This window comes from Mycobacterium colombiense (assembly GCF_003284935.1).
GTDB classification, from domain to species: domain Bacteria; phylum Actinomycetota; class Actinomycetes; order Mycobacteriales; family Mycobacteriaceae; genus Mycobacterium; species Mycobacterium arosiense_A.
Window position 1 is genome coordinate 55590 of the sequence record NZ_QMEV01000008.1, and the last position, 56222, is coordinate 111811.

General features: G+C 66.8%; 58 protein-coding genes and 1 pseudogene (1 of these 59 only partly in view). 38 read left to right on the plus strand and 21 right to left on the minus strand.

The window, feature by feature from the left end:
• Nucleotides 1–79 precede the first annotated feature (79 nt).
• Nucleotides 80–925, plus strand: coding sequence for an endonuclease domain-containing protein (locus tag DQP57_RS06255; RefSeq protein WP_112632245.1), 846 nt, complete (start codon nt 80–82; stop codon nt 923–925).
• Nucleotides 926–989: 64 nt separating this feature from the next.
• On the opposite strand, the gene DQP57_RS06260 is transcribed toward DQP57_RS06255, so the two are convergent.
• Entirely contained in the window at nt 990–1859 is an 870-nt protein-coding gene (locus DQP57_RS06260; protein ID WP_112632179.1) for a MaoC family dehydratase, read from the minus strand.
• Nucleotide 1860: 1 nt separating this feature from the next.
• Nucleotides 1861–3543 carry a 3-oxosteroid 1-dehydrogenase gene (gene kstD, locus DQP57_RS06265; RefSeq protein ID WP_112632246.1) on the minus strand — a complete coding sequence of 561 codons (1683 nt, stop codon included), beginning with the start codon at nt 3541–3543 and terminating at the stop codon, nt 1861–1863.
• A gap of 72 nt (nt 3544–3615) precedes the next feature.
• On the opposite strand from kstD, the gene DQP57_RS06270 reads away from it, so the two are divergent.
• From DQP57_RS06270 to DQP57_RS06300, 7 genes are all read left to right on the plus strand, one after another.
• A complete protein-coding gene (locus DQP57_RS06270; RefSeq protein ID WP_112632180.1) occupies nt 3616–4401 on the plus strand; it encodes a 2-keto-4-pentenoate hydratase in 786 nt (261 codons plus the stop codon).
• A 52-nt stretch (nt 4402–4453) separates the two neighbouring features.
• Nucleotides 4454–5386 carry an acetaldehyde dehydrogenase (acetylating) gene (locus tag DQP57_RS06275; RefSeq protein ID WP_112632181.1) on the plus strand — a complete coding sequence of 311 codons (933 nt, stop codon included), beginning with the start codon at nt 4454–4456 and terminating at the stop codon, nt 5384–5386.
• Nucleotides 5383–6444: a 4-hydroxy-2-oxovalerate aldolase gene (gene dmpG, locus DQP57_RS06280; protein ID WP_112632182.1), complete on the plus strand. Its 1062-nt coding sequence runs from the start codon at nt 5383–5385 to the stop codon at nt 6442–6444. The genes DQP57_RS06275 and dmpG overlap by 4 nt, the downstream gene beginning before the upstream one ends.
• 62 nt (nt 6445–6506) lie before the next feature.
• On the plus strand, nt 6507–6812 hold the full coding sequence (locus tag DQP57_RS06285) for a hypothetical protein (RefSeq protein ID WP_112632183.1): 306 nt from the start codon (nt 6507–6509) through the stop codon (nt 6810–6812).
• A gap of 88 nt (nt 6813–6900) precedes the next feature.
• A complete protein-coding gene (locus tag DQP57_RS06290) occupies nt 6901–8028 on the plus strand; it encodes a hypothetical protein (protein WP_112632184.1) in 1128 nt (375 codons plus the stop codon).
• On the plus strand, nt 8025–8807 hold the full coding sequence (locus DQP57_RS06295) for an SDR family oxidoreductase (RefSeq protein WP_112632185.1): 783 nt from the start codon (nt 8025–8027) through the stop codon (nt 8805–8807). Before DQP57_RS06290 ends, DQP57_RS06295 begins: the two co-directional genes overlap by 4 nt.
• A gap of 46 nt (nt 8808–8853) precedes the next feature.
• A complete protein-coding gene (locus tag DQP57_RS06300) occupies nt 8854–10002 on the plus strand; it encodes a sulfotransferase family protein (protein ID WP_240631685.1) in 1149 nt (382 codons plus the stop codon).
• Nucleotides 10003–10079: 77 nt separating this feature from the next.
• Here DQP57_RS06300 and DQP57_RS06305 read toward each other — a convergent pair whose 3' ends face one another.
• Together DQP57_RS06305 and DQP57_RS06310 are read right to left on the minus strand one after the other, a co-directional pair.
• Nucleotides 10080–10529: a hypothetical protein gene (locus DQP57_RS06305; protein ID WP_112632187.1), complete on the minus strand. Its 450-nt coding sequence runs from the start codon at nt 10527–10529 to the stop codon at nt 10080–10082.
• A 5-nt stretch (nt 10530–10534) separates the two neighbouring features.
• Nucleotides 10535–11713, minus strand: coding sequence for a Rieske 2Fe-2S domain-containing protein (locus DQP57_RS06310; protein WP_112632188.1), 1179 nt, complete (start codon nt 11711–11713; stop codon nt 10535–10537).
• 115 nt (nt 11714–11828) lie between these two features.
• On the opposite strand from DQP57_RS06310, the gene DQP57_RS06315 reads away from it, so the two are divergent.
• The gene (locus DQP57_RS06315; RefSeq protein ID WP_112632189.1) at nt 11829–12353 is read left to right on the plus strand and encodes a gamma carbonic anhydrase family protein; all 525 of its coding nucleotides are present in this window, start codon (nt 11829–11831) and stop codon (nt 12351–12353) included.
• Here the strand turns inward: DQP57_RS06315 and DQP57_RS06320 are convergent.
• From DQP57_RS06320 to DQP57_RS06335, 4 genes are read right to left on the minus strand one after another with little or no spacing between them, the layout of a single operon-like run.
• Nucleotides 12350–12757 (minus strand): nuclear transport factor 2 family protein, encoded by a 408-nt coding sequence (locus DQP57_RS06320; RefSeq protein WP_112632190.1) that lies wholly within the window; start codon nt 12755–12757, stop codon nt 12350–12352. The two genes, DQP57_RS06315 and DQP57_RS06320, sit on opposite strands and share 4 nt — an antisense overlap.
• Entirely contained in the window at nt 12754–13953 is a 1200-nt protein-coding gene (locus DQP57_RS06325; RefSeq protein ID WP_112632191.1) for a thiolase domain-containing protein, read from the minus strand. Before DQP57_RS06325 ends, DQP57_RS06320 begins: the two co-directional genes overlap by 4 nt.
• On the minus strand, nt 13953–15017 hold the full coding sequence (locus DQP57_RS06330) for a thiolase domain-containing protein (RefSeq protein ID WP_112632192.1): 1065 nt from the start codon (nt 15015–15017) through the stop codon (nt 13953–13955). The genes DQP57_RS06325 and DQP57_RS06330 overlap by 1 nt, the downstream gene beginning before the upstream one ends.
• 15 nt (nt 15018–15032) lie before the next feature.
• Nucleotides 15033–16034, minus strand: coding sequence for a Zn-ribbon domain-containing OB-fold protein (locus tag DQP57_RS06335; protein WP_205869053.1), 1002 nt, complete (start codon nt 16032–16034; stop codon nt 15033–15035).
• Nucleotides 16035–16100: 66 nt separating this feature from the next.
• On the opposite strand from DQP57_RS06335, the gene DQP57_RS06340 reads away from it, so the two are divergent.
• On the plus strand, nt 16101–17132 hold the full coding sequence (locus DQP57_RS06340; protein ID WP_112632194.1) for an LLM class F420-dependent oxidoreductase: 1032 nt from the start codon (nt 16101–16103) through the stop codon (nt 17130–17132).
• Nucleotides 17133–17278: 146 nt separating this feature from the next.
• Here DQP57_RS06340 and DQP57_RS06345 read toward each other — a convergent pair whose 3' ends face one another.
• Complete coding sequence (locus DQP57_RS06345; protein ID WP_205869054.1) at nt 17279–18001, minus strand: acetoacetate decarboxylase family protein; 723 nt, start codon at nt 17999–18001, stop codon at nt 17279–17281.
• A 42-nt stretch (nt 18002–18043) separates the two neighbouring features.
• Between DQP57_RS06345 and DQP57_RS06350 the strand changes: the two genes are divergently transcribed.
• Nucleotides 18044–19264 (plus strand): cytochrome P450, encoded by a 1221-nt coding sequence (locus tag DQP57_RS06350; protein ID WP_112632196.1) that lies wholly within the window; start codon nt 18044–18046, stop codon nt 19262–19264.
• A 77-nt stretch (nt 19265–19341) separates the two neighbouring features.
• On the opposite strand, the gene DQP57_RS06355 is transcribed toward DQP57_RS06350, so the two are convergent.
• Nucleotides 19342–20205 carry a crotonase/enoyl-CoA hydratase family protein gene (locus tag DQP57_RS06355; RefSeq protein ID WP_430918195.1) on the minus strand — a complete coding sequence of 288 codons (864 nt, stop codon included), beginning with the start codon at nt 20203–20205 and terminating at the stop codon, nt 19342–19344.
• A 34-nt stretch (nt 20206–20239) separates the two neighbouring features.
• On the opposite strand from DQP57_RS06355, the gene DQP57_RS06360 reads away from it, so the two are divergent.
• From DQP57_RS06360 to DQP57_RS06375, 4 genes are read left to right on the plus strand one after another with little or no spacing between them, the layout of a single operon-like run.
• Nucleotides 20240–21892 (plus strand): acyl-CoA synthetase, encoded by a 1653-nt coding sequence (locus tag DQP57_RS06360; RefSeq protein WP_112632197.1) that lies wholly within the window; start codon nt 20240–20242, stop codon nt 21890–21892.
• A 30-nt stretch (nt 21893–21922) separates the two neighbouring features.
• Nucleotides 21923–22690: a fructosamine kinase family protein gene (locus DQP57_RS06365; protein ID WP_112632198.1), complete on the plus strand. Its 768-nt coding sequence runs from the start codon at nt 21923–21925 to the stop codon at nt 22688–22690.
• Nucleotides 22691–22729: 39 nt separating this feature from the next.
• Nucleotides 22730–23557: an amidohydrolase family protein gene (locus DQP57_RS06370; protein WP_112632199.1), complete on the plus strand. Its 828-nt coding sequence runs from the start codon at nt 22730–22732 to the stop codon at nt 23555–23557.
• Nucleotides 23554–25104 (plus strand): acetolactate synthase large subunit, encoded by a 1551-nt coding sequence (locus DQP57_RS06375; protein WP_112632200.1) that lies wholly within the window; start codon nt 23554–23556, stop codon nt 25102–25104. Before DQP57_RS06370 ends, DQP57_RS06375 begins: the two co-directional genes overlap by 4 nt.
• Here the strand turns inward: DQP57_RS06375 and DQP57_RS06380 are convergent.
• The 5 genes from DQP57_RS06380 to DQP57_RS06400 form a co-directional block, all read right to left on the minus strand.
• On the minus strand, nt 25090–25803 hold the full coding sequence (locus DQP57_RS06380) for a serine hydrolase (protein ID WP_112632201.1): 714 nt from the start codon (nt 25801–25803) through the stop codon (nt 25090–25092). The two genes, DQP57_RS06375 and DQP57_RS06380, sit on opposite strands and share 15 nt — an antisense overlap.
• Nucleotides 25804–25925: 122 nt before the next feature.
• Entirely contained in the window at nt 25926–26144 is a 219-nt protein-coding gene (locus tag DQP57_RS06385; protein WP_112632202.1) for a hypothetical protein, read from the minus strand.
• A 58-nt stretch (nt 26145–26202) separates the two neighbouring features.
• On the minus strand, nt 26203–27714 hold the full coding sequence (gene fadD17 / locus DQP57_RS06390; protein ID WP_112632203.1) for a long-chain-fatty-acid--CoA ligase FadD17: 1512 nt from the start codon (nt 27712–27714) through the stop codon (nt 26203–26205).
• A 5-nt stretch (nt 27715–27719) separates the two neighbouring features.
• Entirely contained in the window at nt 27720–28847 is a 1128-nt protein-coding gene (locus DQP57_RS06395; protein ID WP_112632204.1) for an acyl-CoA dehydrogenase family protein, read from the minus strand.
• 29 nt (nt 28848–28876) lie between these two features.
• Nucleotides 28877–30058: an acyl-CoA dehydrogenase gene (locus DQP57_RS06400; protein ID WP_112632205.1), complete on the minus strand. Its 1182-nt coding sequence runs from the start codon at nt 30056–30058 to the stop codon at nt 28877–28879.
• A gap of 212 nt (nt 30059–30270) precedes the next feature.
• On the opposite strand from DQP57_RS06400, the gene DQP57_RS06405 reads away from it, so the two are divergent.
• The 12 genes from DQP57_RS06405 to DQP57_RS06460 all read left to right on the plus strand — a co-directional run bounded on the left by DQP57_RS06405 (nt 30271) and on the right by DQP57_RS06460 (nt 42110).
• On the plus strand, nt 30271–30462 hold the full coding sequence (locus DQP57_RS06405) for a ferredoxin (RefSeq protein WP_112632206.1): 192 nt from the start codon (nt 30271–30273) through the stop codon (nt 30460–30462).
• Between the two features lie 45 nt (nt 30463–30507).
• The gene (locus DQP57_RS06410) at nt 30508–31422 is read left to right on the plus strand and encodes a 3-oxoacyl-ACP reductase (RefSeq protein ID WP_112632207.1); all 915 of its coding nucleotides are present in this window, start codon (nt 30508–30510) and stop codon (nt 31420–31422) included.
• A gap of 234 nt (nt 31423–31656) precedes the next feature.
• The gene (locus tag DQP57_RS06415) at nt 31657–32421 is read left to right on the plus strand and encodes an MlaE family ABC transporter permease (RefSeq protein ID WP_112632208.1); all 765 of its coding nucleotides are present in this window, start codon (nt 31657–31659) and stop codon (nt 32419–32421) included.
• Nucleotides 32422–32428: 7 nt separating this feature from the next.
• Entirely contained in the window at nt 32429–33271 is an 843-nt protein-coding gene (locus DQP57_RS06420) for an MlaE family ABC transporter permease (RefSeq protein ID WP_112632209.1), read from the plus strand.
• Between the two features lie 19 nt (nt 33272–33290).
• Complete coding sequence (locus DQP57_RS06425) at nt 33291–34493, plus strand: MCE family protein (RefSeq protein ID WP_112632210.1); 1203 nt, start codon at nt 33291–33293, stop codon at nt 34491–34493.
• A complete protein-coding gene (locus DQP57_RS06430; protein WP_112632211.1) occupies nt 34493–35545 on the plus strand; it encodes an MCE family protein in 1053 nt (350 codons plus the stop codon). The genes DQP57_RS06425 and DQP57_RS06430 overlap by 1 nt, the downstream gene beginning before the upstream one ends.
• On the plus strand, nt 35535–36599 hold the full coding sequence (locus DQP57_RS06435; RefSeq protein WP_112632212.1) for a virulence factor Mce family protein: 1065 nt from the start codon (nt 35535–35537) through the stop codon (nt 36597–36599). The genes DQP57_RS06430 and DQP57_RS06435 overlap by 11 nt, the downstream gene beginning before the upstream one ends.
• Nucleotides 36596–38008 carry a virulence factor Mce family protein gene (locus tag DQP57_RS06440; RefSeq protein WP_112632213.1) on the plus strand — a complete coding sequence of 471 codons (1413 nt, stop codon included), beginning with the start codon at nt 36596–36598 and terminating at the stop codon, nt 38006–38008. Before DQP57_RS06435 ends, DQP57_RS06440 begins: the two co-directional genes overlap by 4 nt.
• 12 nt (nt 38009–38020) lie before the next feature.
• Nucleotides 38021–39175 (plus strand): MCE family protein, encoded by a 1155-nt coding sequence (locus DQP57_RS06445; protein WP_112632214.1) that lies wholly within the window; start codon nt 38021–38023, stop codon nt 39173–39175.
• 12 nt (nt 39176–39187) lie between these two features.
• On the plus strand, nt 39188–40912 hold the full coding sequence (locus tag DQP57_RS06450) for a virulence factor Mce family protein (RefSeq protein WP_112632215.1): 1725 nt from the start codon (nt 39188–39190) through the stop codon (nt 40910–40912).
• Entirely contained in the window at nt 40912–41619 is a 708-nt protein-coding gene (locus tag DQP57_RS06455; RefSeq protein WP_112632216.1) for a mammalian cell entry protein, read from the plus strand. Before DQP57_RS06450 ends, DQP57_RS06455 begins: the two co-directional genes overlap by 1 nt.
• Nucleotides 41619–42110, plus strand: a complete 492-nt coding sequence (locus DQP57_RS06460; protein WP_112632217.1) for a mammalian cell entry protein — start codon at nt 41619–41621, stop codon at nt 42108–42110. The genes DQP57_RS06455 and DQP57_RS06460 overlap by 1 nt, the downstream gene beginning before the upstream one ends.
• A 30-nt stretch (nt 42111–42140) precedes the next feature.
• Here DQP57_RS06460 and DQP57_RS06465 read toward each other — a convergent pair whose 3' ends face one another.
• From DQP57_RS06465 to DQP57_RS06475, 3 genes are all read right to left on the minus strand, one after another.
• Nucleotides 42141–42719 carry a hypothetical protein gene (locus DQP57_RS06465; RefSeq protein ID WP_112632218.1) on the minus strand — a complete coding sequence of 193 codons (579 nt, stop codon included), beginning with the start codon at nt 42717–42719 and terminating at the stop codon, nt 42141–42143.
• 84 nt (nt 42720–42803) lie between these two features.
• The gene (locus DQP57_RS06470) at nt 42804–44285 is read right to left on the minus strand and encodes an alpha,alpha-trehalose-phosphate synthase (UDP-forming) (RefSeq protein WP_112632219.1); all 1482 of its coding nucleotides are present in this window, start codon (nt 44283–44285) and stop codon (nt 42804–42806) included.
• Entirely contained in the window at nt 44286–44450 is a 165-nt protein-coding gene (locus DQP57_RS06475) for a hypothetical protein (RefSeq protein ID WP_112632220.1), read from the minus strand.
• A gap of 80 nt (nt 44451–44530) precedes the next feature.
• On the opposite strand from DQP57_RS06475, the gene DQP57_RS06480 reads away from it, so the two are divergent.
• From DQP57_RS06480 to DQP57_RS06500, 5 genes are all read left to right on the plus strand, one after another.
• Entirely contained in the window at nt 44531–45295 is a 765-nt protein-coding gene (locus DQP57_RS06480) for an ABC transporter ATP-binding protein (protein WP_205869057.1), read from the plus strand.
• Nucleotides 45295–46083 (plus strand): ABC transporter permease, encoded by a 789-nt coding sequence (locus tag DQP57_RS06485; RefSeq protein ID WP_112632221.1) that lies wholly within the window; start codon nt 45295–45297, stop codon nt 46081–46083. The genes DQP57_RS06480 and DQP57_RS06485 overlap by 1 nt, the downstream gene beginning before the upstream one ends.
• A gap of 109 nt (nt 46084–46192) precedes the next feature.
• Nucleotides 46193–47128: an enoyl-CoA hydratase gene (locus DQP57_RS06490; RefSeq protein WP_112632222.1), complete on the plus strand. Its 936-nt coding sequence runs from the start codon at nt 46193–46195 to the stop codon at nt 47126–47128.
• Between the two features lie 102 nt (nt 47129–47230).
• Nucleotides 47231–48067 (plus strand): SDR family oxidoreductase, encoded by an 837-nt coding sequence (locus tag DQP57_RS06495; RefSeq protein ID WP_112632223.1) that lies wholly within the window; start codon nt 47231–47233, stop codon nt 48065–48067.
• Nucleotides 48068–48081: 14 nt separating this feature from the next.
• The gene (locus DQP57_RS06500) at nt 48082–48873 is read left to right on the plus strand and encodes an SDR family NAD(P)-dependent oxidoreductase (RefSeq protein ID WP_112632249.1); all 792 of its coding nucleotides are present in this window, start codon (nt 48082–48084) and stop codon (nt 48871–48873) included.
• A gap of 68 nt (nt 48874–48941) precedes the next feature.
• Here DQP57_RS06500 and DQP57_RS06505 read toward each other — a convergent pair whose 3' ends face one another.
• Entirely contained in the window at nt 48942–50504 is a 1563-nt protein-coding gene (locus tag DQP57_RS06505) for an LCP family protein (RefSeq protein WP_112632224.1), read from the minus strand.
• 346 nt (nt 50505–50850) lie between these two features.
• On the minus strand, nt 50851–51123 hold the full coding sequence (locus DQP57_RS06510) for a hypothetical protein (RefSeq protein ID WP_112632225.1): 273 nt from the start codon (nt 51121–51123) through the stop codon (nt 50851–50853).
• Nucleotides 51124–51243: 120 nt separating this feature from the next.
• Between DQP57_RS06510 and DQP57_RS06515 the strand changes: the two are divergent.
• Nucleotides 51244–51456 (plus strand): annotated as a pseudogene (locus DQP57_RS06515) (C4-dicarboxylate ABC transporter); the annotation flags it as partial.
• Between the two features lie 299 nt (nt 51457–51755).
• Nucleotides 51756–51932 (plus strand): hypothetical protein, encoded by a 177-nt coding sequence (locus tag DQP57_RS26810; protein ID WP_165821759.1) that lies wholly within the window; start codon nt 51756–51758, stop codon nt 51930–51932.
• Nucleotides 51933–51948: 16 nt separating this feature from the next.
• Here the strand turns inward: DQP57_RS26810 and DQP57_RS06525 are convergent, their stop codons facing one another.
• Nucleotides 51949–53433 (minus strand): amidase, encoded by a 1485-nt coding sequence (locus DQP57_RS06525; protein ID WP_112632226.1) that lies wholly within the window; start codon nt 53431–53433, stop codon nt 51949–51951.
• Nucleotides 53434–53561: 128 nt separating this feature from the next.
• Here DQP57_RS06525 and DQP57_RS06530 point away from each other — a divergent pair, with 128 nt between their 5' ends.
• From DQP57_RS06530 to DQP57_RS26815, 4 genes are all read left to right on the plus strand, one after another.
• The gene (locus tag DQP57_RS06530; RefSeq protein WP_205869055.1) at nt 53562–54437 is read left to right on the plus strand and encodes an alpha/beta fold hydrolase; all 876 of its coding nucleotides are present in this window, start codon (nt 53562–53564) and stop codon (nt 54435–54437) included.
• Between the two features lie 88 nt (nt 54438–54525).
• Nucleotides 54526–55194, plus strand: coding sequence for a S1 family peptidase (locus tag DQP57_RS06535; protein WP_112632227.1), 669 nt, complete (start codon nt 54526–54528; stop codon nt 55192–55194).
• 121 nt (nt 55195–55315) lie between these two features.
• Nucleotides 55316–55783: a lipoprotein LpqH gene (locus DQP57_RS06540; protein WP_112632228.1), complete on the plus strand. Its 468-nt coding sequence runs from the start codon at nt 55316–55318 to the stop codon at nt 55781–55783.
• A 41-nt stretch (nt 55784–55824) separates the two neighbouring features.
• Nucleotides 55825–56222 carry the beginning of an MAP_0585 family protein gene (locus tag DQP57_RS26815; RefSeq protein ID WP_165821760.1) on the plus strand. Its footprint extends 574 nt past the window's final position, so 398 of the gene's 972 nt are visible here — the first part of the coding sequence; it begins with the start codon at nt 55825–55827; its stop codon lies off the right edge, out of view.

The following is a 56222-nucleotide window of genomic DNA, read 5'->3' on the forward strand; positions in this document are numbered from 1 at the left end:
GTGTGCGGCCAGCCGCACACTCGTCGTCGTGTGGACAGCCGAAGTGACGGCAGGTGGCAGTGCCTGGGACGCTGCTGTGGTGCAAGACCCATTCATCGGCAGCGAGGCGATCGCTGCAGGGACTTTGACGAAGACCCAACTTGATACACGCTGTCGACGACTGTTTCCCAACATCTATGTGCAACGTGATACTCGGGTCGATATCGGGCTTCGCGCAAAGGCGGGGTGGCTATGGACGGGACGATTAGGTGTGGTCGCAGGTTTCGCCGCGGCTGCTCTACACGGCAGTAAGTGGACCGATGATTTACAGGTAATCGAGTTGATCCACGACAATCGGCGTAATCCACCCGGCATACAGACTCACCGGGACCGCATCGAAGAGGACGAGATTGACTCGGTGGCGGGCATGCCAGTCACCTCACCGTCACGGACGGCATTGGACTTGGGGTGTTGGTACCGGACGATGACGGCCGTGGCAGCTATCGACGCACTTGCGAGAGCAACGGAGATCAAAGCCGCAGATATCGATTTGCTTGGCCGTAGATATGCCGGACGCCGCGGCATCTCGCGGGCACGCCAAGCCGTAGATCTGTTCGATCCCGGTGCGCAGTCACCGAAAGAGTCGTGGCTCCGCGTCGTCTTGATCCAGGCAGGCCTGCCGAGACCGCAGACACAAATCCCGGTGCTCGACGAATTCGATAGTGCTATCGCTTATCTGGACATGGGTTGGAAGGACGTCAAGGTGGCCGTTGAGTACGACGGCGAACAGCACCGCAGCGATCGCCGGCAGTACACCTGGGACATCCGTCGCCTGGAGACGCTTGAGCGTCTCGGCTGGATCGTCATCCGGGTGGTGGCAGGCGACCGGCCCGCAGAGATCGTTGGACGTGTTCGGGCGGCGTTGGCCCGGCGAGTGTGCGCCTAGCCGCGCGGTCGAGCACGAGTGTGCGGCCAGTCGCACACTCGGCGGGGAGACGAGCGAAAAGCCCCTAGGCCGGGACCAGTTCGACGCCCGACAGCACGACGGCGTTGTCGCGCGAGGGCGCGACGACGCTGGCCAGGAAGCGGCCGTCGTCCTTCCAGATGCCGACCTTGAGCGTCTCGCCGGGGAACGCCACCCCGGCGAAGCGCGCGCCGTAGGCCGCCACCGCGCCGGCATCGCCGTCGAGCAGCGCATCGGTGATCGCCTTGCAGGTCATGCCGTAGGTGCACAGCCCGTGCAGGATGGGCTGGGAAAACCCTGCGGCGGCGGCGAATTCGGGATCCGAGTGCAGCGGGTTGCGGTCGCCGCACAGCCGGTAAAGCAGCGCCTGCTGCGGCAGGATCGGCACATCGACCTCGAGATCGGGGGCGCGGTCCGGCGCCCCGTCCGACGACCCGCCCCCTGAAGGACCGCGCTCGCCGCCGAATCCGCCCTCACCGCGGGCGAAGATCGACCGTCGCTGCGTCCACAACACCGTGCCGTCGGGCGCGGTCACCGTCGTCTCGCTCCAGATCACCGCGGCCTTGCCCTTGTCCCAGATGTCGGTGAACCGGGTGACGGCCTTGGCCGACCCCGACGGCGGCAGCGGGGCCGGCGCCTCGACCCGCTCGCTGGCGTGCAGCACCTTGCTTAGCTCGATGTCGATGCCGGGGAACTTGACCGTCGGCGGCTTCGTGACATGGAAGGTGGCGGCGACGTTGCCGAACGTCGGCAGCACCTGCGGGGTGTCGTCGATCAGGTAGCGCAGCTCGCGCGGGTCCATCGGATCGGCGCCCGCGCCCAACCCGAGGTGATAGAGCTGCACATCGCTGCTGGCCCAAGAGAATTCGATGGGATCGAGCTCGGCGTTCAACGCGACGTCTACGTCGATGGGCATATCAGCGCTCCTCCGCAATGTGCAGCGCCGCCAGGTAACCGAAGGTCATGGCCGGACCGATGGTGCCGCCCGGACCGGGGTACGTGTGGCCCATCACCGGGGCGCTGACGTTGCCGGCGGCGTAAAGGCCTTCGATGATACTGCCGTCGTCGCGCAGCGCCCGGCCGTGGATGTCGGTGCGGATGCCGCCCTTGGTGCCCAGGTCGCCAGGCACCATCTTGGCCGCGTAGTAGGGCGCGTGGGTGATCTCGCCGAGGTTGGGGTTCGGCTTGTTGGTCGGGTCGCCGTAGTACCTGTCGTAGGCGCTCTCGCCGCGCTGGTAGTCCTCGTCGACGCCCGAGCGCGCGAACCCGTTGAAACGTTCCACGGTCGCGGTGAATTCGTTCACCGGAAGGCCGGCCTTGGCCGCCAGCTCCGCCAGCGTGTCGGCCTGGATGATGACGCCGGACTCCAGCCACTTGCGCGGAATGCGTTGTCCGGGCTGCAATCCCGCGAAGATGTACCGGTCCCGGTACTGCTGGTCGAACACCAGCCAGGCGGGAATGTTCTCACCCGGGCCGGGCCCCTGGCCGTATTCACCGCCGTACATGTGGTGGCAGGCCTCTACGTAGGGCATCGATTCGTTCATGAACCGCTTGCCCGACATGTTGACGATGATCGACCCCGGCGAATTGCGCTCGGACAACGCGAACCAGGGCGCCCCCACCAGCGGGACGGTGGGCCCCCACCAGGCGTCTTCCATCAGATCCAATGCGGCGCCCAGCTTTTCGCCGGCCAGGATTCCGTCACCGGTGTTCGCCACCGCGCCGACGGTCCACTCGGTGGTGATCGGTGCGCGCTGGTATTTCACCCGCATCTGTTCGTTGTGCTCGAACCCGCCCGAGGCCAGGATCACCCCGCGTCGGGCCCGGATCAGCCTGGGCTCACCGGATTCGGCGTCGCCGGCCCCGCGCACGTAGACCCCGCGCACCACACCGTCTTCGACGTAGAGGTCGGTGAGCGCGGTGTTGAGCACCACCGGAACCCCGGCGCGCTGCAACCCGATTCGCAGCGGTCCGATCAACGCCCGGCCCATGCCGACGAGGTTCTTGCCGGTCGCCTTGGCCCACATGGTCCGCGCCCCGACCTTCACACTGCGCAGCACGCCGCGCGGGTGACGCTTGAGCTGGTTCAGCCGCACGTAATCTTGTTGCATCACCACGACGTTCAGCGGCACCTTGCCGTAGGCCGGCTCCAGCCCGGCTTCGTCGGCGCCGAGCTTGCGGGCGTTGAACGGCTTCGGCTCGATCGATCGACCCTCCGCGCGCCCGCCCGGCGACTCGGGGTAGTAGTCGGAGTACTTCGGCACCCAGCACATCTTCAGCGGTGCGTGCTTGAGCACAAACGACAGCATCTCGGGGCCGCGCTCGAGGTAGGTGTCGATCTTCTCGGGCTCGACGACGTTGCCCACGATCCCGTGCAGATAGGTGCGGGCGGCCTCGGCGGTATCGCGGACCCCGTCACGCTTGAGCACTTCGTTATTTGGGATCCAAACACCGCCGCCCGAGCGTGCGGTCGAACCGCCGAAGTGCGGGGCCTTCTCGATGACTATGGTGGAAAGGCCCCGGTGAGCGGCGGTAAGGGCGGCCACCATGCCGGCTCCGCCGCTCCCGACCACGACGACGTCGTACTCCTGCGCTGACATGTAGAACACGTTATAGAATTGCCCGGGGCGGCCGCTACTGGCCCGGTCGACCGTACGAGGAGACTTGGAAAAATGCTCAGTGTTGCCACGCGCGACGAGCTAGCTGCCGACTTGGCGCAGGCCGAGCGGAGCGGCGAGCCGATCGCCCCGTTGACCGCTGCCTATCCGGACATCGACGTCGTCGACGCGTACGAGATTCAGCTGATCAACATCCGCCAGAGGGTCGCGGAGGGGGCCCGGGTGCTCGGCCACAAGGTGGGGCTCTCGTCGAAAGCGATCCAGCAAATGATGGGCGTCGACGAGCCGGACTACGGACATCTGCTCGACGAGATGCAGCTGTTCGAGGACACCCCGGTCAAGGCGAACCGCTACCTGTACCCCCGGGTCGAGGTCGAGGTCGGCTTCATCCTGAACGCCGACCTGCCCGGAGCCGGCTGCACCGAGGACGACGTGCTGGCGGCCACCGAGTCGTTGGTCCCGTCGATCGAGCTGATCGACACCCGGATCACCGACTGGAAGATCGAACTGTGCGACACCATCGCCGACAACGCCTCGTCGGCGGGTTTCGTGCTCGGCGAGGCACGCGTGTCGCCCCGCGACATCGACGTCAAGGGGATCGACGCCGTATTGCGCTGCAACGGTGAGGTGGTCGCCGAAGGCCGCACCGACGCGGTGCTGGGCAACCCGGTCACCGCGGTGGCCTGGCTGGCCCGCAAGGTGGACGGCTTCGGTGTCCGCCTGCGCAAGGGTGACGTGGTGTTGCCCGGATCCTGCACGAAAGCGATCGACGCGCACCCGGGCGACAACTTCGTCGCCGACTTCGCGGGCCTCGGTTCGGTGCGTCTATCGTTCGAATAGGCTCGATTTAAATCGTCTAACTTAAATCTCAAAAGCTTCGAAAAGGGGCATCATGCCGACTAAGGCGACTGTGGCCATTGTCGGGTCGGGGAATATCAGCACTGACCTGCTCTACAAGCTGCTGCGATCGGACTGGCTGGAACCGCGCTGGATGGTCGGTATCGACCCGGAGAGCGAGGGCCTGGCCCGCGCCCGCAAGCTGGGTCTGGAGACCACCCACGAGGGTGTGGACTGGCTGTTGGCGCAGCCGGAGAAGCCCGACCTGGTATTCGAGGCCACCAGCGCCTACGTGCACCGCGACGCCGCCCCCAAGTACGAGGCGGCCGGCATACGGGCCATCGACCTGACGCCGGCGGCGGTGGGACCCGCGGTGATCCCGCCGGCCAACCTGCGCCAGCACCTGGACGCGCCGAACGTCAACATGATCACCTGCGGCGGGCAGGCCACCATCCCGATCGTCTACGCGGTGTCGCGCGCCGTCGCCGACCTCGGGGGCGTGCCGTATGCCGAGATCGTCGCCTCGGTCGCCTCGCTGTCGGCCGGCCCCGGGACCCGGGCCAACATCGACGAGTTCACCAAGACGACCAGCCGGGGGGTGGAGACCATCGGGGGCGCCACGCGCGGCAAGGCGATCATCATCTTGAACCCGGCCGACCCGCCGATGATCATGCGCGACACCATCTTCTGCGCCATCCCCGAGGACGCCGACCGCGACGCGATCGCCAAGTCCATCCACGACGTGGTCGCCGAGGTGCAAACCTATGTGCCGGGATACCGGCTGCTCAACGAGCCCCAGTTCGACGACCCGTCGATCAACTCCGGCGGCCAGGCGCTGGTCACCACGTTCGTCGAAGTCGAGGGTGCGGGCGACTACCTGCCGCCTTACGCTGGAAATCTGGACATCATGACGGCCGCGGCGACCAAGGTCGGCGAGGAGATCGCCAAGGAATCCCTGAGCGCGACGGCCGGAGGAGCGCAATCATGAGCACCCGGGAGATTTTCTTCAACCCGATCTGGGACGTGCGGATGACGGATACGTCGCTGCGGGACGGTTCCCACCACAAGCGTCACCAGTTCACCAAGGACGAAGTCGGCGCCATCGTGGCCGCGCTGGACACCGCCGGGGTGCCCGTCATCGAGGTCACCCACGGCGACGGACTGGGGGGCTCGAGCTTCAACTACGGGTTCTCCAAGACCCCCGAGCAAGAGCTGATCAAGCTCGCCGCCGAGACCGCCAAAGAAGCCAAGATCGCCTTCCTGATGCTGCCCGGCGTGGGCACCAAGGAAGACATCAAGGAGGCCCAGAACAACGGCGGCTCGATCTGCCGCATCGCCACGCACTGCACCGAGGCCGACGTGTCGATCCAGCACTTCGGCCTGGCCCGCGAACTCGGTCTGGAAACCGTCGGGTTCCTGATGATGAGCCACACCATTACGCCGGAGAAGCTGGCCGCCCAGGCGCGCATCATGGCCGACGCGGGCTGCCAGTGCGTCTATGTGGTCGATTCGGCCGGGGCGCTGGTCCTCGAGGGCGTGCGTGACCGGGTCGCGGCACTGGTCGCCGAGCTCGGCGACGATGCCCAGGTCGGCTTCCACGGCCACGAGAACCTCGGCCTCGGGGTGGCCAACAGCGTCGAGGCCGTCCGGGCGGGCGCCAAGCAGATCGACGGCTCGTGCCGCCGCTTCGGCGCCGGTGCCGGCAATGCCCCCGTCGAGGCGCTGATCGGGGTGTTCGACAAGATCGGCGTGAAGACCGGGATCGACTTCTTCGACATCGCCGACGCCGCCGAAGAGGTGGTCGCCCCGGCCATGCCCGCCGAGTGCCTGCTCGACCGCAACGCCCTGATCATGGGGTACTCCGGGGTGTACTCGAGCTTCCTCAAGCACGCCATCCGCCAGTCCGAGCGCTACGGTGTGCCCGCCCATCAGCTGCTGCACCGCGCGGGCCAGCGCAAGCTGATCGGCGGCCAGGAGGACCAGCTGATCGACATCGCGCTGGAGATCAAGCGCGAGCAGGAAAGCGGCGCCGCGGCCCCGCGTTGACCTGCCGGTTCGCCCGAACGCACGCACAGGCGGCGCAAAGCTACCGCGAGTAACCTGGCCGTATGAGCACATCCAACACAGTCGGCGCCCGTCGCCGCGGGCTGTACGGCCTGCTCGCCGGGGGATTGATGACCGCTGCCGCCGCAACGGTGATCGCCGTGCCCTTGGCCGGCACGGCCAACGCGCAATGCAACCAGGACGTGGGGCAATCCATCGATTCGTACCTGCAAAAGCACCCGGATCTTCACCAGCAGCTGCAGCAAAGGTCGCAGGCGGAGGGCGGGAACGGCAACGTCATCGATTACCTCAACCGGCATCCCGACGTCCGGCAGCACCTGATCGACCTGTCCCACTCGTGCCCTCCGTAGTGAGTCGGCGTCGTCTTTGAACGCTGTGGTCGACGCGCGGGAACGTTCGCCATTGACGAAAAAGTAGAACACGTTCTAGCGTCTAGGCGTGTTCTCTGATTCCCTCACCGCTGCGATCGCCGAGGCCGAGCAGCTGGTCGCCGACGCACCGTTCATCGAGACCGAAGCCGACCTGCTGGAAGGGTTGCAGTATCTGGCCGGCTGCATCTCGGCCTGCATCCATCTCGCCGTGGACTACGACCGCGACCATCCCTTCCTGCAGTCGGGTACCGGGCCGTTCACCAAGATGGGCCTGGACAACCCCGACACCCTCTATTTCGGTACCCGGGTGCACGCCAACCACGACTACGTGGTCACCGGCAGGCGCGGAACCACCACCGACCTGAGTTTCCAGCTACTCGGCGGCGAGTACACGGACGACTTCGTGCCCGTCAGCCAGGCCGCGTTCGACGATCGCGAGCTCGAGATCGCGCCCGACGGCAGCTTCGAGTGGCGGGTGCGACCCACCAGCCCCGGCCAATTGGTGATCCGCGAGGTGTACGGTGACTGGTCGGCTCAGCGCGGCACGCTGGCGATCTCGCGGCTCGACACGGCGGGCACCGCACCGCCGCCGTTGACCCGTGAGCTCATCGAAAAGCGTTACGCCACGGCGGGAAAGCAACTCGTCCAGCGAGTGAAGACCTGGCTGCAATTCCCGCAGTGGTTTTATCTCGACCTGCCGGTCAACACCATGGTGCCGCCGCGGCTGACTCCGGGCGGACTGGCCACGCAGTACTCGTCGGTCGGGCACTTCGACCTGCGACCGGATCAGGCGATGGTCATCACCATCCCGGTCACCGACGCGCCCTATCTCGGCTTCCAGCTGGGCAGCCTCTGGTACATCTCGCTGGACTACATCAACCACCAGACCTCCCTGAACAACACTCAGGCGCAGGCGGATCCGGACGGCAAGGTGCGCATGGTCGTCGCCGATCAGAACCCGGGAGTGACGAACTGGGTCGAGACGCTCGGCCATCGGCGGGGCTTCCTGCAGTTCCGCTGGCAGCGGGTGTCGCGTGAGCTCACCGATGCCGACGGTCCGAGCGTCGAGGTGGTCGACATCGACAAGGTTTCGGCCGCGTTGCCGTACTACGACCACAACAAGATCTCAGAGGACGACTGGCGTGCCCGTATTGCGCTGCGCCACCAACAGATTCAGGCGAGGATGCTGGGATGACGAAGTTGCTCGACGGCAAGGTAGTGGTGATCAGCGGCGTCGGCCCGGGTCTGGGCACGACGCTGGCGCACCGATGCACGCGGGAAGGTGCCGACCTGGTGCTGGCGGCCCGCACACCGGAACGCCTGGACGACGTCGCCAAGCAGATCGCCGACCTCGGCGGCCGGGCGACGACGGTGCGCACGGACATCACCGAGGATGACCAGGTGAGCAACCTGGTCGAAGCCACCTTGGAGGCCTACGGCAAGGTCGACGTGCTGATCAACAACGCGTTCCGGGTGCCGTCGCTGAAACCGTTCTCCAGCACCAGCTTTCAGCATATCCGCGACGCGATCGAACTCAGCGCGCTCGGCGCGCTGCGGCTCATCCAGGGGTTCACGCCGGCGCTGGCCGAGTCGAAGGGCTCGATCGTCAACGTCAACTCCATGGTGTTGCGGCACTCGCAGGCGAAGTACGGCGCCTACAAGATGGCCAAGTCGGCGCTGCTGTCCATGTCGCATTCGCTGGCCACCGAGCTGGGCGAGCAGGGGATCCGGGTCAATTCCGTTGCACCTGGCTATATCTGGGGTGAAACCCTGCAGGGCTACTTCAACCACCAGGCCGGCAAGTACGGCACCACGGCCGAGCAGATCTACGAGGCCACCGCGGCCGGCTCCGATCTGAAGCGGCTACCAACCGAGGACGAGGTTGCCTCGGCGATCCTGTTCATGGCCAGCGACCTGTCCAGCGGTATCACCGGGCAGACTTTGGATGTCAATTGCGGGGAGTATCACACCTGATGCCGCCATCGACGATGCAGAGCGAAGCGATGAGGAGGAGATGGCGATGACGGTTGCACGCACCGATGTCGGCACCGTTGACGATTTGAAGGCGTCGGCCAGCAAGATGATCGGGCTAGACGATTTCGGTACCAACGACGACAACTACCTCGAAGCGCTGGAGGTGCTGCTGGACTCCTACCGCCGCGATGCCGACCTGACGCCGTTGGGCAGCAAGATGAATCGGTTCTTCCTGCGCGGCGCGCTGGTGGCCAGGCTGCTCTCCGAAGCTGCCTGGAAGCAATACCCGCAGCACGCGGACGTCGTCATCGAGCGGCCGATCTTCGTGACCGGGCTGGTGCGCACCGGCACCACAGCTTTGCACCGGCTGCTTGGCGCCGACCCCGCGCACCAGGGGCTGCATCTGTGGTTGGCCGAATTCCCGCAGCCGCGCCCGCCGCGTGAAACTTGGGAATCCAACCCGTTTTACAGCCAACTGAACGAACAGTTCAACAAGCACCACGCCGAAAACCCGGACTACACGGGTCTGCATTTCATGGCGGCGTACGAGCTGGAGGAGTGCTGGCAGCTGCTGCGGCAGTCGCTGCATTCGGCCTCCTACGAGACGCTGGCGCACCTGCCCACCTACTCGCGGTGGCTCTCGGAACAGGACTGGACGCCGTCGTATCAGCGGCACCGCCGGAACCTGCAACTGATCGGGCTCAACGACGCCGACAAGCGGTGGGTGCTCAAGAATCCCAGCCACCTGTTCGCGCTGGACGCGTTGATGGCGACCTATCCCGACGCGTTGGTGATCCAGACCCACCGCCCGGTCGAAACGATCATGGCCTCGATGTGCTCGCTGGCGCAGCACACCGCCGAGGGATGGTCGACGTCGTTCACCGGGGCCCAAATCGGTGCCGACGCAATGGAAACCTGGTCGAGGGGGCTGGAGAGGTTCAACACCGCGCGCGCGAAATACAGCCCGTCGCAGTTCTACGACGTGGAGTACAAGGAATTGATCGCCGACCCGTTGGGCACCGTGGCCGACATCTACCGGCACTTCGGCCTGACGCTGACCGACAAGGCTAGGGCCGCGATGGAAAAGACCCACGCGGACAGCCAGTCCGGTCCGCGGGCGCCCAAGCACACTTACTCGCTGGCCGACTACGGCCTCACCACCGAGACGGTCAAGGAGCGATTCGCGGGCCTGTGAGTCTCAGGCGCCACAATGGTTTCCGTGCCGGCGGGCACATCCGTTGCCCGCTTCTGAGCGACAACGTCACGAATCGCTCAGTCTTCGTCCGGATCGTCGTCGAGGTAGCCCTCGGCGACCGCATGCTCGATGCTGTCGGCGAGTTTGGGGCACGACCGGGTGCGCGCGGTGTCGCCACCGGACTCACGCACCTGGGTGAAGTGCGCGCAGCGCTGCCACGCTTCGGTGTTCCATTGCACCGCCGTGTGTCCCGGCCCGAGCCTGCGGACGGTGACCCGCACGTGGCAGAACCGGCAGTCCACCGGCATCAGACCCGAGTTGAGGTATCGCTCACGGTCGGCGCGGCTCGCTTCGGCGACGGCCGCGGCGCGCTGCGGGTCGTTGGCGAAATCCCTTGACTTCGACCAGGATCGGGACCCGCCGTCGCCGGCGGGCTTCTCGTCGTGGTCGTGGTGATCGCCATGCAGCAACAGCATCGATCGCGCAAGCTGATCGACGTCAGGTACCGCCGGCTGATCGTCGCCCATGATTCCTAGTGTTGCTTGGCCGGCACGTCGTCGGTGACGGCCTCGTCCGCCTCCGAGTCCTTGGCCTTGAGGTTCTCTTCGACCTCGGCATTCCAGTACTCGTTGGCGCGGGTGGTGTCCACCTCGATCTCGAAGCGCTCCACCATTTCCGGCTCGATGTCGGCGACGTCGACGTAGAACTGCTGATACCAACGGCGCAACTGGTATACGGCGCCGTCCTCCTCGACCAGCAGCGGATTGTCGATGCGGGTCTTGTGCTTCCAGATCTCGACGTCCTGCAGGAAGCCCTTGCTGACGCCCTCGGTGAACACCTTCGAGAGCTTCTCGGTCATCTTTTCGTCCATGCCCTTGGGCTTTTCGACGATGACGCCCCACTGCAGCACGAACGAGTTCTGGGTCACCGGGTAGTGGCAGTTGATCAAAATCGATTCGGCCTTGTAGCCGCCGTAGCTGTTGTGCAGCCAGTTGATCATGAACGACGGCCCGAAGTAGGAGGCCTCGGAGTCAAGGTGCGCCTCCCCGTAAGTGGTGCCGAGATCGTTGACGTCGGGCCGGCCCACGTTGTGCAGGTACTGCGAGGCGATGTGGCCCTCGAAGACGTTCTTGAAGTACGTCGGCAACCCGAAATGAATGTAGAAGAAGTGCGCCATGTCGGTGACGTTGTCGATGATGTCGCGGCAGTTGGACCCCTCGATGAGGATGCTGTTCCACCGCCAGTCGGTCCATTCATCGCTGGCCGCTTCGGGGATGTCGGGAATGCGCACCGCGGGGTCCGGCGGATTGTTTTCGTGGTCATGCCAGACGAACAGCAGGCCACCGCGCACGTCGGTGGTCCACGACCGGGTGCGCGCCGTCTTGGGGGTGCGCTTGGCGTAGGGCACGAGCTTGCAGCGGCCGTCGCCACCCCAGCGCCAGTCGTGGAACGGACAGGCCACCTCGTCGCCCTTGATGGTGCCCTCGGACAGGTCGCCGCCCATGTGGCGGCAGTAGCCGTCGAGGACCTTCAGGTCGCCCTGCGAGTCCGCAAAGACCACCAGCTTGGTCCCGAACGCCTCGATCGAATGCGGCTTGCCGTCCTGGAAGTCCTTCGCAACGCCCAGGCAGTGCCAGCCACGGGCAAATCTGGTCGGCAAGGCGCCGGGATCGATCTCCCGGATGCCGACCGCCTTGGTGTCGGTACTCACCTGTCACCTCCAACTCGCTGGGCCTCTAACTAGAACACGTTACAGTTTTGCAGCGGGGGCGCGCAACGACGGCGCGCCTGGCCACGGCATATGCACGCTGCGGTATATCTAAACGATGCCGCTGTTTGCGTTCGAGGGCCGCGAGCCACGGGTCGATCCGACCGCTTTCGTTGCCCCGACGGCCACCCTGATCGGCGACGTCGTGGTGGAGGCGGGGGCCTCGGTCTGGTTCAACGCCGTGCTGCGCGGCGACTACGGGCCCATCGTGGTGCGCGAGGGCGCCAACGTCCAGGACGGCTCGGTTCTGCACGCGCCGCCCGGAATCCCGGTCGACATCGGTCCGGGTGCGACGGTCGCGCATCTGTGCGTCATTCACGGCGTGCACGTCGGTCAGGAGGCGCTGATCGCGAACCACGCCACCGTGCTCGACGGTGCGGTGATCGGCGCGCGCAGTCTGATCGCTGCGCATTCGCTGGTGACGGCCGGCACCCAGATCCCGGCCGGGATGCTGGCGGTCGGCGCGCCGGCGCAGATCAAGGGCCCGGTCGCCGGGACCGGTGCCGAGATGTGGGTAAAGCTGAACCCGCAGGCCTACCGCGACCTCGCCCAGCGGCATCTGGCCGGGCTGGAACCGCTCTAGATCTTGCGGGTGTTGGCCGCCGCGCGCTCCATCTCCCAGTAGGCGCGCAGGGCCACCATCTGGCCCTCGGCGTTGACCCGGTAGGTGAAGACGCCCTCGGCGGTCGTCTGGTACTCGCCCGTCGTGATGAGGATGTGCCCGACGTTGGCTTCCTCGTTGCCACACTGGTAGGTGTCGCGGAAGAAGAACTCGATCTTGGTGGTGGGGGCGATCGCCTTGTCCCAGAACGCCGAGATGGCGTCACGGCCGCGGTGGCCGAGGCCCTCGGGGTCGAACACCGACGGTCCGATCGGGTCCTCGACGATGGCGTCGTCGGCGAACACCGCCAGCCAGGCATCCTTGTCCCTGGCCGCCACCGCCTCGCGGGAGCGGCGGCCGGCCTCGTGCGCCGGATGGGCGGTCACGCATCCACCTTCTGGGCCGCCGGCTTGTCGGCGCCCACCACCCACATCGAGTAGTACTGCGAGCCACCGCCGTAGGCGTGTCCCAAGGCCTTTCGTGCGTTGGGCACCTGGTGGTCGCCACCTTTGCCCATCACCTGGATCGCCGCTTCGGCGAAGCGAATCAGGCCCGAGGCGCCGATGGGGTTCGACGACAGCACGCCGCCCGACGGGTTGACCGGCAACCGGCCCCCAATCTTGGTCTCGCCGGCTTCGGTTAGTTTCCAGCCTTCACCCTCGGCGGCAAAACCGAGGTTTTCCAACCACATCGGCTCGAACCAGGAGAACGGCACGTAGATTTCCGCGGCGTCGATCTCGTCGATGGGGCTTTCGATGCCGGCAGCCTTCCACAGCGCCGCGGCCGCGTCGCGGCCGGCCTGCGGGCTCACCTGGTCGCGTCCCGCGAACTGCAGCGGCTCGGTGCGCAACGCCGTGGCGTGGATCCACGCCACCGGATGTCCTTGCGCCAGACGGGCTTCGGCGGCCTCCTCGTTGCCGATCACCACGGCGGCCGCGCCATCGGACGAGGGGCACGTCTCGTCGTAGCGGATCGGGTCCCACAGCATCGGCGACGACATCACCTTCTCCAGCGTGATGTCGGGCTGGTGCAGGTGCGCCAGCGGATTCTTGGCGCCGTTGAGCCGGTCCTTGACCGCGACCATGGCGCCGATGTTCGTCGGGGCGCCGGATTGGCGAATGTACGAGCGCACGTGCGGGGCGAAGTAACCACCCGCGCCGGCACCGACCGGCTTGATGAACGGAATCGGAATCGACAACGCCCACATGGCGTTTGACTCCGACTGCTTCTCCCAAGCCATCGCGAGCACGCGGCGGTACTTGCCGGACTGCACCAGGCTGGCGGCCACGACACCGGTGGACCCGCCGACCGAGCCCGCGGTGTGCACCCGGATCAGCGGCTTGCCGGTGGCGCCCATGGCATCTGCCATGAACAGTTCGGGCATCATCACGCCCTCGAAAAAGTCCGGCGCCTTGCCGACCACGACGGCGTCGATGTCATCGAAGGTGCTGCCGGAGTCGGCCAGCGCCCGATCGATCGCCTCGCGCACCATGCCGTTCATCGAAACGTCTTGGCGTTTGGCGACGTACTTCGTCTGTCCGGTACCTAATACCGCAGCGACGTTCGGCCCTGCACCGGCCATCAGTTCTTTCCTTCCATGACCGCGACCAGGTTCTGTTGGAGCGCGGGCCCGCTGGTGGCGTGCGCCAGCACCCGCTCAGCCGAGCCGTTCCAGATGTGTTGTGCTGCAAAGCCGATGCGTTCGAGGCCGGCGACGAACATGGGGTTGGCCGCCAACGCGCCACCGGACGGGTTCACCTTGGTCGGTCCGGGGACGCGGATCGCTTCCTCGAGGATCAGGTGCTGGTGGGTGAAGGGCGCGCAGATCTCGACCACGTCGAGGTTGTCGGTTCGGCCGCCGGTGGCCACGTGGGCCGCGGCCTTCGTCGACGGTGATTCGGTGAGATCGCGCGCGCCGAGTGACGGGGTTTCGATGCGGTGCTCGATTCCGGTGATCCAGGCGGGGTTTTCCCGCAGCTCACTTGCCCGGTCGCCGGCCGCGAGCACGATTGCCGCGGCGCCGTCGGTGATCGGCGCGATGTCGTGGCGGCGCAGCGGGTCGGCGAAGAACGGCCGCTCGAGCAGTTCGGCCACGCTGATCGACCCCTCGACCTTGTCCACGCGGCGCGCATTGGCAAAGGAGTCGAAGGCCACCCGCGCCATCTGCTCCTGGGTCCACTTGCCGGTGTCGAGCCCGATGCGCGCCTGCAGCCCGGCCAGTGAGATCGAATCGGGCCACAGCGGCGCGACCGTGTAGGGATCGGTCTGCCGCGACAGGATCTGGCGCAGGATGCCGGCCGAGGACTTGCCGAAGCCGTACACCAGCGCGGTGTCCACCTCACCGGTGAGGATTTTGATGTAGGCCTCGTAAAGCGCCCAGGCGGCGTCCATTTCGACGTGCGACTCGTTGATCGGCGGAACGGCACCGATCGAGTCGATCGCCGAGATGAACGAAAATGCGCGTCCGGCAAGGTAATCGGATGATCCGGAACACCAGAAGCCGATGTCGGTCCTTTCGATGCCCAGCTCCTCGTACAACTGGGCGAAGCATGGGATCAACATCTCGACACCGTTGGTGGTGCCGTCGGTGCGGCGGACGTGTGGGGCGTGGGCAAAGCCCACGACCGCAACGCTGCGAGCGCTCATGTGTTCCTAAGCCCTTTACAGGTGGTGCTTGTAGGTGTCGTAGTCGGCGTCGGGTTCCCCGGTCGGCCGGAAGTACTCGATGTTGTCGATGCCAAATCCCCACTCCTCACGGGGTTTCCACACCGCCTCGACGCGCATGCCCATCCGCACTTCGTGGGCGTCGATGTCGGCGACCAGATGCAGGAACGGGATGTCGGCTCCGTCGAGCAGCACGTAGGCGGCCACATAGGGCGGCTTGATGCGCTGGCCCTGGAACGGGATGTTGATGATCGCGAACGTCGTGACGGTGCCCTTGTCGGGCAGCTCGACGAACTCGGTCGTCGGTTGGCCGGTCGCCGGATCGGCGCCGTGCGGCGGGAAATAGACCTTGCCGTTCTCGCCCGTCTTCGCGCCGAGCAGTTTGCCTTGCGCGATGGCCCGCAGGTAGGCGCTCTCCTCGTGCGAGGCGCTGTGCTGGATGGTCAGCGACACCGGCGTGACGATCATGGTCACCGGGTCCTTGTCGCCGTCGGACTGCTCGGCCACCGCCTCGGCTTCCTCGCCGAGCGCGAAATAGGCGATGTCGGTGATGGCGCCCACCGGCTCGTCGACCCAGTGCGCGTGCACCCGGCTGCCGGTCTTGATGGCGGAAGGACCCGCGGCTCCAACATCAACGGCGTGAATCAGCGGCGTGTCGGCGCCGTCGAGCTTGATCAGCGCCCAGGCGAACGGCCGGTCCAGCGGCTGTCCCTCGATGGGGTCAGGCTGCCAGGTCCATGAGACCACCGTGCCGACGCTGGACACCGGTACCATCTCGCCCAGCGGCTCATAGGTGACCGGGTCATATTCGGCCGGCGGCACATGCACCCGGCCATCCGATCCGCGCACGCCCAGGATGTGGCGGTCGCGCAGGGCGGTGAAGAACTTGCTCAGCGTGGGGCCGACTGAACGGGTGTAGTCGAAGGACAACGTCAGTGGCGCGGCGAGCGGTGGCTCAGGGTGATCCATCAGGGGCGGGCTACTCGAGCTGGCTGTCACGCCATCGAGTAGAACAGGTTCTAAGAACGGATTCAACATCGGGTCGGCGACGGAAGGGTGACGACGATGAAGCTGGGATTGCAGCTGGGATATTGGGGCGCTCAGCCGCCGCAGAACCACGGCGAGCTCGTCGCCGCGGCCGAGGAGGCCGGCTACGACGCCGTCTTCACCGCAGAGGCCTGGGGATCGGACGCCTACACCCCGCTGGCCTGGCTGGGGTCGTCGACGTCGCGGGTGCGGCTGGGCACATCGGTGGTTCAGCTGTCCGCGCGCACCCCGACGGCCTGCGCGATGGCGGCGCTGACGCTCGACCACCTGTCCGGCGGCCGGCACGTCCTCGGACTGGGTGTGTCCGGCCCGCAGGTGGTCGAGGGCTGGTACGGCCAGTCGTTCCCCAAACCGCTGGCCCGCACCCGTGAGTACATCGACATCATCCGGCAGGTGTGGGCGCGCGAAGCCCCGGTGACCAGCGCCGGGCCGCACTACCCGCTGCCGCTGACCGGTGAGCGCGCAACGGGTCTGGGCAAGCCGCTCAAGCCCATCACTCATCCGCTGCGGGCCGACATCCCGATCATGCTGGGCGCCGAGGGGCCGAAGAACGTCGCGCTGGCCGCCGAGATCTGCGACGGCTGGCTGCCGATCTTCTACACGCCGCGGATGGCCGACACCTACAACGAGTGGCTGGACGAGGGGTTCGCCCGTCCGGGCGCCCGCCGCAGCCGCGCGGACTTCGAGATCTGCGCGACGGCCAACATCGTCATCACCGAGGACCGCAGCGCCGCGTTCGCGGCCATGAAGCCCTACATCGCGCTCTACATGGGCGGCATGGGTGCCGAGGACACCAACTTCCACGCCGACGTCTACCGGCGGATGGGCTACTCCGAAGTGGTCGACGACGTGACGAAGCTGTTCCGCAGCAACCAGAAGGACAAGGCCGCGGAAATCATCCCCGACGAGGTGATCGACGACGCCGCGATCGTCGGCGACGTCGACTACGTGCGTAAGCAGATCAAGGCCTGGGAGAACGCCGGCGTCACCATGATGGTGGTGTCCGGCCGCAGTACGGAGCAGGTCCGCGAGCTGGCGACCCTGATCTGACCCCCGCCCGGGACAAACTAGAACACGTTCTAATTTTCTTGCCAGGGGCTTAGAACGCGTTCTAGATTGTCCGGATGGCACGCCTGACGACGATGCAGCGGGGGTGCCCCCAGCCGCGAAGCGGCGAGGGGGACGCGCCCGGCCGGTCAGCCGAGCGGGTGGGCGTCGCCGAAGGTCATCTCGACGTGGCCGACCGATCCGGAGGCCATCGCGCGCTTCGGCAGGCCCAGCGACGCCAGCTCCTCGGCGTAGGCGTGATCACCCAGGCGCAACGTCGCCCCGCCGGGCCGACCGCGCAGCCCGCGCACCCGCATCTCCCAGGGCACTTCCCGGGTGGTGCCCTCGGCGAAGGTGTAGGTCTTGAGCACCTGCGGGCGCGACGTGAACATCGAGGGCACCGGCAGCCCGCGGGCGAAATCGATGCCCGCGATGTGGGCGCCGTCGGCGCTGACGTCGAATCCGAACCGGCCGTGCTCACGAACGGTGAAGTCCGCCATGATCTTCGGGAATCCCCAGATCGAGCGCCCGGCTTCCAGGGTGAAGCTCTGGTCGACGGGCAGATGGTGAATGAACGCGGCCGCATCGCCCAGGGCCCGCCAGCCGCGGGCCGTCGAGCCGGGCGGGTTGACCATGACGCAGGTACCGAATTCGTGGTACTGGCCCAAATCGCCGTCGATGTAGCGCGCCAGCATCAGGTTCACCACCGCCCGACCGGGGCGGGGCTGGCAGACCTGCAGGCCGCTGTAGTCGATAAGGCGTTGCGCCGCTTGCGCATCCACCGAAAACATCGCGGTGTGCACGTCGGCTTTTCGTATCCGCACCGGCATGGTGAGGACGGTCCCCGCAACTACGTGTTGTGACTCAGGCATGCCGGTTACTGTAATCCGTTCGTCAACCTTTGGAGGCTGTAGATGACTTCGACCATCCCGGAAGCGATCTCGAATATCGACCTGGCAGACGGCAATTTCTACGCCGACCGTCACACCTCGCGCGAGGCCTACCGCTGGATGCGCGCCAACCAGCCGGTGTTTCGCGATCGCAACGGCCTGGCCGGCGCCACCACCTATCAAGCCATCCTGGACGCCGAACGCAATCCGGAGCTGTTCTCCAGCACGGGCGGCATCCGTCCCGATCAGCCCGGCATGCCGTACATGATCGACATGGACGACCCCGCGCACCTGTTGCGGCGCAAGCTGGTCAACGCCGGCTTCACCCGCAAGCGGGTGAAGGAGAAGGAGCCGTCCATCGCCAAGTTGTGCGACACGCTGATCGACGCGGTGTGTGAGCGCGGCGAGTGTGACTTCGTCCGCGACATCGCCGCCCCGCTGCCCATGGCGGTGATCGGCGACATGCTGGGCGTGCTGCCCTCCGAACGCGGCATGCTGTTGAAGTGGTCCGACGACCTGGTGTGCGGGCTGAGCTCGCACATCGACCCCGCGTCGGCCGAATTCCAAACCGTGATGGAGGCTTTCGCCGCCTACACCGCGTTCACCATGGACATCATCGCCAAGCGGCGCGCCGAGCCCACCGATGACCTGTTCTCCATCCTGGTCAACGCCGAGGTGGAGGGGCAGCGGATGTCCGACGACGAGATCGTCATGGAGACGTTGCTCATCCTCATCGGCGGCGACGAGACCACCAGACACACCTTGAGCGGGGGGACGGAACAGCTGGTGCGCCACCGCGAGCAGTGGGATGCCCTGGTGCGCGACCCGTCCTTGCTGCCCGGCGCCATCGAGGAGATGCTGCGCTGGACGTCGCCGGTGAAGAACATGTGCAGAACTTTGACGGCCGACACGGACTTTCACGGCACCGAACTCCGCGAGGGCGAGAAGATCATGCTGCTGTTCGAGTCGGGCAACTTCGACGAGTCGGTGTTCGAAGACCCGGACAACTTCGACATCCGGCGAAACCCGAACAGCCACATGGCCTTCGGGTTCGGCACGCACTTCTGCCTGGGCAACCAGCTGGCCCGGCTCGAGCTGTCGATGATGACCGAGCGGGTGCTCAAGCGGCTGCCGGATCTCAGGCTGGCCGACGACGACTCGACCCTGCCGCTGCGGCCGGCGAACTTCGTCAGTGGCCTGGAAGCGATGCCGGTGGTCTTCACCCCCAGCGCGCCACTGCTGTAACGCCTTCGGCGCGCGAGCGTAAGCGCACTGCGGAAAAACACGCGAGATTTCGCAGTGCGCTTACGCTCGCGAAGGCACTAGCGGTTTTTGAAGTTGGGCTTGCGCTTCTCGGCGAACGCGCGCGGGCCTTCCTTGGAGTCCTCGGAGAGGAACACTGGTATGCCGTTGGCGGTGTCGGGCTTGAAGGCCTCTTCCTCGTGCATGCCCTCGGTCTCGCGGATCGTCTTGAGGATCGCCTGGACGGCCAGCGGTCCGTTGTTCTCGATCACTTCGGCGATCTCGAGCGCCTTGGCCAGCGCCTGCCCGTCGGGAACGACGTGGCCGATCAGGCCCATGTCCTTGGCTTCCGCGGCGGTGATGTGCCGGCCGGTCAGCAGCAGGTCGCACGCCACGGTGTAGGGGATCTGGCGCACCAACCGCACGGCGGAGCCGCCCATCGGGTACAGGCTCCACTTGGCCTCGGAGATGCCGAACTTGGCGCTCTCACCGGCCACCCGGATGTCGGTGCCCTGCAGGATCTCGGTGCCCCCCGCGATGGCCGGGCCTTCGACGGCGGCGATGAGCGGCTTCTTGAGCCTGCGGCCCTTGAGCAGGGCGTCGATTCGCGACGGGTCGTAGCTGCCGTCCTTGAATGACTCACCCGGCGGCTTCTGGGTTGCCGCCTTGAGGTCCATGCCCGCGCAGAAGTAGCCACCGGCCCCGGTCAGGATGCAGCAGCGGATGTCGTCGTCGTTATCCACGCGGTCCCAGGCCTGGACCATGATTTCCATCATTTCCGTGCTCAAGGCGTTGCGGCGGTGCGGCCGGTTCATGGTCACAATGAGGGTGTGACCACGCTGTTCCACCAGCGCGTCCGGTCCGGTCTCCCCGTTTTCGGTGTTTGCTGGGGTTCCGGCATTCTCCACGGTCACGGCTACCGCCTTTCCCTCGACTATGGGCACGAGCTTGCCTCGAAATGTAACACGTTCTAATTTGGTGGCCGTGGCCTTGAATATTGCCGATCTCGCAGAGCACGCCATCGACGCTGTGCCCGACCGTGTCGCCCTGATCTGCGGCGACGAGAAGTTGACCTATGCCCAGTTAGAGGAGAAGGCCAACCGCCTGGCTCACTACCTGTTGGAGCAGGGGGTGAAAAAGGACGACAAGGTCGGCCTGTACTGCCGCAACCGCATCGAGATCGTCATCGCGATGCTCGGCATCGTCAAAGCCGGCGCCATCCTGGTGAACATCAACTACCGGTATGTCGAGGGCGAGCTGCGCTACCTGTTCGAGAACTCCGACATGGTCGCGCTGGTGCACGAGCGCCAGTACTCCGACCGGGTGGCCAACGTGCTGCCCGACACCCCCGACGTCAAGACGGTCCTGGTCGTCGAGGACGGCAGCGACAACGACTTCCAGCGTTACGGCGGCGTCGAGTTCTACTCGGCGATCGCGCAGAGCTCGCCCGAGCGCGACTTCGGCCCGCGCAGCGCCGACGACATCTACCTGCTGTACACGGGCGGCACGACGGGCTTTCCCAAAGGCGTGATGTGGCGCCACGAGGACATCTACCGCGTGCTGTTCGGTGGAACCGACTTCGCCACAGGCGAATTCGTCCAGGACGAGTACGACCTTGCCAGGGCCGCGGCCGCCAACCCGCCGATGGTCCGCTACCCGATCCCGCCGATGATCCACGGCGCCACCCAATCATCCACCTGGATGTCCATCTTTGCTGGCCACACCACCGTGCTCACACCGGAATTCAACGCCGACGAGGTGTGGCGCACGATTCACGAGCACAAGGTGAACCTGTTGTTCTTCACCGGGGACGCGATGGCGCGGCCGCTGCTCGACGCGCTGCTGACACACCAGGACAAGGGCAACGAATATGACCTGTCGTCGCTGTTCCTGCTCGCGTCGACCGCGGCGCTGTTCTCACCGAGCATCAAGGAGAAGTTCCTCGAGCTGCTGCCCAACCGGGTTATCACCGACTCGATTGGGTCATCGGAAACCGGATTCGGCGGCACCAGCATCGTCGCCAAGGACGCGCCGCACGCCGGCGGCCCGCGCGTGACGATCGACCACCGCACCGTCGTCCTCGACGAGCAGGGCAACGAGGTCAAGCCCGGTTCCGGTGTGCGCGGCTTCATCGCCAAGAAGGGCAACATTCCGGTCGGTTACTACAAAGACGAAAAGAAGACCGCCGAGACCTTCAAGACGTTCAACGGCGTGCGTTACGCCATCCCAGGCGACTACGCGACCGTCGAGGAGGACGGCACCGTCACGATGCTGGGCCGCGGCTCGGTGTCGATCAACAGCGGCGGCGAGAAGATTTACCCCGAGGAGGTCGAGGCCGCGCTCAAGGGCCACCCCGACGTCTTCGACGCCCTGGTGGTCGGCGTGCCCGACCCGCGCTACGGCCAGCACGTCGCCGCCGTCGTGCAGCCCCGCCCGGGCGCCCGGCCCGCGCTGTCGGAGCTGGACCGCTTCGTGCGCTCCGAGATCGCGGGATACAAGGTGCCGCGCAGCCTGTGGCTGGTCGACGAGGTCAAGCGCTCGCCCGCGGGCAAGCCCGACTACCGCTGGGCCAAGGAGCAGACCGAGGCCCGGCCGGCCGATGACGTGCACGCCGCCCACGCGACCGCGTGATGCGTTTTCAGCGCTAGGCCCGCGCGCGGTGTGACCGACTTCGTCAAACAGCGAGCGGGCGCGCCCGCCGGGTTCTTTGCGGCCGAAGCCGCAGGGCTGCAATGGCTTTCCGCCGTCGACGGCGGCGTGCCGTGCGCGCGGGTCGTCGCGGTGGACGACACCAGCCTGACCCTGCGGCGCCTTGACTCCGCGCGCCCGACGCCAGAGGCGGCGCGCACGTTCGGTAGCCGGCTGGCCGTCACGCACGACGCCGGCGCGCCGGCGTTCGGTGCCGGGCCGGACGGCTGGGACGGACCGGGTTTCTTCGGGCCGCTGTCGCAGCCCCTGCCGCTCTCGCTGCGACGGCACCGGCACTGGGGCGAGTTCTATGCCGACGAACGGCTGACCCCGATGGCCGGACTCGCCGCCCCGCGCCTGGACGCCGCCACCCTCGACGCCGTGCATTCCGTTGCGGCCCGTTGCCGCGCCGGCGATTTCGACGACGACGACCGGCCGGCACGGCTGCATGGCGATCTGTGGAGCGGGAACGTGATGTGGACGCCCGACGGTGTGGTGCTCATCGACCCGGCCGCGCACGCCGGTCACCGCGAGACCGACCTGGCGATGCTCGCGCTGTTCGGCTGCCCGCACTACGACGCGGTCATCGACGGCTACCAACAAGTGCGAGCGGTGCGGCCCGGCTGGCGCGACCGCACCGGCCTGCATCAGCTCTTCGGGCTGCTGGCGCACGTGGTGCTGTTCGGTGGCGGGTACGCGCAGCAGACCCACGCCTGCGCCCGCGCAGCGCTGACCATCTGAGCTCGGAGGGCGGCGGGCCCCGGTCTAGAGTCGAATCGCATGACGATCGATGTCTGGATGCAGCATCCGACTGCGCGGTTTTTGCGCAGTGACATGCTGGCGTCGCTGCGGCGGTGGACGGGCGGGTCGATCCCCGACACCGAGATCCCGATCGACGCGACCCTGGCGTCGATGGACACCGCCGGCGTCGACTTGGGTGTGCTCAGCGCCTGGCGTGGGCCCGGCGGAGCCGACCTGGTCTCCAATGACGAGGTGGCGCAATGGGTTGCCGCGCACCCGAACCGGCTGCTCGGCCTGGCCGCCGTCGACCTGGACCGCCCGATGGAAGCCGTCCGGGAGCTGCGCCGCCGGATAGCCGACGGAGGATTCGTCGGACTGCGGGTGGTGCCCTGGTTGTGGGACGCCCCGCCCACCGATCGTCGTTACTATCCGCTGTTCGCCCAGTGCGTGGAATCCGGGGTGCCGTTCTGCACCCAGGTCGGTCACACCGGCCCCTTGCGCCCGTCGGAGACCGGCCGCCCGATCCCCTACATCGACCAGGTGGCGCTCGATTTCCCGGAGCTGGTGATCGTTTGTGGCCATGTCGGCTACCCGTGGACCGAGGAGATGGTCGCGGTCGCCCGCAAGCATGAAAACGTTTACATCGACACCTCGGCGTACACCATCAAGCGGTTGCCGGACGAACTCGTCAGATTCATGAGGACCGGTACCGGGCAACGAAAAGTGTTGTTCGGCACCAATTATCCGATGGTCACCCACGAACACGCGCTGGCCGGACTGGATGACCTCGGGCTGTCCGACGAGGCCCGCCGAGATTTCCTGCGCGGCAACGCCGAACGAGTTTTCCGACTGGAGGCAGTTAAGTGAACGGTGCCCAGGCCCTGATCAACACCCTGGTGGACGGCGGCGTCGACGTGTGTTTCGCCAACCCGGGCACGTCGGAGATGCACTTCGTCGCGGCGCTGGACGCCGTGCCGCGCATGCGCGGCGTGCTGGCGCTGTTCGAGGGGGTGGCCACCGGGGCGGCCGACGGTTACGCGCGCATCGCCGATCGACCGGCCGCGGTGCTGCTGCACTTGGGTCCCGGGCTTGGCAACGGCCTGGCCAACCTGCACAACGCGCGCCGCGCGCGGGTGCCGATGGTGGTGGTCGTCGGCGACCACGCCACCTATCACAAAAAGTACGACGCCCCACTGGAATCCGACATCGACGCGCTGGCCGGCAGCGTCTCGGGCTGGGTGCGCCGCACCGGTGACGCCTCTGCGGTCTCGGCCGATGCCGTCGAAGGCATCGCGGCCAGCCGGTGGGGTTCGCAGATTTCGACGCTGATCCTGCCCGCCGACGTGTCCTGGTCCGACGGCGCCCAGCTGTTCTCCAACCTGGATGCCCAGCCGACGGGCGCCGATCCCCTGCTGGCCCCCGAGGTGCTCGAGGTGCTCGGCTCCGGCGAGCCGACGGTGATCATGGTGGGCGGCGACGCCACCCGCCGTGCCGGGCTGGCGGCGGCCACCCGCATTGCGGCGGCGACGGGAGCGCGCGTGTTGTGCGAAACCTTCCCCACCCGTCTCGAGCGGGGGGCCGACGTCCCCGCGGTCGACCGGCTAGCCTATTTCGCCGAGGCGGCCGCGGCCCAGTTGGACGGCGCCAAGCATCTGGTGCTGGCCGGCGCCAAGTCGCCGGTGTCGTTCTTCGCCTACCCCGGCATGCCCAGCGACCTGGTACCGGCCGGCTGCGAGGTGCTCGTGCTCGCCGAATACAGCGGCGCCGCAGACGCTTTGATCGCTTTGGCCGACCAGATCGCCCCCGGCACCGAAGCGCCGGTGGCGCCCGCATCGCGTCCCCCGCTACCCACGGGCGCGCTGACCTCCGCGTCGGCCGCCGACGTGATCGGGGCGCTGCTGCCCGACGCGGCGATCGTGGTCGACGAGTCGAACACCTCGGGCGTGCTGCTCGCGGGGGCCACCGCCGGGGCGCCGGCACACGACTGGCTGACCCTGACCGGCGGCGCGATCGGCTACGGCATCCCGGCGGCGGTGGGCGCCGCGGTGGCCGCCCCCCATCGTCCGGTGCTGTGTCTGGAATCCGATGGCTCGGCCATGTATACGATTTCGGGATTGTGGACCCAGGCCCGCGAGAACCTCAACGTGACCACCGTGCTGTACAACAACAGCGCCTACGACATCCTGCGGATCGAGCTGCAACGCGTCGGCGCCGGGTCGGCACCCGGGCCCGAGGCGCTCTCACTTCTCGACTTATCCGACCCCGCAATGGATTTCGTGAAGATCAGCGAGGGCATGGGAGTGCCCGCCCGGCGCGTCACCACGGCCGAGAAATTTACAGATGCGCTGCGGGCCGCCTTCGCCGAACCCGGGCCGCATCTGATCGACGCCGTGGTGCCGTCAATAACGGGCTAGCGTCGGCAGCCGGCTCAGCAGCCAGTCCGTCATCGTATTGACCACGTCGACGCCCGTCTCGAACGCGCCGTCGTCCGCGTCGGCCGCCAGGGCCACGCCCCAGTGACCGGACGGGGTGGGGACGATGCCGAATTGCCGGACCAGGTACTCGCCGTGCATCCCCGGCCCCCAACCACCCTTCGCGGCAATGCCTTTGGCGGCCAGACCCCACTGGTCGCCGGTGACGAGGCGCTGCATCAGGTCGATCACTTCGACGGCGTCGGGAATGGTCGACAGCTCCGCGGCGAACCGCGCTTGACGCTGCAGGCTCCACTGGGTTTGGCCGAACGCGGTGAAACCGCGGCGAAGCCGACGCGATTCGACCACGGTCGCGGTGTCACCGCCTTCGGCCACGACGGACTGGACCCGTCGCGCCGCAACCGCCGGCTCACCCAATTGCGACCACAACTGTTCAGAGGCGCGATTGTCGGATTCGGTGATGGCTTTGACGACCAAATCGCGCGCGCCCAGCCAATCGCTGCGCAGCGCCGCTATCGCCAACGGCACCTTGATGGTCGACCATGCCACGCCCGACCACCAGCTGCCCAGCGAAAAGGTTCTGTCCGGCCGGGCGATCGCGACGCCGACGTTCGCCGGCACCGCGGCCGAGAGCTGTTCGAAGCTGGCTTCCAGCGCGAGCTCGAGCGGCCGTGCCGTCACGCGCTGGCTCCGACATCGGCGTGCGGCACCACGACGCCGAGGCGGGGGACCGGCGCGTCAACCATCGCGTCTCCTTGTCGTTGCGGCATGTACGTGGCGGCGCCGGGTGCCGGGCGGAACCGTCAGCCCGGCGGCGGCAGCGGGGGCCCTTCCTCCTGCGGGGGAGGGGCTTCCCACGGCCCGGGGTCCGGCGTCGGCGGCGACCACACCAGCGGCGGTGGGGGAGGCAGGGGAGGCGGCGGAGGTGGATCCGCCGTGGCGAAACCGGCGCTCAGCCCGAGCGCGGCGCCAGCCAGCGACCCGACCAGGATCGAGCCGGCGATCGTTTCGCGGATTTTCATCAAGCGCTGAGTTTACTGCGTGGACGGCGCATCCGGCGGTAACGCCCGTCCCGGGTCCCTAGCGCTGGATCTTCCACACCGGATCGTCGCAATCGACGCCCTGAGCGGCCAGTTGGCGCTTCAACACTTTGAACGTCACCGTCCGCGGGAGTTCGGCGCTGATCCGCACGTACGACGGCCATTGTTTGGGTCCCAAATCCGGCTGCCCGGCCAGAAACGCGCGGAACTTTTCGTCGTCGAACTCGGCGCCCGGGGCCATCACCAACGCGGCCATCACCTGGTCGCCGACCCTCGGGTCCGGAACCGGGTACACCGCGACCTCGGCGACGTCGGGGTGGCGCAGCAATACCCGCTCGATCGGCGCGGCGCCGAGGTTTTCCCCGTCGACTCGCATCCAATCGCCCAGCCGCCCAGCGAAATACGCGAAGCCGGCGTCGTCGCGGTAGGCCAGATCACCGCTGTGGTACACGCCGCCGGCCATCCGTTCGGCCTCGGCCGCCTCGTCGTTGTAGTAACCCTCGAAACGCCCCGGCCCCGCGGTGTTGACCAGTTCGCCGACCACGCCAGGCGGGCAGGATGCCCCGGTGTCGGGATCAATGATGTCGATACCCGGCGGAAGCGGGCCCAGCGAACCCGGGGGTGTGTCGGGCGTGCGTGCGATGGCCACGCCGCCCTCGGTGGAACCGAACCCGTCCTGCACGACGCACCCGAACCTGCGGCCGAAGCGCTCGATGTCGTCGGGCACGCCCTCGTTGCCGTACACCGCGCGCAGCGGGTTGTCGGCATCGTCGGGCTGCTCGGGCGTGGCGAGCACATACGACAGGGGCTTGCCCACGTAATTGGCGTAGGTGGCACCGTAGCGACGGACATCGACGATGAAGTTCGAGGCGGAGAACTTGCGCCGCAACGCCATCGAGCCCTCGCAGGCCGCCGCCACCGCCCAGCCGACCAACACCGCATTGGAATGAAACAGCGGCATCGACACGTAGCAGACGTCGTCGCGGCCCAGGCCGAAGCGCGCCGACATCGTCACGCCCGCGATCGCGACCTTGCCGTGGCTGCACTTGACCGCCTTGGGCTCGCCGCTGGTGCCCGACGTGAAGATCAACATGAACAGATCCGTCGGTGACGCGTCCTGAAAGGAGATCGGGGTGGCGCGGTGCGCGGCGACCTCGTCGGTCCACTCGGAGGAGTCGGCGTTCAGGTGCTCGATATCGCCCAGCGTCTCAGACGATTTCGAATCCGCCAGCACCAATTGACAGTCGGCCCGGGCGATGTCGCGCCGCAGCGCCTCGCCGCGACGCACCGGGTTGAGTCCCACCGGCACGATGCCCGACATGCCCGCCGCCACCAGCATCGCCGAGAAGAACGGGGTGTTCTCCAGCAGCACGCCGACGTGCGGCGGCCGGGCGGGGTCGAGCCGAGCCCGCAACGCCGCGGCGATCGCGGCACCCTGCTGCAGGTGGTCGCGCCAGCTGGTGAACGAGTCCTCGAAGTAGATACCCCGATCGTCGATCTCGGTGAGCGGCGCCAGCAGCTTGGTGACGGTCAGGTCGTCGGTGAGTTCCATCGCGCCTAAGCGGACGTCTCCGCCAGCTCCCGGCCGATCCGCCGCAGCTGACCGGTCGCACCGCCCAGGGCGAACTCAATCTCCTTGGCGGCCAGGAAATAACGGTGAGCGGGGTGATCGGTGTCGACGCCCACGCCGCCGTGCACGTGCACGATGGTGTGCGCCACCCGGTGACCGGCATCCGCCGCCCAGAACGCCGCACTGGCGACGTCGATTTCGGCCGGAATGTCCTCCGAGACCCGCCAGGCCGCCTGGGTGAGGGTGAGCCGCAGCCCCTTGACGTCGATGTAGCCGTCGGCCAGCCGCTGCGACACCGCCTGGAAGCTGCCGATCGGGCGGTCGAACTGCTCACGCTCACGCGCGTATTCGGCCGTCATCTGCAGGCCCCGCTCGAGAACCCCGAGCTGGAAAGCGCTGCGGCCCAACGTGCCCAGTGTGCCGAGCCACGTGACGACCTCGGCGCCGCCGACCTTGCGACCCTCGTCCACCTCGGTCCCGTCCAGAGCTAGGTGCCCGACGCTACCCAGGCCGGTGGTTTTCAGCGCGGTCACGGTGACGCCCGGGTCCTCGGCGGTGACCAGGAAAACGGCCGTGCCGGAGTCCGTTTCGGCCGGGACCAGGAACGCGTCGGCCACCGGGCCGAAGCCGACCTGGGTGCGGGTTCCGGTCAGCCGGTAACCGGCGCCGGCGCCGGCGCCGGCCGCCCGCACCGGCCCCTCGCCCATCTCACCGTCGAGGGCCACGCCGAGCGTCTTCTCGCCGTTGACCGCAGGCACGCCCCAATTTTGTTGCAGCTCTTCGGAACCGAACCGGGCCAGCGCCCCGGCGCCCAGCACCACGGATTCCAGGTACGGCACGGCGGCCAGCTGGTGCCCCAGCGCAACCAGGATCGCGATCTGCTCGAGCGCGCCGAAGCCGTCACCCCCGAGCGAGGTGGCCGACGCGCTGGACAGGATGCCGGCGTCGATCAGCTTGCCCCACAGGGCGCGGTCGAAGCGTCCCCCGCAAGCGGGAGGTGCCCCCGGATCTCGCCGGTCGAGCTCACGCTGGTGTTCGGGTGTGCATACCGAGTCCACGATGGTGTCGACCAGGTTGCCGAGGTCGTTCGCCGCTTCGGTGGTGGTGAAATCCATGAACGTCCGTCCTTCTATTCCGTAGCGGCTCAGCGGTTCCGGGGCAGGCCGAGGGCGACCATGCCGATGATGTCGCGCTGCACTTCGTTGGTGCCGCCGCCGAACGTCAGGATCAGGCACGCCCGGTGCATCCGTTCGACCCGGCCGCGCAGCAACGCGCCCGGCGAATTCTGGCGCACCGTCGCGGCGGTACCCAGGACCTCCATCAGCAGCCGGTAGGCCTCGGTGGCCAGCTCGGTGCCGTACACCTTGGCCGCCGACGCGTCCGCCGGGTTCAGGGTTTCGCTCGACGCTGACGCCAGTTCCCAGTTGATCAGCTTGAGCACCTCGGCCTTGGCATGCACGCGGGCCAGGTTGATCTGCACCCATTCCGAGTCGATCAGCCGGGCGCCGCCGGCGTCCTTGGTGTTCTGCGCCCATTCGCGAACCTCGCGCAGGGCCAGGAAGATCGGTTGCGGCGAGACCAGCGCGACCCGCTCGTGGTTGAGCTGATTGGTCACCAGCTTCCAGCCGCCGTTCTCCTCGCCGACCAGGTTGGTCACCGGGACGCGCACATCGGAGTAGTAGGTGGCGCTGGTGTCCACGCCGGCCATGGTGTGCACGGGAGTCCAGGAGAAGCCCTCGGCGGTCGTCGGCACGGTCAGCATCGAGATGCCGCGGTGCTTTTTGGCCTCGGGGTTGGTGCGCACCGCCAGCCACACCCAGTCCGCGTAGGCGATCAGGCTGGTCCACATCTTCTGGCCGTTGATGACGTAGTCGTCGCCGTCGCGCACCGCCGTGGTGCGCAGGTTCGCCAGGTCGGTGCCGGCGCCGGGCTCGGAGTAGCCGATGGAGAAGTGCAGTTCGCCGGCCGCGATCTTGGGCAGGAAGAACTTCTTCTGCTCCTCGGTGCCGAACGCCATGATCGTGGGCGCCACGCTGTTAATCGTCAGGAACGGCACCGGCACGCCGGCGATGGCGGCCTCGTCAGTGAAGATCAGCGAGTCCATCGGGGAGCGGTCCTGACCGCCGTACTCCTTGGGCCAGTTCAGGGTGAGCCACCCGTCCTTGCCCATCTGCGCGACGGTGTCGCGATACGCGGTGCCGGTGCCGACCTCGCCGCCGCCCGACGAGGTCAGCGCCTCCCGGCGGTCGGGGGTCATCAGGTCGGTGAAGTAGGACCGCAGCTCGCGACGCAGCTCCTCTTGTTCCGGGGTGTAACTGATGCGCATTTCGGCCGTCCTTGAGGTTTACGACGTTCGGAGTAACAAGCCTTGTCACAGGCTGCAGCTCGACCAACGGCTACCCGTTCGCCTCCCCGGTTGTAACACGTTCTAGTCTGGGAATCCAGCGACCGTTTCGCCGAAGCTGTCGGGGCCCTATGGTGGACCTACATACTGATGAGACGAGTCCTTCGGTGAAGGCCTGGTTCTAGGAGGGTGCAGTGCGGGTGATCGTGGACCGTGACCGATGCGAAGGTAACGCGGTGTGCTTGGGAATTGCCCCGAATATCTTCGACCTGGACGACGAGGATTACGCCGTCGTGAAGCTCGACCCGATTCCCGCGGATCAGGAAAAGCTGGCCGAGCAGGCGATCGCCGAATGCCCGCGCGCGGCACTTCAGCGCGCCGACTAATCTCCAGCCCAGAGCGCGCATTCCGAAACTAGAGGTATTCATAAATTGACTAGCAGCACGAACGCGACCGATCTCTCCGGAAAGGTCGCGGTGGTGACCGGTGCGGCCGCGGGCCTGGGGCGCGCCGAGGCGCTCGGCCTGGCCCGCCAAGGCGCGACCGTAGTCGTCAACGACATCGCCGCGGCGTTAGATGCCTCCGACGTTATCGACGAGATCAACTCGGCCGGGTCGAAGGCGGTCGCCGTGGCCGGTGACATTAGCGAACGCGCGACCGCCGACGAACTGGTTGCTCAGGCCGATTCGCTGGGCGGCCTCGACATCGTGGTGAACAACGCCGGGATCACCCGCGACCGGATGCTGTTCAACATGTCCGACGAGGAGTGGGATCTCGTCATCGCGGTGCACCTGCGCGGTCACTTCCTGCTGACCCGCAACGCGGCGACCTACTGGCGCTCCAAGGCCAAGGAAGCGGGCGGCCAGGTCTTCGGCCGGATCGTCAACACCGCGTCGGAGGCCGGGCTGGTCGGTCCGGTCGGGCAGGCGAACTACGGCGCCGCCAAGGCCGGCATCATCTCGCTCACCCTGACGGCCGCGCGGGCGCTGGGCCGCTACGGGGTGTGCGCGAACGCGATCTGCCCCCGCGCCCGCACCGCGATGACGGCCGACGTCTTCGGCGACGCACCCGAGGTGGAAGCGGGCGGCATCGACCCCTTGTCGCCGGAGCATGTGGTCAATCTCGTGAAGTTCCTTTCGTCCCCGGCGGCCGCCGAGGTGAACGGTCAGGTGTTCATCGTCTACGGTCCACAGGTGACGTTGGTCGCCGCGCCGACCGTGGAGCGGAAATTCAGCGCCGACGGCGCCGCGTGGGACCCCGTGCAGCTGAGTTCGACGCTGCAGGATTACTTTGCTGGCCGTGATCCTGAGCACAATTTTTCCGCCAGTGCGCTGATGGGACAATAGCCGCCGGCGGGTGGTCGATTACGGGGAATCACCAGGTAGAACGTGTTTCAGTTTGACATGCGACAAGTGCTTATGACCAGCCGAATTAACGGTTCGGACAAAGAAGCACTGTTCATTGACACGGTGAACGCGTCCTGAGTTAATATGTTCCGGCTCACACCGAGCCCCGTGCGACCGTAGAGCGGCAAAGGCCACACATAGACTTCGCCGAGGCTAAACCGAGGGGGAACCGCGTTGAGGGAACAACTCGCGGTCCCCGCCCGCGCCGTCGGCGGATTCTTCGAAATGATGATGGATACGGGCCGCGAGACTTTTCGCCGGCCATTCCAATTGGGCGAGTTCTTGGAACAGACGTGGATGATCGCTCGGGTGTCGCTGGTGCCCACGCTGCTGGTGTCCATCCCGTTCACCGTGCTGGTGGCGTTCACGCTGAATATCCTGCTGCGCGAAATCGGAGCAGCCGACTTGTCTGGCGCCGGAACGGCCTTCGGCACCATCACCCAGCTCGGGCCGGTGGTGACGGTGCTCGTGGTGGCGGGTGCCGGTGCCACCGCGATCTGCGCCGATCTTGGTGCCCGCACGATCCGCGAAGAGATCGACGCGATGCGGGTGCTCGGCATCGACCCGATCCAGCGGCTCGTCGTTCCCCGGGTGCTGGCGTCCACCGTGGTTGCGCTGCTGCTCAACGGCCTAGTGTGCGCGATCGGCCTCGCCGGTGGCTACGTGTTCTCCGTCTTCCTGCAGGGCGTCAACCCCGGTGCGTTCATCAACGGGTTGACGGTGTTGACCGGGCTGCGCGAGCTGGTTCTCGCCGAGGTCAAGGCGTTGCTTTTCGGCGTGATGGCCGGGCTGGTCGGTTGTTACCGCGGCTTGACGGTCAAGGGCGGACCCAAGGGCGTGGGTAATGCCGTGAACGAGACAGTCGTGTACGCGTTCATCTGTCTGTTCGTCATCAACGTGGTGATGACCGCCATCGGCGTGCGAATCTCGGCGAAGTGAGTACTCGATGAGCTACGACGTTGGCTTTCGGCTGCGCAATCTCGCCTCCCGGTTGCAGGAGCCGGTCGACGACTTCGGTGAGCAGGCCTTGTTCTACGGCCGAACGGTGCGTCAAGTCCCCCACGCGATCACCAGATACCGCAAAGAGACAGTCCGGCTGATCGCCGAAATGACGATGGGCGCCGGGGCGCTGGTCATGATCGGCGGCACGGTGGGTGTTGCAGCATTCCTGACGCTGGCCTCCGGCGGGGTCATCGCGGTGCAGGGTTATTCCTCCCTGGGTAACATCGGTATCGAGGCGCTGACCGGCTTCCTGTCGGCGTTCCTCAATGTCCGCGTAGTTGCGCCGGTGATCGCCGGTATCGCGCTGGCGGCCACCATCGGCGCCGGTGCCACGGCGCAGCTGGGCGCCATGCGGGTGTCGGAGGAGATCGATGCCGTCGAGTGTATGGCGGTGGAGTCGGTGTCCTACCTGGTTTCCACCCGGTTGATCGCCGGGCTCATCGCGATCATTCCGCTGTATTCACTGTCGGTACTCGCCGCGTTCTTTGCCGCCCGCTTCACCACGGTGTACATCAACGGACAGTCCAAAGGTCTATACGACCACTACTTCAATACGTTCCTGATCCCGTCGGACCTGTTGTGGTCGTTCCTGCAGGCCATAGTGATGGCCATCGCGGTGATGTTGGTCCATACCTATTACGGCTACAACGCGCACGGCGGTCCGGTCGGCGTCGGTATCGCGGTCGGTCAGGCTGTGCGGACGTCACTGATCGTGGTCGTCGTAATCACACTGTGCATCTCACTCGCCGTTTACGGCGCGTCCGGTAATTTCAACCTCTCCGGATAACAGGACCGCTTAAAAGGACATGGCAGAAACAGATACGCGACGAACCACCGTCCGGCTGGCAGCAGCAGTGCTGGCTAGCCTGATGGTGGCTTTCGCCGTGCTGACCTACCTTTCCTACACAGCCGCATTCGCGTCGATCGACACCATCACGGTGTCTGCGCCCCGAGCCGGACTGGTGATGGAGAAGGGCGCCAAGGTCAAGTATCGGGGCATCCAGATCGGCAAGGTCGAAACCATTGACTACTCCGGGGACCAGGCGCGGCTTACGCTCGGAATCAACAGCGACGACCTGCATTTCATTCCATCCAACGCGCCGGTGCACATCGCGGGGAACACCATCTTCGGCGCCAAGGGGGTGGAATTCATTCCGCCACAGGCACCCTCGCCCACGTCGCTGCGCCCGGATGCACATGTCGCGGCCTCTTCAGTGCAGCTAGAAGTCAACACGCTGTTCCAGTCGTTGATGGACCTGCTGCACAAGATCGACCCCGTCGAACTCAATGGGACGCTCAGCGCGTTCGCGGAAGGCCTGCGCGGTCACGGCGACGACCTGGGCGGCATCCTGTCGGGCTTGAACACCCTGACGCGCCAGGTCAATCCGAAGCTGCCCGTCCTGCAGGAGGACTTTCGCAAGGCCGGGGTCGTGGCCAACGTGTACGCCGACGCGGCGCCGGATCTGACCACCATCGTCGACAATCTGCCGACGATCAACAAGACGGTCGTCGATCAGCAGAAGAACCTCAACGACACGCTGTTGGCCACCATCGGCCTGTCGAACAACGCCTATGACTCCCTGGCTCCGGCCGAACAGGACTTCATCGACGCGATCAACCGCTTGCGGGCCCCGCTGAAGGTGGCCGCCGACTATTCGCCGGAATTCGGCTGCCTGTTCAAGGGGGTGGCGCGAGGGGTGAAAGAGTTTGCTCCTTTGATCGGCACGGTGAAGGCCGGCCTGTTCACCTCGTCGCTTTTCATCCTAGGTTCACCGTCGTACACCTATCCGGAATCTCTGCCTATAGTCAACGCCTCCGGAGGTCCCAATTGCCGTGGGCTGCCCGACCTTCCGACAAAGCAGAACGGAGGCTCGTTTTATCGTTCGCCCTTCCTCGTCACCGATAACGCGAACGTTCCGTACGAGCCGTTCACGGAGGTGCAGGTCGACGCGCCGTCGACGCTGCAGTTCTTGTTCCACGGCGCCTTCGCGGAACGGGACGACTTCTGATGGCCGCTGGGAGCATGCCCTCGCACCGCTCTATGATGATCAAGGTCAGCATCTTTGCGGCGGCAATGCTGTTGGTGTCCGCCGCACTGGTGGTGGTCTTCGGCGACTTCCGGCTGGGTCCCGAAAGCACTTATCACGCAACGTTCACCGACGTCTCGAGGTTGAAGTCGGGCCAGAAGGTACGCATCGCCGGCGTGCCGGTCGGTGCGGTTTCCGGCGTCAAGCTCAACCCGGACAACACCATTGACGTGACGTTCGGGATTGACGAGCGCTACACGCTCTATTCGTCCACGCGGGCGGTGATTCGTTACGAAAACCTGGTCGGGGACCGGTATCTGGAGATAACCTCCGGCCCCGGGGAGTTGCGGAAGCTGCCGCCGGGCGCGACCATTAACTCCCAACACACCCAGCCCGCCCTGGACCTTGACGCGCTGCTCGGCGGCCTGCAGCCGGTGCTCAAGGGCCTGGACGCTGACAAGGTCAACACGATCAGCGGCGCCGTCATCCAGTTGCTGCAAGGACAGGGCGGTGCATTGTCCAACGTGCTGGCCGACACCAGTGCGTTTTCATCGGCGCTCGGCCAGCGCGACCAAATCATCGGAGACACAATCGAGAACCTCAACACGGTGCTCAAGACCGTCGATCAGCGCAGCGCCCAGTTCTCGGCTAGTGTCGACCAGTTGCAGCACTTGATCAGCGGGCTGGCTAAGCACAAGGACGACATAGCGGGCGTCATCCCGCCGCTGGCCTCTACAACGACGGACCTGACTGAGCTGCTGCAGAATTCACGTCGTCCGCTGCAGGGCATCCTGGAGAACACCCGGCCACTGGCAACGGAGATCGACAATCGTAAGGCCGAGGTCGACAACGACATAGAGCAGCTGGGCGAGGACTATCTGCGCTTGGCTGCGCTGGGATCCTACGGTTCGTTCTTCAACATCTACTTCTGCTCGGTGACGATCAAGATCAACGGTCCGGCTGGAGGCGACATCTTGATTCCGTTCGGCGGCCCGGTCGACCCCAGCAAGGGGAGGTGCGCTTTTGTCAAGTGAGAGTGAGCGTGTGCGCGATCCGCTGCGTACCGGCGTCTTCGGCGTGGTGCTGGTGGTGTGCATAGTGATGATCGCGTTCGGGTATGCGGCCCTACCATTCTGGCCCCAGGGGAAGATCTACGACGCCTATTTCTCCGACGCCGGTGGCATCAACCCCGGCAACGCGGTCTACGTCTCCGGCTTCAAGGTGGGCAAGGTCACCTCGGTCGGGCTCGCCGGTGACAGCGCCAAGATCACCTTCAGTGTTGATCGCCACGTGGGTGTCGGTGATCAGTCGCTAGCCGCGATCCGCACCGACACGATCCTCGGCGAGCGTTCGATCGCGGTGACCCCAGCGGGCAGCGGCAAGGGGACCACCATCCCGCTCAGCCGCACGACCACGCCGTACACGCTGGCCGGCGCGCTTGAGGACCTGGGTCAAAACGCGGACAACCTGAACAAGCCCCAGTTCGAGCAGGCCTTGAACGTGCTGACCGACACGCTGCACGACGCCACTCCCAAACTGCGAGGTGCGCTCGAGGGTTTGACGACGCTGTCGCGCACCCTGAACCGCCGCGACGACGCGCTGCAAAGCCTACTGGCACACGCGAAGTCGGTGACCGGTGTGCTGGCCCAGCGCGCCGAACAAGTCAACAAGTTGGTGGACGACGGCGATGAACTGTTCGCCGCGCTCGACGAGCGCAGAGCCGCCCTCGGCCGGCTCATCTCGGGGATCCAAGGCCTGTCGGCACAGATCTCCGGCTTCGTCGCCGACAACCGCAAGGAATTCGGCCCGTCGCTCAACAAGCTGAACCTTGTCCTAGACAACCTGAATGAACGCCGCGACTACATTACCGAGGCGTTAAAGCGCCTCCCTGCTTACGCAACGACACTGGGGGAAGTTGTCGGCTCGGGGCCGGGGTTCAACGTAAACGTCTACAGTGTTCTACCCGCACCCCTGGTCGCTACGGTGTTCGACTTTTTCTATCAGCCCGGCAAGCTGCCGGCCAGCCTGGCCGACTATTTGCGCGGCCTCATCCAAGAGCGCTGGATCATTAGGCCGAAGTCGCCATGATGCAGCGTATCTCCGGCAGCCGATGGCTGCGCTACAGCACCGCCATCGCGCTAATCGCGGCGTTGGTGGGTGGCGTGTATGTACTGTCTTCTACCGGCAATTCGCGAAGTATTGCCGGTTACTTCACGTCGGCCGTCGGGCTCTACCCCGGTGACCAGGTCCGCGTGCTTGGAGTGCCGGTCGGCACCATCAGCACGATCGAACCGCGTCCATCCGACGTCAAGATCACGATGGCGGTAAACAAAGAAGTCAAGATCCCGAAGGACGCGAGTGCGATCATTATGTCGCCGAACTTGGTGGCCGCCCGGTTTATTCAGCTCACGCCGGCCTACACCGGCGGGCCGGTGCTGCCCGACGGCGGCAGTATCGGCCTAGGCCGCACCGGCGTTCCGGTGGAATGGGACGAGGTCAAAGAGTCGCTGACTAAGCTGGCCGTGCAGCTCGGCCCCACCACGGGATCGATGCAGGGGCCCCTGGGCCGGGCGATCGACCAGGCCGCGGACACCTTCAACGGCAACGGCGACTCTTTTCACAACGCGTTGCGCGAACTCTCGCAAGCCGCTGGGCGGCTCGGGGATTCGCGGAGCGACATCTTCAACACCGTCAAAAACCTTCAGGTTCTGGTCAGCGCGCTCTCCGCCAGCAACGAACAGATCGTGCAGTTCGCCGGCAACGTCGCCTCCGTCTCCCAGGTGCTCGCCGACAGCTCCCGTCACCTCGACACGACGCTGAGCACACTCAACCAGGCGTTGTCCGACATCCGCGGGTTCTTGCACGAGAACAACTCAACCATCATCGATACGGTCAACAACCTCAACGACTTTGCGAAGACGCTGAGCGACCAGAGTGACAACATCGAGCAGGTGCTGCACGTGGCGGGCCCGGGCATCGCGAACTTCTACAACATCTACGACCCCGCGCAGGGCACGCTTAACGGCCTGCTGTCGATCCCGGAATTCGCCAACCCGGTGCAATTCATCTGCGGCGGGTCGTTCGAAACGGCGGCCGGGCCACGCGCGCCCGACTACTTCCGGCGCGCCGAACTCTGCCGCGAGCGGCTAGGACCGGTGCTGCGCCGACTTACCGTCAATTACCCACCGATCATGTTCCATCCCCTTAACACGATCACCGCCTATAAGGGCCAGATCATCTATGACACTCCGGAGACGAAGGCGAAGTCGCAGACCCCAGTTCCAGATCTCACCTGGATTCCGGCCGGCCATTCTGATACACCGCAACCGCATGACCCCGCGGATCTGCAGGCGCTGCTGGTTCCGCAGGCTCCTCAGACGAGCCAGGCTCCGGGCCCCGCTTTAGGAAATGCCGGCCCCGCCCTTCCGCCAGGGAGTGCCTTCGGGCCGCTTCCCGGACCGCCGCCGAGGCCGGCGTCGCCGCCGCAGGGTAACTAGGGGGGCGGCTAAATGAACCGGATGTGGTTGCGTGCCGGCGGATTGGCGACCGGCAGTATGCTGCTGGCCGGCTGCCAATTCAACGGCTTGAACTCGCTGGCGATGCCGGGCACCGCTGGGCATGGTGATGGCGCGTACTCGATCACCGTCGATCTGCCCGACGTGGCAACGCTGCCGCAGAACTCGCCGGTCATGGTCGACGACGTCACCGTCGGCAGTGTCTCCGGGATCCAGGGCGTGCAACGCCCGGACGGGTCCTTCTACGCGGCAGTGAAATTGGCGTTGGACAAGAACGTCGTGCTGCCGGCCAACTCGACGGTGACAATCGCGCAGACGTCGCTGTTGGGTTCGATGCACGTCGACCTGGCGCGCCCGAAGGACAAGCCGGCCGTCGGTCGGCTAAAGGACGGATCGAAGATCTCCGAGTCCAACACCGGTCGCTATCCCACCACCGAGGAGGTGTTGTCAGCCTTGGGTGTGGTGGTGAACAAGGGCAATGTCGGCGCCCTGGAAGAGATCACCGACGAGACCTATCAGGCGGTCGTGGGCCGGCAGAACCAATTCGTCGACCTGGTGCCCCGACTGGCTGAACTGACCGCTGGGCTCAACCGGCAGGTCAATGACATCATCAACGCGGTCGACGGCCTGAACCGATTCTCGGCGAGCCTAGCGCACGATAAAGACAACCTGGGGCGCGCGCTAGACACCCTGCCCGAAGCGATTCAGGTCCTAAATAAGAATCGCGAGCACATTGTCGAGGCGTTCGCCGCGCTTAAGAAGCTGGCTACGGTTACGTCGCGAGTGTTAGCGAAAACTAAGGTCGATTTTGCTGAGGATCTCAAGGGCCTCTATTCGGTCGTCAAGGCGCTTAACGACAACCGAAATGAATTCATCACGTCGCTGCAATTACTGCTCACCTTCCCGTTCCCGAACTTTGGTATCAAGCAATCCGTACGAGGCGATTACCTGAACGTGTTCACCACCTATGACCTCACGTTGCGGCGGATTGGAGAGACGTTCTTCACCACCGCGTATTTCGACCCGAACATGGCCCACATGAACGAGATCGTCAATCCGCCGGACTTCTTGACCGGCGAACTGGCCAACCTGTCCGGACAGGCGGCGGATCCATTCAAGATTCCGCCCGGCACGGCTTCGGGACAGTAGGGGCGGGCACAGATGCATGACAGGCTGACCAAGATCCAGTTGGCGATCTTCGCCGCCATCACGGTCATCACGCTCACCGTGATGGGGGTGTTCTACCTACGACTGCCGTCAACCTACGGGCTCGGAACGTACGCGGGCACAGCCGATTTCGTCGCCGGTGGCGGCCTGTACAAGAACGCCAACGTCACCTATCGCGGGGTCGCCGTCGGCCGGGTGGAGTCGGTGGGCCTCAACCCCAATGGCGTCACTGCCCGGATGCGGCTTAACAGTGGGACGCCCATCCCGTCGAATGTCACCGCCACCGTCAAGAGCGTATCGGCTGTGGGGGAGCAATACATCGATCTGGTGCCACCGGATACACCGGCAATGATCAAGCTGCGCAACGGGTTTCGCATCGATCGGCAGAACACCCGGATCGGCCAAGACGTCGCCGACCTGCTGAAGCGCGCGGAGGCGCTGACCAACAGCCTGGGCGACACCCGGCTGCGCCAACTGCTGCACGAGACGTTCATCGCGACCAACGGGTCGGGACCCGAGCTGGCCCGGTTGTTCGAGTCTGCCCGACTGTTGGTGGACGAGGCCAACGCCAACTATCCGCAAGCCGCGCAGTTGATCGACCAGGCCGGCCCGTTCCTGCAAGCGCAGATCCTCGCCGGCGCCGACATCAAGTCGCTGTCCGACGGGCTGGCGCGGTTCACCTCGGAGGTGCGGGAGGCCGACCCGGAGCTGCGTTCGACGCTGGCGACTGCACCGGGGGCGACCGACGAGGCCAGCACGGCGTTCTCCGGTATCCGGCCGTCCTTCCCCGCGCTGGCGGCCAGCCTGGCCAACCTGGGCCGGGTGGGCGTCATCTACCACAAGTCGATCGAGCAACTGCTGGTCGTGTTGCCCGCGCTGTTCGCCGCCATTATCACCTCAGCCGGAGGGGTGCCGCAGGACGAGGGCGCCAAGCTGGACTTCAAGCTCGACCTCAACGACCCGCCGCCGTGCGCCGTCGGCTTCCTGCCACCGCCGTTGATGCGCACCCCGGCCGACGAGACGGTGCGCGAGCTGCCGAAGGACATGTACTGCAAGACCGCGCAAAACGATCCCAGTACCGTGCGCGGCGCCCGCAACTACCCGTGCCAGGAATTCCCCGGAAAACGCGCCCCGACCATCCAGCTGTGTCGCGACCCGAAGGGCTACGTGCCGATCGGCCGCAACCCGTGGCGCGGTCCGCCGGTGCCGTACGACACGCCGGTGACCAACGGCCTGAACGTGTTGCCGCCCAACAAGTTCCCGTATATCCCGCCGGGCGCTGAGCCCGATCCGGGCACGCCCATCGTCGGGCCACCGCCGCCGGGTGTGGCACCCGGCCCGGGTCCGTTGCCCAACAAGCAGCCGGCCTTCGATCCGCCGCCGCCCAACGACAACGGGCCGCCACCGCCCTTCACCTCCTGGCAGCCGCCCGGGGTCCCGCCCGTGCCGCCGCAGCTTCCGTACCCGAAGTGGCTGCCCCCGCCGGCCCCGCCGGAGGGCATCAACCCGCCGCCGGCGGGCCCGGGCCCGGAGAAGCCGTGGGGGCCGCCGCCCGGCGGACAACCCCAGGCCAGCGGCCCGGCTTACGCCACCTACGACGACAAGACCGGCGCGTTTGTCGATCCGGCCGGTGGCACTGGTATCTTCGCGGCCGGCGCCACTGGCACCTCCGGCGCCGAGAACTGGGTGGACCTCATGCTTGATCCAAGGCCGATGTGATGGACACTGCCGTGGCAGACGAACAAACGAACAGACCACGCGTGCGCCGTCGGGCCTCCCGCGCGGCGGGTCCGGCCAAGGGCGAGTCCGCCCAGGACGTCACTGTCCGGACCGACGTTGCGCCCGCGCCGAAGCCGCCGCCCAAACCGGTCAAGGCCCTCAAGTCCATCAAGCCGCCGCCGCGACGGCAGCCGCACCGCGCCCTGGTGGGGTGGATCTCGTTCGCGGCCGCACTGCTCGCAGTCGGGGCGCTGGTCGGTTGCGTGGCGGCGCTGTTGGTTCAGCAGCGCCACGCCACCTCGGCGCAGGCGCGCGATCAGCGTTTCGTCGACACCGCCACCCAGACGGTGGTCAACATGTTCAGCTACAAGCAGGACAACATCGACGAAAGCGTGAACCGGTTCATCAACGGCACCAGCGGCCCGTTGCGCGGCATGCTCGGTGCCAACAACAACGCCGAGAATCTCAAGGCCCTCTTTCGCTCCACCAATGCGACGTCGGAGGCCGTCATCAACGGCGCCGCATTGGAAGGCGTTGACGCCGTTACCAATAACGCATCTGTCCTGGTGTCGGTGCGCGTCACGGTCGCCGACATCGATGGCGTCAACAAGCCGTCCATGCCCTACCGGCTGCGTGTGATCGTCCACGAAGACGACGCCGGCAAGATGAGCGGCTACGACCTGAAGTATCCCGACGGGGGCAATTGATGCGATGGCGCCGTTGGCTGCTGGTCGTCGCGGGTTACCTCCTGGCCGTGGCGTTCGTCGGGCTGTCCGCGGTGGCCGGCTGGATGTACTGGGACAGGGTGCAGACACGCGGCGAGCAGGCGGCGCGGGCGGTGTTGCCCGGCCTGGCCGCCAAGGAGATTCCGGAGGTCTTCGCCTATGACTACCAAACCGTCGAACGGAGCCTGTCGGCGGCGTATCCGCTGCTGACCCCGGACTATCGCGCGGAGTTCCAGAAGAGCGCCAACAACCAGATCATCCCCGAGGCCAAGAAGCGCGAAGTGGTGGTGCAGGCCAATGTCGTTGGCGTGGGGGTGATGTCGGCCAAACGGGAATCTGCATCGGTGATGGTTTTCATGAACCGCACGGTGACCGACAAGTCACGCCAGCCGTTGTATGACGGCAGCCGGTTGCGGGTCGACTTCAAGAAAGTCGGCAAGCAGTGGCTGATCGCCTACATCACGCCCATCTAGCCGATCTAGCCGCGCCGCAATCGATCGACGTCAGTAGCACATCGCAATGCCGTTGCAGTACAAAGGGTAACGCTGCACCGGACTGGGTGGCGGGCCGATCAGCGACAGCGAGAACGGCTGCTTCTTCATCTCCGGCTGCAGGCCGCACACCGGCCCATGCATGGTGGTGTGGGTGCCGCTCATCGTCTCGTCGCTGAATGCGAAGGTTTCGGTGGTGGGTCCGGTGCCGCCACCACGGCATGCCACACCGTCGGGCTTGTCGACCTTGAAAGTCCATAGCATGCTGGACATCCGGGCCCGGCCGCTGAAGTTCTGCTGCTTGTCCACGGCGCTGATCTGCTCGGGCGTCGAACTCACGATGTTCAGCGCACAGTTCATCGCGAACACGATCGGATCGTTATAGTCGTTCATGTTCCGGGTGCCCGAGGGCTGATCACAGAGCGCCGAGATGGTCCAGGTAACCCCGGACACGCCCGCCTCATTGAAGTTGTAAGTGCCGTCAGCCGGTGGTCCGATCGCCTTGGCCGGTTCACCGGACTGCAGTGCGATTCCCACCGCGACTGCCGTGAAGATGCCGGCACCGGCGGCTATGCCGTGACGGAGCTTCATGCGATGCCCCTCCTTCGCGTGCGAACCTGCACCTGAGTATCACAGCGTTCGGGCGTCAACACCACAAGGTTTGGCGGATGCGCGCTAATCGGCGCCGCCGGGCCGTGATTCGGCGAGCGCATCGAGGAACGACCTTGCCCACCTGTCGACGTCGTGAGCCAATACCTGGCGGCGCAATGACCGCATCCGGCGGCGTCCCTCTTCGTCGGATTGGTTGAGCGCGGCCTCGATCGAATCCTTGACGCCTTCGAGGTCGTGCGGATTGACCAGATACGCCTGGCGCAGTTCGGCGGCGGCGCCGGTGAATTCGGAAAGCACGAGCGCGCCACCGAGATCGCTGCGGCAGGCGACGTACTCCTTGGCGACCAAGTTCATCCCGTCGCGCAGCGGAGTGACCAGCATGACGTCGGCGGCCACGAAGAACGCGATGAGTTCATCGCGGGGGACCGGCCGGTGCAGGTAATGCACCACGGGATGCCCGACTTCGCCGTACTCGCCGTTGATGTGGCCGACCTGGCGTTCGATGTCGTTGCGCAACTGCTGGTAGCTGTCCACCCGTTCGCGGCTCGGTGTCGCCAGCTGGACGAGCACGGTGTCGTCGCGCTTGGCGCGGCCCTCCGCGAGCAGCTCCGAGAAGGCTTTCAGGCGAACGTCGATGCCCTTGGTGTAGTCGAGCCGGTCGACGCCCAGCAGCACCTTGCGCGGGTTACCCAGCTCCGCCCGGAGCTCGCGGGCGCGGTGCTTGATGTCGCGGTGGCGGGCCGCCTGGTCCAGCGCGGTGGAGTCGATGGAGATGGGGAAGGCGCCCACCCGAACGACGCGGGAGTCCAGTTCGACCTCCCCGTAGCGCGACCGCACCCCGACCGCCCCGCGCGAGGTGTTGGCACCGATCAGCCGCCGGGCCAGGAACAGGAAGTTCTGCGCGCCGCCGGCCAGATGGAACCCGACCAGGTCGGCGCCGAGCAGACCCTCGACGATCTCGGTTCGCCACGGCATCTGCATGAACAGCTCGACCGGCGGAAAGGGGATGTGCAGGAAGAAGCCGATGATCAGGTCGGGCCGCAGTTCGCGCAGCATCTTGGGCACGAGCTGCAACTGGTAGTCCTGCACCCAGACCGTCGCGCCTTTTGCGGCGGCGCGGGAGGTGGCTTCGGCGAAGCGGCGATTGACGTCGACGTAGCGGTCCCACCATTCGCGGTGGTACATCGGTTTGACGATGACGTCGTGATACAGCGGCCACAGCGTGGCGTTCGAGAACCCCTCGTAGTATTCGGCGACATCGTCGGCGCTCAGCCTGACCGGCCGGAGCTCCAGGTCCTCCTGGACGATCGGTTCGTCATCGTGATCGGTGTCCTCCTCAACGACCCCGGCCCAGCCGACCCACGCCCCGCGCCGGCGGCGCAGCAGCGGCTCGAGGGCGGTGACCAATCCTCCGGGGCTGCGTTTCCACGCCGTGGTGCCGTCGGGAAGCCGCTCCTGGTCCACCGGCAGCCGGTTGGCGACTACGACGAAGTCGGAGTTCCCATACTTGGCCGCCTTCGAGCTTCGCCCACCCCCGGGAGACATTTATGCGTCGAGTTTCGAAGGTCCAATACCCAGCATGGACAGGAACACCCGGCACTCGTCGGCGTCGGTGGCGTAGGCCGCGACGACCCGCCTGGCCTGGCTCGCCGTGCTGTCGGCCACCGGTTCGACGTCGCCGATTTCGCCAGGATCAGATTTTGTAGGCATGACTTAACTGTAGGCGACGCCGCCGACCGGTCGCAGCCCGTCTCACCAGCTACCGGCCTCCGGCGGGGTTTATGGGTGGTTTGCAGGGGTTCGCCGCGCCGCTCGCGAAGACGCGATCGGCGGCCGCCGCGGTGATGCAGGATAAGCGGGTGGCCGATCAGGACGCCGATAACGGCGTGGTGTTCGAGTTCCTCGACGTGACCGTCGAACGCCAAGGCGTGCGCGCCCTCAACGGGCTGACCGCCGCCATCCCGGCTCACGGCGTGACGGCAGTGTTCGGGCCGTCCGGCTCGGGAAAATCGACCCTGCTGCGGCTGTGCAACCGGCTGGAGCTGCCGACCAGCGGGCGGGTGTCGTTCTACGGCTCGGACATCGCCGGGCTCGACCCGCTGTGGCTGCGGCGCCGGGTGGGCATGTGCTTCCAGCGTCCGACGCCGTTTCCGGGCACCGTCGCCGACAACCTGCGGGCCGCGGACCCGGACGCGCCCGACGCGCGGATGCGCGAGACGCTCGCCCGGGTCGCGCTGACCGGATCGTGGTTGGACCGCGACGTCGCCGGGCTCTCAGGCGGCGAGGCGCAACGCGTGTGCCTGGCCCGCACCTTGATGGCCCGGCCGCAGGTGCTGCTGCTGGACGAACCCACCTCCGCCGTCGACACCGAGGCGGCCGAAGTCATCGAGCGCGCGGTGCGTGAACTGGCCGCCGACGGCACCCCGGCCCTGTGGGTGACCCATAACTCGGCGCAGGTGGCCAGGGCCGCCGACCGGGTCCTGCGCCTGGAGTGCGGTCGCAGCCTCGGCCTGGGTCCGGTCGCCTCCCGGCCCGGCGACGGCTCGGTGGCGTGATGAACGGTCAAGTCGGCTGGCTGGGCCTGGCGACCTCGCTGATCCTGGTGGCCTTCGCGGCCGGGATCTCGCTGTGGCGGCGGCTGGGTTTGGAGCGGCAGCTGGTGTGGGCCGCGGCGCGCGCGCTGGTGCAGCTGCTGCTCGTCGGCGGGGCGCTGACGCTGCTGTTCGAACCGGGCCGGTCGCTGTGGTGGTCGTGGGCGTGGGTCGCCGGGATGGTGGCCTACGCCGGGGATGTCGCCCGGCGCAGGGCGCCCGAGGTGCCGCGGTTCGCGCCGCTGGCCGTGGCCGCGTTCGCCGGCGCGGCGGTGGTGACGCTGGGGGTGATCTTCGGACTGCGGGTGTTCCCGCTGCAGGGGCGCACGCTGGTGCCGGTCGCCGGGATGATGATCGGCAACTCGATGACCGCCATGGTGCTGGTGGCGCGCCGGCTCGTCGACGAGCTGCGCGACAAACGCGACGAGGTCGAGGCCCGCCTCGCGCTGGGCCAACCCTCCGGGAGGGCCGCGTCGCCCTATCTGCGAATCGCCTTGCGCTCGGCCATATCTCCGCAGATCGAAACGACCAAAGCCACCGGTCTGGTGTTCCTGCCGGGCGCAATGACCGGCCTCATCCTGGCCGGGGTGCCGCCGCTGCAGGCGGTGTTGGTGCAGGCCGTGGTGATGTTCTTGATCCTGGGGTCGGTCGCGGCCACCACCGTGGTCGTCGCGATGGGCATCGTGCGGCTGGTGTTCACGCGCGACCACCGGCTGCTGCCGCTGGGCCGGCGGCCCGAGACCTCGGGGTAGGACCGCGGTCCGCGCGTGGCCGGCGGCGGATCACCCCAGCGGGGGCCCGGTTACACAATGGCCGTAATGTGTAAACAAGTCGAAGCGGACAACAAGCGAGGTGGGCGGAATGACTCTCTCCGAGCAAGCCGGCGCGCAGGCGGCCAACGCCGGCGCCGAGGAGCTGGTGGCCTACGAAACTCTCGACGATGGTCTCATCGCCCGAATCTGGCTCAACCGGCCCGACGCGCACAACGCGCAGAGCCGCGGCCTGCTGGTTCAGCTCGACGAGGCGTTCGGCCGCGCCGAGGCCGACGACGCCGTGCGGGTGGTGATTCTGGCCGCGCGCGGCAAGAATTTCTCCGCCGGCCACGACCTCGGCTCTGAGTTGGCGCTCGCCGAGCGGGCGCCCGGGGCGGGACAGCATCCGACGTTCCGCATCAACGGCGCGACCCGCGACCCGGTGGCGGAGAAGACGTATCTGCAGGAGTGGCACTACTTCTTCCAAAACACTTGCCGCTGGCGCGATCTGCGCAAGATCACCATCGCCCAGGTGCAGGGGAACGCGATTTCGGCCGGCCTGATGCTGATCTGGGCGTGCGACCTGATCGTCGCCGCCGACAACGCGAAGTTCAGCGACGTGGTCGGTGTCCGGATGGGCATGCCGGGCGTCGAATATTACGCCCACCCTTGGGAATTCGGCCCCCGCAAGGCCAAAGAGCTGCTGCTGACCGGTGATGCGCTGGATGCCGACGAGGCCTACCGCCTGGGTATGGTGTCCAAGGTCTTCCCCGTCGACGAATTAGCCGACAAGACAGTGGAATTCGCGCGACGCATCGCCGAGCGGCCCACGATGGCCGCCCTGCTGATCAAGGATTCGGTGAACGCCGCCTCCGACGCGATGGGCTTCACCGAGGCGCTGCGGCACGCGTTCCACATTCACGAACTGGGCCACGCGCACTGGGCGGCACACAACGAGAACAGGTATCCCGTCGGGCTGCCGCCCGACGTCGAGGACTGGCGCAACGCCAAGCCGACCAAATTGGCCCGCCGCGACATCCCGTAGCGTCGCGCGCCGAAGGCCCTAACGAGACCGGGGGTAGCGATATTCGCCCCGAGGGGACATGCTTCTATAGCTAGAACCTGTTCCAGTTTGAGAGGGCCTCGCGTGCAGCTATCTTTCGAAGACCGGACCTATCTGATCACCGGCGGCGGCAGCGGAATCGGCAAGGGCGTGGCCGCCGGCCTGGTCTCGGCCGGGGCCTCCGTCATGATCGTCGGCCGCAACCCGGACCGGCTGGCGGGCGCCGTCGAGGAAATCGAGCCGCTGGCCGCCAACGGCGGCGCGATCCGCTACGAGCCCACGGACGTCACCAACGAGGACGAGGTGGCCCGCGCGGTCGACGCCGCGACGGCGTGGCACGGCCGGCTGCACGGGGCGGTGCACTGCGCCGGTGGCTCGCTGACCGTCGGGCCGATCACCCATACCGACTCGGAGGCATGGCGAAACACCGTCGACCTCAACATCAACGGCACCATGTACGTGCTCAAGCACGTCGGGCGCGAATTGGTGCGGGGCGGTGGCGGGTCGTTCATCGGGATCTCCTCGATCGCGGCCAGCAACACCCACCGGTGGTTCGGCCCGTACGGCGTCACCAAGTCAGCCATCGACCACATGATGATGCTGGCAGCCGACGAACTCGGGGAGTCGTGGGTGCGGGTCAACAGCATCCGCCCCGGCCTGATTCGCACCGATCTCGTTGACGCAAGCGTGATTCAGTCGCCCGAGATCAGCGCGGACTACGCGCTGTGCACGCCGCTGCCCCGGGTGGGTGAGGTCGAGGACGTCGCGAATTTGGCGATGTTCCTGCTCAGCGACGCGGCCGCCTGGATCACCGGCCAGTGCATCAACGTCGACGGCGGCCACATCTTGCGCCGCGGACCCGACTACTCTTCGATGATGGTGCAGATGTTCGGCCAGGACGCCCTGCGCGGAGTGGTATGAGCCGGGAGGAACACATGAAAAGGCTTGAAGGCAAAAGGATTTTGGTGACCGGCGCGGCGTCGGGCATCGGTCAGGCCACCGCGCTGCGCTTGCTGGACGAGGGCGCCGCCGTCGCGGCCTCCGACATCGCCGCCGACGGCCTGGACACCACCCGGGCGCGGGCTGACGAGGCCGGCACCGCCGACCGGCTCACCACCGTGCCGATGGATGTCGGCAGCGAGGATTCGGTGATCGACGGGGTGCGCGTGGCCGTCGAGCAGTTGGGTGGGCTCGACTCGCTCGTCAACGCCGCCGGCATCCTGCGCGCCGCGCACACCCACGAGACCAGCCTCGAGCTGTGGAATCGGATCGTCGGTGTGAACCTGACCGGGACCTTCCTGGTGGTCCGGGAGGCGCTTGCGTCCCTGTTGAAGAACTCGCGCAGCGCGGTCGTGAACTTCAGCTCCACGTCGGCCTCGTTCGCCCACCCCTATATGGCCGCCTACGCCGCGAGCAAGGGCGGCATTCAGGCCTTCACCCACTCGCTGGCGCTCGAATACGCCAAGGACGGCCTGCGCGCGGTGTGCGTGGCGCCGGGCAGTATCAAGTCCGGAATCACCGACGCGACGGGCGGATACATTCCCAAAGACGCTGACTGGTCACTGTTTTCGAGGCTGATGCCGGTGCTGCCCACCGCCGTCGAATCCAGCGGTACCGGGATGGCCGAGCCCACCGCCGTCGCCGGGGTGATCGCCATGCTGGTGTCCGACGACGGGGCGTTCATCACCGGGACCGAGATCCGCATCGACGGTGGCACCCACGCTTGATGGCGGCGACCCTGCACCCGGCTCCGCCGCGTTTGCGATCACCGCGCTGCCTGACGACTGGTTGACGGCTAGTTGACGCAGGGCACGCCGCCGCCGTCGATCGGCTTGCCCTGATCGGGCGTCGGGTACGTCGTGGTCGTGCCGTTGTAGTAGTAACTCTTGGCCTTGGTCGACGTGGTGGTGGAGCTGGTGCTCGTGCTGTCGTCCATCTGCGTCTCGTCGGCTGTGGGCATCGAGAAATTGGTGTCCACGGTGAGGCGGATGTGTCCGGGCTGCACGGTGGAGCTGGGCTGCTTGGGTGCGTCCACGCCGAGCAGGTTGGCCAGATTGAGCGCATCGGTTTGTGCGCCGGCGCCGTACTCGAGGGTCGTGGAGGTCGGGTCGCCGGTTTCGCGGTCGCGGACCTGGCCCGGGGTGTAGCCCTTCTTTTTCAGGGCGCGGGACACCTCGGTGGCCAGACCGCTCATGCTGCCGGCGTTGACCACGTCGACGACCGTGCCCGGATCGGGCTTCACGGCGGTGGTGGTCGGCGCGGTCGTCGTCGTGTCGGCGCCGATCGCCGCCGCCACCTCGGCCTTGATCGCCGCCGGGTCGACGATGTTGACGTCCTGGCCGTCGATGGTGTCGTAGCGCACCACCGGCAGCGTCCGGAACTCGACGTTGCCGCCGGCCAGCCCGCCCAGGCGCTGGATCATGTCGTCGTTCCACCCCGCCGAGAGCACCACGTCCTTGCGCGCGACGGCCATCAGGTTCTTGAGCTTGTCGATGTTGGTGAAGGTGCCCGAGGCCTGCAGCTCCTGCATGACCGCCGAGATGAACGCCTGCTGCCGGTGGGTGCGGTCCAGGTCCCCGTTTTCCAGGCCGTGCCGTTGCCGGACGAACGACAGCGCCTCGGAGGCGTCCAGCCGCTGCCGCCCCGCCGGGAAGTCGGCGCCGGAATAGGAGTCGTAGACCGGATGGTTCAGGCACACGTCGACGCCGCCGAGGGTCTGCGCCAGGTCGTAGAACCCGGCGAGGTTGACCTCGGCGAAGTAGTCGATGGGGACACCGGTCAGGCTTCGCACCGCGCGCAGCGTCGCCGCCCGCCCGGCTTCGCGGCCCTTGGTCTCGAGCTCCTTCTGGGTGGCGTTGCCCTGGTTGGCCAGCTTCTGGGCGACGTACTGCTTGGTCAGCCCGTACGCCTCTTTGATCTTGATGTGGTTGTATCCCGGCACCCCGGTGAAGGGCACCCAATCGTCGCGCGGGATCGAGAAGGCGACGACTTTGTTGTCGGCGCTGACGTGCACCAGGATCATCGTGTTGGTGTTGTAGCCGCCGTCGTCGGAGTCGCCGGCGTGCAGGTGCTTCAGGATCGAGTTGGGCAGGTCGTTGCCGTCCTGGTCTTTACGCGAGTCCAGCCCGATCAGCAGGATGTTCATGTTGTCGCCGGTAGACCGCGGGTCGTCGGGCTGCAGGGCGTTCGACACCGTGATGCCACCCAGCGCGCCGTGCGCCACGTAATACCCGGCCCCGGTCAGCCCCACGGCCGCCACGGAGACCAGCGCGCCCAGGGTGCGCGTCAGCCCTTTGCGGAGACGGGAGGGTTGACGGACGGCTCGATGACGGCGATGCGCGCCGCCCGAGCGGGCCATCACAAACCTCTGCCCACGCCCAGCACATCACCCGGCACCGCAACGGTGCTTTGCGGCGATGTCGCTTCAAGCATGGTGACAAGTATGCGGTAGCTTGCTGTGAAGCCCCCAATCGAGAGCACCCGTCACAGGGTCGGTGGGACCGCGTCCGCCGACCCGGGCGGAGGCGTTTCGCCGCCGCTATCCTCGCCCTACCAGCGCGTTTTGCCCCGCCGCGGGCGCCACGGTCTCCGGACGGTCTCGGGCCGGCCACGCCGCGGCGGGGATCGAGCCGAAGTTGTTACCGGCCGGATACGGGCCGGCGGACCACTCTCGCATCGGACCGCCCAGCAAACGCGCGCGCCGGCTATCGGGCTTTGACCAGGTCCTCCCCCGAGGAGTAGAAGAGCCTGACGTTGGCGCCGGTGACGACCTCGGCGAGGTAGACCGCGACGGGTTCGACCTCGTAATAGAAGTGGACGTTGCCGGCGTTATCCACCGCCGACGCACACGAAAGGCCCGGTGCACCGCAGCGTTGCTTGATGGGTACCGCGAGGACGGCAAGCAGCACGACGACGGCAACGGCGACGACCAGCGGCGCCCTGGTGACCGCCGACCCCCGTTGCGCCGGATTGACCACTGTTGGAGTGTATGCGGGCGATCCAGCGGCTTGCTCGCGCGGCTTGCTCGGGCCTCGCAGTAGGGTTTTTCAGCTGTGGCCATCGCGAACCCGCGCGACGCATCCTCGGCGCACACCCGGGTCGGGACCTTCGTGACCGGGACCTCCCAGCTCACCGGGCACACGCACCTACCCGCATTCCGAGTGGCCGCGGTCGTCGCCTATGCGGGTCTGCTGTTCACGTGGCTGCTGGTGACGGCCCGCACGGCGCGCGGAAGCCTGGGCGGCACCCCGCTCAGGGTGGCGCCCAGCTCCGCGCCGATCACGGCGCATAAGGACTCGGTCCGCCGCTAGCGACGCCGCGATCGATCCGGTATCGGCGCGGGCGTTTGGCTGCCCGGGCACGGCGGGTACGCGGCCTTGAGCCGAGCAAAGGACTGAGCATGATCGACACACGCCTCAGGCCCGTTTCGGCGGAGCGGCCGGAGAATTCCGAGCCCGTGCAGCCGGGGACCCCCGGCGAGACGCCTGAGCGGCTCACGCCGACGGAAACGCCCGAACGGCTCACGCCGGACGAGCCGCCCGAGCGCTTGACTCCACCGGAACCCCCCGAGCGTCAGGCGCCGGAATAACGAACAGGATTGGAGACAGACATGCGCGCCGAGGAAGGCGACGAATCAGTCAAGGACTATGCGAACGAGGGTCGAGAAGCGTTGGGCCGCATCAAGGCTTCGCAGCACGCGGGTGGTCGCCTCGGCGACATCGCCCGGCGCTTCGCCAGCCTGTGGCGAGGCCACCGGAACCCCGAAGAAGGCGGTCCCGCCGCGTAACCGCTTCCACTGCAAGCTAACTCGGTGCCGGATGCCGGTGGGACCAGGGTCGCGCCTCTTCCAGTTGCGCCGCCAGGCGCAGCAGGTCGCCGTCTGACCCGATCGTCCCGACGAACTGCACGCCCAGCGGGAGTCCGGCATCGGTCCAGTGCAGCGGCACGCTGATCGCGGGGCGACCGGTGAGGTTGGCGAGCTGTGTGTAGGGCACCCACCCCAAACTCTCCTGGATGAGGTCGTCGAGAATTCCGCTGAGCCCCATCAGCTTTCCGGCCCGCACCCTGCTGACCAGCCGGGCCACCCGCTGTAGCACGGGCGACGTCGTCGTGGCCCCGACCGCCAGCGGCGGGGTGGCCAGGGTAGGCGTCAGAAAGAAGTCGTAGCTCGCGTGGAACGCCGCCAAGGACTGGACGTATTCGTTCCTGTTTTCCAGCGCGGACATCACCGGCAGCACGCCGCCGGACCGCCCAAGCTCGGCGATGGCCAAGGTGTCGGCCTCAAAGTCGTTGTCGCGGGCGCCGGTTCGCCTCTTGATGTCCGCGACTTGCTGGTAGAGCTGGGCGAACCAGATGGTCAAGAAGTCGCGACCCAGGGCGGCGTCGTCGTAGGGGGGCGTCACCTCGTCGACCTGATGGCCCAGCTCCTCCAGGAGGGCCGCCGTCTTTTCGAGCGCGGCGACCGCCTCGCGGTGCGGTCGCGCGTTGATGGCCGACCGCGCCGAGTACCCGATCTTCAGGGTGTCCGGCCGGTGCTTGATTTGCTCCCCAAAAGGGTTGTCGGGCAACGCTGCTCGGTACGCCGCGCTCGGATCGGGCCCGACGATCGCGTCGAGCAGCGCCGCGCTGTCGCGCACGGTGCGCGACACCACTCCCTGGGTCGCCATGCCCAGCATCAGCTCGCCGGTCTGGGGTCCGTAGGGCGCCAAGCCCCGGCTGGGCTTGAGGCCCACCAGCCCGTTGCACGCCGCGGGAATGCGGATCGACCCGCCGCCGTCGTTGGCGCCCGCCGCCGGCACGATGCCGGCCGCCACGGCGGCCCCGGATCCGCCCGACGAGCCGCCGGGCGTATGGCCGGTGTCCCACGGGTTGCGGGCCGGGCCCCAGTAGTCGGGTTCGGTCACGCCCTTGGCGCCGAACTCCGGGGTATTGGTCTTGCCGAAGATCACCAGGCCCGCGTCGAGGAACCGCTGGGTGACCAGGGCGTGCCGGTCGGCCACGTCATGGGCCAGCGAGCGGGACCCGCACGAGGTCGCGAAGCCGCGGTATTCCTGGCCGAGGTCCTTGATCAGGAAAGGCACGCCGGCGAACGGCCCGCTGAGTCCGGGGTCGGCGGCCTGCCGGTCGGCGACGTCGTCGAGGCGGCAGACGATGGCGTTGAGCCGCGGATTCACCGCGTCCGCCCGCTGTCGCGCCAGCGCGAGGAGTTCGGCGGGGGTGACCTGCTTGCGCGCGACCAGCTCGGCCAGCGCGGTCGCATCCAGCGCCATGTACTCGTCAAGATGCATTCGCTCTCCTTCGCTGCGGTCCGAGTCGGCGCGGCGCCGGCAACGCCCGACATCTTTATTGACGCCGCCGCATGGCGTTGACGTTAAGCCAACGCGAGCTTTTCGTGGGCGCGCCTTAGTATCACCTGATGCCCACGGCAGCTGAACCGTTCACGATCCAAGGCCCCGGCGGGGTGCAGATCGTCGCTGACCGCCTCGGGGATCCGCAGGCACGCGCCGTGGTGTTTTTGCACGGTGGCGGGCAGACCCGCCGGTCCTGGGGCAAGGCGGCCGCCGCTGTCGCCGCCCGTGGGTGGCAAGCCGTCACCGTCGACCTGCGCGGCCACGGCGAATCGGATTGGTCCGACGACGGCGACTATCGCGTCGTCAGTTTCGCCGCCGACGTCCAAGAAGTGCTGCGCACGCTGCCCCCACACCCCGTTCTCGTCGGCGCCTCCCTGGGCGGTTTCACCTCGATGCTGCTCGCCGGGGAGCTTGCGCCGGGCATCGCCAGCGCGGTCGTTCTCGTGGACATCGTGCCGAACATGGATCAGTCCGGCGCCAACCGGATACACGCCTTCATGGCCGACCGGGTCGAGTCGGGCTTCAGCTCACTCGACGAGGTCGCCGACGCGATCGCCGAATACAACCCGCATCGGCCGCGACCGACCGATCTGGATGGCCTGACCACCAACCTGCGTCGCCGCGGCGATCGCTGGTACTGGCATTGGGATCCGCAGTTCATCAGCGGCACTGCGGCTTTCCCTCCTTTCGAGGTCACCGACCCCGACCGGATGCACACCGCGGTCGAGGCCATCCTGCGCGGCGGAGTGCCGATCCTGCTGATCCGCGGCCAGATGAGCGACCTGGTCAGCCAGGAGCGCGCCGACGAATTCTTGGCGCGTTTCCCGCAAGTCGAATTCACCGATGTCCGCGGTGCGGGGCACATGGTGGCCGGTGACCGCAACGACATCTTCGCCGACGCTGTGCTGGACTTCCTCGCCCGGCATGTCGACGCCGGGTGACCCGCGTGCACGGAATAGATTGGTCGCCATCTCATTTCACAGGGGCAGCGCTGCTACTATCTGCCGGGCACAAGCGGAGGGGGACGGCGTGACCATGCCGCGGTTACGGGGTTTGGGACTCTTGGCGGCCGTGCTGATGGCCGCCACGGCGATGGCGAAAACCGCTGTGGCAGCGCCGCCCCCGGCCCTGCCGTCGCCTCCGCCGACGCCCGGCATCGGGGTCGATCATGAAGCTGGAAGGTGCACAGCCGGATTCGCCGCGCAGGGTTCTGACGGCAGTTACTACCTGATGACCAGCGGGCACTGCGATTCCCATGACGGCACCGAATGGACCTACGGCAACGATGCCCCGCTCGGCAGGATCTCCGTCAGCGAGCATGAGGGCGATAAGAGGGACGCCGCGATCATCCGGCTCGAGCCCAGTGTCGGCATGCCGGTGGGCGACGTCGGCGGCCGGTACCAGGTGCGAGATGTGTTGAGCCGCCAGCAGATTCAGGTCGGGATGCCGTTCTGCAAGATCGGTGCGGTGACCGGTGAGACGTGCGGCGCCGTCAAAGGCATCAATGGTGACGTCGTCGAAGCCAGCGTGTTCAGCCTGGACGGTGACAGCGGCAGTCCCGGCTTCGTGATGAACCCGGACGGCACCGTCAGCGCGGTCGGCCTATTGATGTCATCACCCGACGGTGATGACTACACGACCTACTTCATGCTCATCAATCCGCTGCTGGGCAAGTGGGGGTTGCGTGTTCTGCCGTGAGTGCACGGCCCCTGGCGCACCCGGCGGGCCGTAACGTAGGGTTTGCAACTCCTGGGAACCGGGTATTGGGGACGCGGCCCAGCAGAAGGCGGCGCAGTCAGCGACACGAAGGGAAGTAGTAGTGAAGCGTGGGATCGTGGTCGGCGTTGCCAGCGTGGCCCTGGTGGTCGCGGCCAGCGCCGGTTGTTCGAGTAACAAATCCAATACCGGGGCGGCGGGCTCGTCGTCCTCTGCGCCGGCGGGTCCGGTACTCATCGTCGACGGTCAGAACCAGAACGTCAGCGGCCAGGTCACCTGCACCGCCGCGGGCGACAACATCAACATCGGCATCGGCGACCCGACCGCCGGCCTCGGTGCCGTGGTCAGCAACGGCAATCCGCCGCTGGTCCACTCCGTCGGCTTGGGCACCGTCAACGGCGTCGCGCTCGGTTTCTCCGATGCAGCGCCCAACCAGAGCGGCAGCGCCGGCGCCGCGGTCAAGGGCAAGGACTGGGCCATCAAGGGCACGGCTACCGGTACCGACATGAGCAACCCGCAGCAGCCGCAGCAGGTCACCAAGCCATTCGAGTTGGACCTCACCTGCCCGTAGTGCAGGTGCGAGAACTCCCAAGAGGGGACGCAGTTATGTCTATGAAACGTGTCGTCAGCGCTGCCGCGCTGGCCGCCGGGCTGAGCATTTCCGCGGCGACGCTGAACGCCGGGCCGGCGTACTCCGCCCCGCTCGACCCGCCGCCGCCGTGCCCTAACTGCCACGGCGGGGGCGGTGGTGGCGGTAACCCCGGCGGGGCGGGCGTGCAAGCGGGCGGCGGCGTGCAGGCCGGCGGCGGGGCGCAGCTCCCGCAAAACCCGCCGTCGACTCACGAAGCGCCGAGCACCCAAACCCAGCCGCCAGCCAACCAAAGCACCCAACCGCCGGCGACCCAAAGCCAGCCGCCGACCGCCCAGAGCACCCAGCCGCCGGCGACCCAGACGACCCAAGCGCCGGCAACGCAGACGACCCAAGCGCCGGCAACGCAGACGACCCAAGC

Excerpts from the sequence above, each read along its gene's own strand:
- DQP57_RS06440 (WP_112632213.1), top strand. The coding sequence starts at position 36,596 with ATGATGCAGCGTATCTCCGGCAGCCGATGGCTGCGCTACAGCACCGCC.
- DQP57_RS06350 (WP_112632196.1), top strand. The coding sequence starts at position 18,044 with ATGACTTCGACCATCCCGGAAGCGATCTCGAATATCGACCTGGCAGAC.
- DQP57_RS06345 (WP_205869054.1), bottom strand. The coding sequence starts at position 18,001 with ATGCCTGAGTCACAACACGTAGTTGCGGGGACCGTCCTCACCATGCCG.
- fadD17 (WP_112632203.1), bottom strand. The coding sequence starts at position 27,714 with ATGGAACTCACCGACGACCTGACCGTCACCAAGCTGCTGGCGCCGCTC.
- DQP57_RS06485 (WP_112632221.1), top strand. The coding sequence starts at position 45,295 with ATGAACGGTCAAGTCGGCTGGCTGGGCCTGGCGACCTCGCTGATCCTG.
- DQP57_RS06525 (WP_112632226.1), bottom strand. The coding sequence starts at position 53,433 with ATGCATCTTGACGAGTACATGGCGCTGGATGCGACCGCGCTGGCCGAG.
- DQP57_RS06500 (WP_112632249.1), top strand. The coding sequence starts at position 48,082 with ATGAAAAGGCTTGAAGGCAAAAGGATTTTGGTGACCGGCGCGGCGTCG.
- DQP57_RS06305 (WP_112632187.1), bottom strand. The coding sequence starts at position 10,529 with ATGGGCGACGATCAGCCGGCGGTACCTGACGTCGATCAGCTTGCGCGA.
- dmpG (WP_112632182.1), top strand. The coding sequence starts at position 5,383 with ATGAGCACCCGGGAGATTTTCTTCAACCCGATCTGGGACGTGCGGATG.
- DQP57_RS06470 (WP_112632219.1), bottom strand. The coding sequence starts at position 44,285 with ATGTCTCCCGGGGGTGGGCGAAGCTCGAAGGCGGCCAAGTATGGGAAC.
- DQP57_RS06505 (WP_112632224.1), bottom strand. The coding sequence starts at position 50,504 with ATGGCCCGCTCGGGCGGCGCGCATCGCCGTCATCGAGCCGTCCGTCAA.
- DQP57_RS06490 (WP_112632222.1), top strand. The coding sequence starts at position 46,193 with ATGACTCTCTCCGAGCAAGCCGGCGCGCAGGCGGCCAACGCCGGCGCC.
- DQP57_RS06370 (WP_112632199.1), top strand. The coding sequence starts at position 22,730 with ATGACGATCGATGTCTGGATGCAGCATCCGACTGCGCGGTTTTTGCGC.
- DQP57_RS06475 (WP_112632220.1), bottom strand. The coding sequence starts at position 44,450 with ATGCCTACAAAATCTGATCCTGGCGAAATCGGCGACGTCGAACCGGTG.
- DQP57_RS06425 (WP_112632210.1), top strand. The coding sequence starts at position 33,291 with ATGGCAGAAACAGATACGCGACGAACCACCGTCCGGCTGGCAGCAGCA.
- DQP57_RS06275 (WP_112632181.1), top strand. The coding sequence starts at position 4,454 with ATGCCGACTAAGGCGACTGTGGCCATTGTCGGGTCGGGGAATATCAGC.
- DQP57_RS06400 (WP_112632205.1), bottom strand. The coding sequence starts at position 30,058 with ATGCGCATCAGTTACACCCCGGAACAAGAGGAGCTGCGTCGCGAGCTG.
- DQP57_RS06315 (WP_112632189.1), top strand. The coding sequence starts at position 11,829 with ATGCCGCTGTTTGCGTTCGAGGGCCGCGAGCCACGGGTCGATCCGACC.
- DQP57_RS06395 (WP_112632204.1), bottom strand. The coding sequence starts at position 28,847 with ATGGATTTCACCACCACCGAAGCGGCGAACGACCTCGGCAACCTGGTC.
- DQP57_RS06530 (WP_205869055.1), top strand. The coding sequence starts at position 53,562 with ATGCCCACGGCAGCTGAACCGTTCACGATCCAAGGCCCCGGCGGGGTG.
- DQP57_RS06460 (WP_112632217.1), top strand. The coding sequence starts at position 41,619 with ATGCGATGGCGCCGTTGGCTGCTGGTCGTCGCGGGTTACCTCCTGGCC.
- DQP57_RS06420 (WP_112632209.1), top strand. The coding sequence starts at position 32,429 with ATGAGCTACGACGTTGGCTTTCGGCTGCGCAATCTCGCCTCCCGGTTG.
- DQP57_RS06450 (WP_112632215.1), top strand. The coding sequence starts at position 39,188 with ATGCATGACAGGCTGACCAAGATCCAGTTGGCGATCTTCGCCGCCATC.
- kstD (WP_112632246.1), bottom strand. The coding sequence starts at position 3,543 with ATGTCAGCGCAGGAGTACGACGTCGTCGTGGTCGGGAGCGGCGGAGCC.
- DQP57_RS06455 (WP_112632216.1), top strand. The coding sequence starts at position 40,912 with ATGGACACTGCCGTGGCAGACGAACAAACGAACAGACCACGCGTGCGC.
- DQP57_RS06300 (WP_240631685.1), top strand. The coding sequence starts at position 8,854 with ATGACGGTTGCACGCACCGATGTCGGCACCGTTGACGATTTGAAGGCG.
- DQP57_RS06430 (WP_112632211.1), top strand. The coding sequence starts at position 34,493 with ATGGCCGCTGGGAGCATGCCCTCGCACCGCTCTATGATGATCAAGGTC.
- DQP57_RS06325 (WP_112632191.1), bottom strand. The coding sequence starts at position 13,953 with ATGGCCGGTGCAGGGCCGAACGTCGCTGCGGTATTAGGTACCGGACAG.
- DQP57_RS06285 (WP_112632183.1), top strand. The coding sequence starts at position 6,507 with ATGAGCACATCCAACACAGTCGGCGCCCGTCGCCGCGGGCTGTACGGC.
- DQP57_RS06445 (WP_112632214.1), top strand. The coding sequence starts at position 38,021 with ATGAACCGGATGTGGTTGCGTGCCGGCGGATTGGCGACCGGCAGTATG.
- DQP57_RS06465 (WP_112632218.1), bottom strand. The coding sequence starts at position 42,719 with ATGAAGCTCCGTCACGGCATAGCCGCCGGTGCCGGCATCTTCACGGCA.
- DQP57_RS06330 (WP_112632192.1), bottom strand. The coding sequence starts at position 15,017 with ATGAGCGCTCGCAGCGTTGCGGTCGTGGGCTTTGCCCACGCCCCACAC.
- DQP57_RS06260 (WP_112632179.1), bottom strand. The coding sequence starts at position 1,859 with ATGCCCATCGACGTAGACGTCGCGTTGAACGCCGAGCTCGATCCCATC.
- DQP57_RS06295 (WP_112632185.1), top strand. The coding sequence starts at position 8,025 with ATGACGAAGTTGCTCGACGGCAAGGTAGTGGTGATCAGCGGCGTCGGC.
- DQP57_RS06385 (WP_112632202.1), bottom strand. The coding sequence starts at position 26,144 with ATGAAAATCCGCGAAACGATCGCCGGCTCGATCCTGGTCGGGTCGCTG.
- DQP57_RS06340 (WP_112632194.1), top strand. The coding sequence starts at position 16,101 with ATGAAGCTGGGATTGCAGCTGGGATATTGGGGCGCTCAGCCGCCGCAG.
- DQP57_RS06270 (WP_112632180.1), top strand. The coding sequence starts at position 3,616 with ATGCTCAGTGTTGCCACGCGCGACGAGCTAGCTGCCGACTTGGCGCAG.
- DQP57_RS26810 (WP_165821759.1), top strand. The coding sequence starts at position 51,756 with ATGCGCGCCGAGGAAGGCGACGAATCAGTCAAGGACTATGCGAACGAG.